Source organism: Amycolatopsis dendrobii, assembly GCF_014145675.1.
GTDB lineage: Bacteria > Actinomycetota > Actinomycetes > Mycobacteriales > Pseudonocardiaceae > Amycolatopsis > Amycolatopsis dendrobii.
On record NZ_JACGZW010000003.1, the window covers coordinates 508,225 to 564,583 of the forward strand.

Consider the following 56,359-nt stretch of genomic DNA (forward strand, 5'->3'; position numbering starts at 1 on the left):
CCGCGATCTTGCCGAAATCCTCGCTGGTCGCCCCGTATTCGTGCAGATACCGCTGCGCGACCATGGCCACTGTCGCGGCCGGGGTCGCGATGCCCATCGGGTAGTGGAACGCATTGTCGACACCGGACGTATTCACCTGCTGGGCCGCGGCCGCCGACACGCGCCCGAACCGCATTCCGGAGCGCTCGTTGAACGCCCGGTAGGCGACCACGACGTCGGCGATTCCGCTGGAGACGGCCATCGCCGCTTGCTGCACGGTCGCCGCCGCCGCGCCGCCGCCGTAGTGCACGCGACTGAAGAATGTCAGCTCCGGGATTCCCAGTTCGCGGGCGAGCGCGATTTCCGCGTTGCCGTCCATGGTGAACGACACCATTCCGTCCACATCGGACGGTTTCAGCCCGGCGTCGGCCAGCGCGTGGCTGACGCATTCGGCCGCCAGCCGCAGTTCGCTGCGTCCGGAATCCTTGGAGAACTCGGTCGCGCCGATCCCGGCGATCGCGGTGGTCCCGGTGAACGTCATGCGTCCTCCTCCGGCAGCGTCAGCGAAACCGTGCCGGTCACGTGCGCACCTAGACTGTCCACAGCGGACACTTCCAGTTCGGCGTCGTTGCCGTCGCGGGCAATGACGCGGCCGGTGAAGGTGAGCGTGTCCCCGGCGTAGCAGGGCACGCCGAGCCGGATCTTGATCGAGCGGATGAGCGCCTGCGGCCCGGCCCATTCGCTCACGTACCGCTGCACCAGGCCGGTGTCGGTAAGGATGTTGAGGAAGATGTCCTTCGACCCGCGCGCGACGGCGGCGGCGCGGTCGTGATGCACGTCCTGGAAATCCCGGGTCGCCAGCGCGGTGCTGATCACGACCGTCGGCGTCGCCTCGAGCACCATCGGCGGCAGTTCGGTCCCGACTGCGGCAGTCATCGCGCCACCTTCCACGCGGGCAGGGTCAATTCGTCGTCGACGCGCACGAACGCGGCGGTCACCGGAAGTCCGATGTGGACCTCGGCCGGGTCGGCGTCCAGGAGTTCGGCCATCACCCGCACCCCTTCCTCCAGCTCCACCAGTGCGACCACGAACGGCAGCCGCTTGCCCGGCACCGCCGGATGGTGGTGCACGACGAAGCTGTAGACGGTTCCGCGTCCACTCGCGACCACATAGTCCGGCACTGTGTCGAGCGATCCGTCCGGCGGCATCGGGCCGGGCGGATGCCGCAGCACGTCGCCCCAGCGCTGGACGCGCAGTTCTCCCTCGCGCAGGCCGTCCCAAAAGAACTTGGTGTCGTGGCTGATCACCGGCCGCAGCACCGGCGACGGCGGCGGCTCCGGTTCGCGCGGACGGAACTTCAGCACGCGGAACACCATGTCCGCCACCAGTTCCCCGTCGACATACCAATTCGTCCGGGTGGTCACGAACCAGCCTTCGCCGAGCCCGGTGCGCTTCGGGCCGGTGACGTCCTCCAGCACGTTCGTGGTCGAAACGTGCTCGCCCGCCCGCAGGTAGCGGTGATAGGTCTGCTCGGAATTGGTGGCCACAATGGAGGTGTACCCGGCGTCGTCGAGCACCTTCAGGATCGAACCGAGCGGGTCGTCGTCCCCGCGCACGCCGTGCAGCCCCGGCATCGTCCACACCTGCGCCATCGCCGGCGGCGCGACAAGTCCTTTGTGGACACTCGTCTCGGCGTACTCCGCGTCGGTGTAGACCGGGTTCGCGTCGCCGATCGCCTCGACCCAGTTGTTCACCATCGCCTGGTTCACCGGATCGCGCGCGTACCTCGGCGCGCTTTCGCCCTGTGCGGCGATTTTCGCGGCGGCTTCCTCGATCGTCATCGCGGCACCCTCGGCAGTTCCAGTCCGGCGGAGGCGATCAGTTCGCGCTGGATCTCGCTGACGCCTCCGCCGAACGTCAGCACCAGGTTCCGTTTCGCCAGCACGTCGAGCCATTCGGCGAGTTCCGCGGTGTCCGGGTCGGCGAGGTCGCCGTGCCGCCCGACCAGCTCCTCCAGCAGCCTCCCGATCCGCTGGATTCGCTCGGAGGCGAACACCTTCGTCGCCGAGGCGTCGGCGATCTCGACCGACCCGTGCGCCGCTGCCGCCGCGACCTGCCAGTTCAGCAGTTCGTTGACCCGCGCGACCGCGAACGTCTCGGCCAAGACCGCGCGCACGTCCGGAAGGTCGAGCAGCGCCGCGCCGTCCGGGGTCCGGCGCGCCGCCGCCCACGCCCACACGCGGTCGTGCAGGCCGCCGATGCGCCCGGCCGGGCCGAGCATCACGCGCTCGTGGTTGAGCTGCGTGGTGATCAGCCGCCAGCCGCGGTTTTCCTCCCCCACCAGCATGTTCGCCGGCACCCGGACGTCGGAGTAGAACGTCGCGTTGACGTGGTGCGCACCGTCGCAGGTGATGATCGGCGTCCACGAATAGCCGGGGTCGCGGGTGTCCACGATGAGGATGGAGATGCCCTTGTGCTTCGGCGCGTCCGGGTCCGTGCGGACGGCCAGCCACACGTAGTCCGCGTCGTGGCCGCCGGTGGTGAAGACTTTCTGGCCGTTGATCACGTAATCGTCGCCGTCGCGGACCGCGCGCGTGCGCAGCGAGGCGAGGTCCGTCCCGGCTTCCGGCTCGGTGTACCCGATGGCGAAATGCACTTCGCCGGCCAGGATTTTCGGCAGGAACATGACTTTCTGCTCCTCGGTGCCGAACGCCTGCAACGTCGGCCCGACCGTCTGGAGCGTCACCGACGGCAGCTGGACATCCGCGCGGGCGGCTTCGTCGACGAAGATGTGCTGCTCGATCTCGCCGAAACCGCCGCCGCCGTACTCCTTGGGCCAGCCGACGCCGAGCTTCCCGTCGCGGCCCATCCGGCGCACGACGTCGCGGTACACCTGCCCGTGCCGCTCCCGCAGCAAGGCCCGGCGTTCGTCGGCGGTCAGCAGGCCCGCGAAGTACTCGCGCAGCTGCGCTCGCAGTTCTTGTTGCGCGGCCGTCAGTTCGATGTGCATGCTCATCCCGCCACTCGTTCGCCCAGCCGGCCGAGCCGGTGCGCCGCTCCCCCGACCGCGCGGCCGAGGTCCTTCACCGCCGAGGAATACCGGTGCAGCGGATAGGTGCGATCGACGCCGACCCCGCCGTGCAGGTGATGACAGATCGCCAGCGCGGACGGAGCTTCCTCGGTCAGCCAGTACGCCGCGATGTCCAGCTCGGTGTCCGCGTCCAATCCGGACGCCAGCCGCCACACTGCCGACACCGCGGCAAGATGCACGGTGCGGGAAGCGACGTAGACGTCCGCGATTTGCTGTGCCACCGCTTGGAATGTCGCAAGCGGACGACCGAATTGCGTGCGCTCGCCGACGTGCTGGGCAGTTAACGCCAAGGCTCCGGCGAGCAGGCCGTCGCCGAGCGCGAGCGCTCCTGCCAGCGCGTAACGGTGCAGCGTCTGCAACGCATGTCCTGCCGTGCGGTCACGCAAGAAATCCGCTTCGCTCACCCGCACACCGTCGAACCGCACGGTGTACTCCGGCGCGCCAGTCGCGTTGTACGCAGGCAGCACTTCGACCCCGTCGGCGCGCGGATCCACCAGCGCGACGCCAGCGTCTCCCGGCAACGCGATCGGCGTGAGAATGCGCGTCGCCTCCGCGGCGTACGGCACGTGCGTCTTGACGCCCGTCACCGCCCACGCGCCGTCCGCCGCCGCACCGCTGGTCCCGGGGATGGAGGTCAGCGGTGCGGACGGCTCGTGCAAGGCCGCAGTGAGAATCGTCTCTCCCGCGGCTGCGGGCGGCAGGAACTCGGCGCGCTGCGCCGGGGTGCCGAGGGCCTCGATCGGGAGGATCCCGAGCGCCAGCACGGCGTATGCGGGCACCGCCGCCGCGGCCCTTCCGACCTCGGTGAGCACCGGGGCGACGTGGTCGACGCCGAGCCCGTCGCCGCCGAGGTCGGCGGGCAGGGGCAGGGCGAGCAGGCCCGCGTCGGCCAGCGCTCGCCACTGGTCCGCGGGCTCGTCGGCCTTCCCGAGCACTCGCGCGGCGAGCGAGGTGATCTCGCTCTGCGTATCGTCGGGGGTGAAGTCCACTCCGGTCTCCCTCCACCTAGGTGGAACACGTTCTATTTTTAGCCGGTATGGGCTGGCTCGGCAACCCCCGGGACCGGGTCCCGGGCGGTAGATCGGCAGGACGAGCAGGGAGGGCGGCACGCCGGCATGGGTGCAGAACAAGTTCTCAAATCAGCGCTGGGCGACGTCGGATGGCAAGCAACGCGGAAGCTCGCGACCATCCCGCCCACCGCGGGCGTCCCCGACCCGAAGCCGCTGTCCCTGCCCGGCCGCGGCCAGACCGTCGTGGTGGACGTCGGCCCGCGGCACGCACCCGCGGTGATCCTGCTGCACTCCGTCGCCTGCACCGGGCTGCTCACCTGGTATTCCGTGCTGAAGCGGCTGTCGGCGAACCACCGGGTGGTGGTGTTCGACCAGCGCTGGCACGGCCAGGGCATCCGCTCGCACGACTTCAGCCTCGAAGACTGCGCGGACGACGTGGTCGCGGTCGCCGACGCGCTGGGCATCGACGAGTTCATGGTCGCGGGCTACTCGATGGGCGGCATGGTCGGCCAGCTGACCGCCCACCGTTATCCCGACCGCGTCACCGGCCTTGTCCTGTGCTCGACAGCGAGCAACTTCCGGCGAGGCATCCGGCAACGCGTGGCACTCGACCTGTTCGGCCGCACCCTGCACCTGCTGCGCGACCAGGCCCGCATCGGCCTGGTCCCCGGCGAACCCCGCCGCGAACGCCTCGCCCGCCTGGAGGACCACCGGTGGGCACTGGAGGAATTCCGCTCGACGAGCCCGTGGGCGATCGCGGTCGCGCTGGACGAGATCGGCCGCTTCGACTCGACGCCGTGGCTGCACACGCTCGATCTGCCCGCGGCGGTGGTGGTGACTTCGCGGGACGGGTTCATCGCGCCCGCACATCAGCGGAGTCTGGCGCGGCGGATTCCGGGGGCGGCGACGTACGAGATCCCGGCCGGGCACACCGCGTGCGTGTTCGCGGCGGACCAGTTCGTGGCGGCGTTGATGGCGGCGTGCACTTCGGTGCAGGCGGCGATCGGCGGGCAGGAACGGGCGGCGGAGGTCGCGGACTCGGCGTAGCGGCTCGCGCGTGGCAATCCCGGTTCTAACCGGGATTGCCACGCACGAGGGCCCTAGTACGTCGACACCAGATCCGCGGGCCGCAACTCCAGCCGATACGGCACCTCCAGCCGCACCACGTCGTCTCCGGTCGCTTCCCCGTCCAGCACATACTCGCCGTCCACCAGGCGGAAGCAGCTCAGCGCCGGCTCGTTCGGCTCGATCACCCAGTAGTACGGGCACCCGGCGAGCGCGAGCCGGGCCGGTTTGAGGAAGCGGTCGATGTGCCTGCTCGACGGCGACACCACCTCGACCGCCAGCACCGGGACGCCGACCAGGGCGCGTTCGGTGAACGTCTCGCGCCGCCCGATCACGACGTCCGGGATCATCACGGTGAACTCGTCGAGCACCACGTCCACCGGCGCGGGGAGGACCTCGCAGTCGGCAGGGCACACCGGGGTGAGCGCGGCGAGGAGGCGCGCGACCACCCGCTGGTGCAGCGGACGCGGGGACGGGCTCACCAGAAGCGTCCCGTCCACCAGCTCGTACCGGCGGCGTTCATCCGAGATCGTCTCCAGGTCCCGACGCGTGAGACGGTCGCCGTGCGCGAACATCGGGACTGTCATCATGCTGCCCCCGCAGGCGGGCCGACCGGAAACGACTCGGCCAGGGTAGTCGGGCACGCGCGGCAGCGCGAACCGTCCCGCGACCGGCGGCCGACCCGGCTAGCCCATTCGCCGCGCGACCCGTCCGCCGAAACGCTCACCGTGCGTCACCGAAATGCGGAGTTGTCACCCCGGTCAGCCCAGTCGTGCCCAGCGAACAGGTTCTTTCGGAAGAGTCAGGCAATTTATTCCACTCGCAATTCCGCGTCCAGTAAACGGCCATCACGGGATCACCTACCCGTTGCCCGGCCTCGGAAAACCCACTGTGGCGCATCCCGAAAGGGAACCCTATCATCGGCCGTGCCCACGTCCCGTGAATGGGTGATTCAACGGGATTTCACCATTCCGAACGCTATTCGCGCTCCGTGATTAACCGGCCGGACCGCTGCGCCGCTTAGGCTGACCGGACGTCCTGGAATTCCGTCCTACGGTGGTGGTCATGCCTGCCCCCAGCCGTCCGGCGTCCCTCTTCCGTCTCGACGGCTCCGCGGCGGAATCCGACCTGCTGACCCCGTTGTCGGCCGAGCAGATCAGCGCCGACCGCCCGGTCGACCTGCCCGGCGCCCGGGCACGGATCGTCGCGGGCGCGTTCCGCACCGAAGCCCCGCAATGGCTGCAGCACGCCGAAGCCCTCGGCGGCGGCCCGCTCGACCTGCCCTCGACGCTGCCGTTCGCCGTCCTGCTCGTGCCGCGCCCGCCCTGGACCTACGCGGTCACCTGGGGCGCGGGACATCTCGTGCTCAACGACGAACACGTCGAACAGGGTTTCGGGCTGCGCTTCGGAATCCGCCGGCTCGACCCGTTCGACCTCGGCCTCGTCGCGAGCGCCGCGCTCGACGTTTCCGCGCGGGCCACGCAAATCTCGATTCCCGGCGGCGGCGAACTGTCCGCGTTCCGGCTCGAACCATACGGCGACCTCGTCCACCGGCTCGCCGGTTCGGCGGATCTCACCGACCTCACCTACGGCCGGGTGACCGGCAAGCGCTACCGCATCCGCGTCGGCACCTCGCTGTGGGCACCGCTGGCGAAGGACCCCGAAGCGTTCCTGGCCGACCTCGACGCCGTCGGCGCGGTCGTCGACGAACCGGACGAGGATTCCGCGCTGCGGTTCATCGCCCAGACCCGCCCGATGGACCGGCACCACCCGCTCGTGCCCGAACTGGAACGGCGACTCGCCGAAGCACTCGGCGGCAGCGACGCGCTCGGCCTGGCCTGGCCGTCGAGTGCCGCGAACGACGCGGAAAACGCCGGTTCGTTCCGCATCACCGGCCTCGGTCCCGGCGGGCCGATCCCCGTGTCGGGCCGCCTCGAACTGGACCACCTGACCACGCGGCTCAGCGGAATTCCCGTTGAGCGGCGGCTGAAAGCCCTGCGCGCGGGCCGCATCACGACCTGCGCCGACGACGCGGGCGCGGAACCCACCGGAGCGCCGCTGCCCGCCGCGCGCTGGCTCGTCTTCGAGACGACCGTCGAGCACACCCGGTACGTATTCCACCAGGCGCGCTGGTACCGGATCGGCGAGACTTATGTCGCGCAGATGCGGGATCAGGTCCGGGATCTGGTGGCCCGCAAGCACGTCTGGCCGGACATCACCTGGAAACCGAGCGGGCAGCCCGACGACGAGCATCGGTATTGCCAGCGCGTGGCCGCTCTCGCGCCGGGATATCTGTGCCTCGACAAGGATTTCGCGAGCACTCCCCTGCATCCGCGCTTCGAACTCTGCGACGTGCTGGGCCCCGAGGACGAGCTGATCCACGTCAAATGGCTCGGCCGGGCTACCGCGGCCAGCCATCTCTACACCCAGGCGCTCGTGTCCGCCGAAGCACTGCACGATGAGCCGGAAGCGCTGGCACAGCTGGCCGACAAGGTGTCCGCTTTAGACCCGGGACGGACTCTGGGCGGGGCACCGGACACTGTGGTGCTCGCCGCCGCGGGACGGGCGTGGAATGTGGACGAGTTGTTCACGCTCTCGCAGGTCGCCTTGCTGCGGCTGGACCGAGCGGTGCGGAGCTTGCGCGCGACGTTGAAGTTCGCGGATATTCCCCACACGGCGAAGAAGAGGCGCCGTTAAACCGGCGCGGCCTTGCTCAACTCGTCCATCGCCTCCGGCAACGCGTCCGCCAGCGGCCACAAATCCTTCACCAGCTCCTTGGCCCCCAGCAACCCAATCCCGATCTTGCCGTCGTTCGACAGCACCGTGATGTTGAGCCCCGCCCCGTGGAACACCGGCCCCAGCGGATAAAGCCCGGTGATCCGCGCGCCCAGCAAATACAGCGGCATCGGCGGCCCAGGCACATTCGAGATGATCAGGTTGTGCACCACCGGATGCCGTTCGGCCAATCGCAGCGCCGAATACGCGCGCACGCCGAGCCCGAAGACTGTCGCCGGGGAGAATTGGGCCCAGTCGGCGAGCATGTCGGCGTCGATGTCGTAATGGTGGTCCTTCGCCCGCCGGTTCGCTTCGGCCAGGAAGAACACGCGCGCCGCCGGGTCGGGCAGATGTGTGGGCAGCGAAGCGAAAAAGGCCGAAACCCGGTTGCTGCCGCGATCGCGTTCCGTGCGTTCGTGCACCGATACCGGCACCGTCGCCACCAGCGGGTCGCCCGGCAGTTCGCCGCGGCCGAGCAGGAATTGCCGCAGGGCACCGGAAACGAGCGCCAGCACCACGTCGTTCACCGTGACGCCGAAAGCGTCCTTCACCTGCTTCACCGCATCGAGATCCAATTGCGCGAAAGCGACCGAGCGATGACCGGTGATGGTGCCGTTCAGCGAGGTCCGCGGCGCGGTGAACGGCACCGGCATTCCCTTGCCGCGCAAGGCTTTGCCGAGCCACCGCGGGACCAGCTCGATCAGCTCCGGCAGCAACCGGGCGATCTCGAACGGCCGGTGCAGCAGCGAATCGGCGCTCTCGCGCAGCAGCCGCAACCGCGTGGGGAGACCGTCGTTGCGGCGTTCGCCGGCGGGCAGTTCCGGCAGCGGCGCGTCAGGTTCGAGACCGGCGAGGTAGCCGATCAGGCTGGCCCCGCCGACGCCGTCGACGCTCGCGTGGTGCATTTTCAGCAGCACCGCCAGCCGTCCGTCCGACAGGCCCTCGATCACGTAGCACTGCCACAGCGGATGCGCCCGGTCGAGCCGCTGCCCGGCGATGTGCGCGCACATCTCGGCGAGCTCGCGGTCGTCGCCCGGCGCGGGCAGGCCGATCCGGTGCACATGGTTGTCGAGGTCGAAATCCTCGTCCTCGACCCACACCGGATGGTTCAGGTTCCAGAGTGGATTGTGGAGTTTGCGGCGGAACGCCGGGATCAGCGCGACGCGTTCGGCGAGGCGGCGCTTGAACTCCGGGAACGCGTAGCCGCCGGGCATGGTCGAGCCGTCGAGGGTGAGCAGGCCGCAGACGTGCAGGACCTGCGAGGGCGTCTCCAGGTAGAGGAAGCTCGCGTCCAGCCCGCTCAGTCGCTGCATGTCTGCCAGGGTAAGGCAGAACCCTGGCCGGGGCGCTCGGCGGAGGTAGCATCGGGAAGGTGAAACCGGACTTCGTGACCCGCCGGGCGGCGCAGCTCGGTCTCGCCGCGCTCGCCCTGCGGCCGCCGAAACCGCGGCCGACCTCGATCCCGGTGTTCTTCGCCGGCTGGCTCACCGGCGAACTCGCGCCGCACCTGCTCGCGCTCACCGCGGCCGACACCGTGCAGCACGTCGCGCGCCACGGGGTGCGCCGCCCCAGCGACCGGATCGGGCTGGCGCTGGCCGGGCTGTCCGCGGCCGGTTTCGCGTCGCTCATCGGGACCTCGCTGAAGGCACGCCTCGAGGTGGAGGCCGCGCTCGTCGAAGCGCTCGGCGAGGACTACCGGGACCGCCTGGAGAACCCCTCGGACTTCTCGACGCCGTGGGGACGCCTGCTGATGCCGTTCCGGATGCACGAGCCGGACGTCGTACGCGACCGGAATGTCGCGTACGCCCCTGGCGGCAAACGGTTCCTGCTGGACGTCTACCGTCCGCGCGAAACAGTCCGCGACGCACCGGTGCTGCTGCAGATCCACGGCGGCGCGTGGACGATCGGCAACAAGGAACAGCAGGGCCTGCCGCTGATGCGCCACCTCGCCCGCCGCGGCTGGGTCTGCGTCGCGATCAACTACCCGCTCTCCCCCGCCTCGCGCTGGCCGGCGCACATCGTCGCGGCCAAGCAAGCGCTCGCCTGGATCCGCGAGCACATCGCCGAGTACGGCGGCGACCCGCGCTTCGTCGCGGTGACCGGCGGTTCGGCGGGCGGGCACCTGGCCGCGCTGCTCGCGCTGAGCCAGAACGACCCGGCGCTGCAGCCCGGGTTCGAGGAGGCGGACACGAGCGTGCAGGCCTGCGTGCCGCACTACGGCGTGTACGACATCGCCGCGTCGACCGGCGAGGAGGAAAGCCGGTACCGCCTGGAAAGCCTGATGGCGCGCCGGGTGTTCGCCCCGGAGCACCGCCTGGACGACTACCTCGCCGCGTCCCCGCTGGACCGGATCGCCGAGGACGCGCCGCCGTTCTTCGTGATCCACGGCAAGCACGATTCGCTCGTGCCGGTCGCGGAGGCGCGGGAGTTCGTCGCCCGGCTGCGCGCCAAGTCCGCCCACCCGGTCGCGTACGCGGAACTCGCCGGGGCGCAGCACGCCTTCGACGTGTTCCCGTCGATCCGCAGCACCCACGTCGTACGCGGCGTCGAGCACTTCCTCGACTGGGCCCACGCTCAGGCGTTGACCCCGGTCAGCGAGAAGAACTCCTGACGCGAACGGGCATCCTCGCGAAGGGTGCCCATCAGCGTGGACGTCACCGTGGACGAGCCGGTCGCCTGCACGCCGCGCAGGGTCATGCAGGTGTGTTCGGCCTCGATCACCACGCCGACGCCCTTCGGGGACAGCTGGTCGCCGAGCCATCCCGCGATCTGCTTCGTCAGCCGTTCCTGCACCTGCGGGCGGCACGCGAAATGCTCGACGACCCGCGCCAGCTTCGACAGGCCGAGGATCCGCTCGCCCGGCAGATACCCGACGTGCGCGACCCCGATGAACGGCAGCAGGTGGTGTTCGCAGACCGACCGGACCGGGATGTCGCGGGCCAGCACCAGCTCGTCGTAGCCCTCGTCATTGGGGAACGTGGTCAGGTCGAACGAGCGCGGCGTGAACAGTTCGGCGTACGCGCGGGCCATCCGGCCGGGGGTGCCGCGCAGGCTCTCCGAGTCGAGGCTGATGCCGAGCGCGCGCAGGAAGTCCCCCGCCGCGTTTTCGGCCGCGGCCAGGTCGAAGCCGGGAACGGGCTCGTGGACGACGCGGAGGGCGGTTCCGGACGACTGCATGGGCGATCCTCGGGCTTCGGGAGGCGGCGGGACGGGGTTTCGCCGATAAATCTTTGTCTTATTGACCGGCGGAGTCAATGTGACCAGGTGAACAAGCCAGGTACTGGGATCGGGGAACCTCGCTAGGCGTTATCGTGGGTGTGTGACGAGTGACCTGGCGACCATCCGCGCGGTAGCGGCGCTGGACGAGGACCTGCGCCGGGGGATGTACTCCTTCATCCGCGACGCCGGCCGCCCGGTGACGCGCGAGGAGGCGGCCGCGGCGGTCGGCATCTCGCGCAAGCTGGCCGCGTTCCACCTGGACAAACTCGTGACGGCCGGCCTCCTGCGCGCCCGCTACGAGACGGTCGGCGGCGTCCGGAAGGTGGGCCGCGCCCCGAAGGTCTACGAACCCGCGGGGACCGACTTCGCGATCACCATCCCGCCCCGACACCCCGACGTCCTGGCCGCGATCCTGGTGGACGCCGTCGCCTCGGCGGCCCCCGGCGAACCGGCCCGGGACGCTGCGCTTCGCGAGGCCGGACGGCACGGCTCCGCGGCCGGCGCGGCTGAACGCGAACGCTCCCGTCCGGGCAGGCTGGGCACGGAACGCGGGCTGACACTGACGAGCGCGGTCCTGGCCCGCCACGGTTTCGAGCCGAACCGCGAGACGCCGGTGTGCCTGCGGCTGCGCAACTGCCCGTTCCAGCCGTTGGCGGGACGCGCGCCGGAGCTGGTGTGCGGGATGACGGACCGGTTCCTGAACGGGGTCGTGGAAGGACTCCAGGTGCCAGGAGTCTCGACGGCCCGGGTCGCGCCTCGCGACGGCGGGTGTTGCGTGGAGCTTCGAGGGTCCGAGTCAGGCGATAGCTGACCCGGTCTGCTCCAGCCTGCGGGCGAGGCAGGCGGGGACGTCTTCGAGCTTGACGTGATCTTCGAAGACACCGGTGTCGGCTTCGAAGACGGCCGCGGAGAGATCGTGGACGACCAGCGCTTCGAATTCGGCGCCGTCGATGGCGAAGGCGAGGAACCAGTTCCACGGGGTGATAGGCGCCGGGGGTGACTCGGGGTGCAGCTCCACGACGACATTTCGCGCGGGAAAGCGGGTTTGCAGGTCTGCGTTCCAGGCTTGGCAGAGGTCGAGCATGCGCGGGCGTTGCTGCGCCCAGGTGTCGGGCGCTGTCTTTCTCGCCAAGCTAGCCGCCCGACGACACCGCGCGCAGCACCCGCGCGACGTGGGCGGAGGGCCAGTCTTCGGTGAACGGCCGGGTGCGCAGCAGCCATCGGTGGAAGACCGGGCCCAGCAGCAGTTCCGCACCGTCCTCCGGGCAGGCGACCGCGGCGCGGGCCAGGCGGTCGGCGATCGCGCGCAGTTGCGGGCCCAGCAGGCGATCCAAGACTTCAGCGCCGATAGCCGGATCGGTTTGCAGTTCGGCGGTCACCGCGCGGAGCAGGCGGTCTGTCGCCGGATCGGCCAGTTCGGCGATCATGCCGCGGACCAGGGTCTCCAGATCAGCCCGAAGATCGCCGGTGTCCGGGACAGCGACTTCGCCGGCAGCGTCGAGGCTTTGTTCCAGCAGCGCGTCCAGCAGCACCGCGGCGGGCGAGGACCACGTGCGGTACAGCGTTTGCTTCCCGGCGCCCGCGCGGGCCGCGATGCCCTCCATGGTCAGGCCGCCGAAGCCGGATTCGGCGGCTAGCGAGAGCACCGCGGCGTGCACTCGGGCTCGGGTGCTGGCGCGTGCCATGTCAGATCTCCGCGTCCGAGAAACGCTTGTCCTGACGGTAATCCGTGAGGCGTCCAGACAGCGCGGTCGCGACCATGCCGGGGGCGTCGGCACCGGTCAGGACGCGCAGTCGCTGGTCGGCGGGGTCGTCGACGTGCCGCAGGATCTCCGCGGCGATCTCCGCGGGCGGAGTGCCGCCGCCGGTGCCGGTGGCGGCCCACGGGACGGTCGTCGTGCCGAACATCCGCTCGCGCAAACCGTCGTACGCCGGGTCCGGGGTGGCGAACCGCATGCTGCCGGTCGCCCATTCGGTGTCCATCCCGCCCGGTTCGACGATGCTCACGCGCACGCCGAACTCGGCGACCTCCTGTGCGATCGCCTCGCTCATGCCCTCCAGCCCCCATTTGCTCGCGCTGTACAGCCCGAATCCCGGCACCGAACCGGCGCCGCCGACCGAGGAGATCTGCACGACGTGCCCCGACCGCTGCTCGCGGAACACCGGCAATGCGGCTTGGGTCAGCCACAACGCGCCCAGCAGGTTCGTCTCCAGGATGTCCCGCGCTTCGTCCTCGCTCGCCTCCTCAGCCATGCCGACCAGTCCGTACCCGGCGTTGTTCACCACGACGTCCAGCCGGCCGAACTCGGCCACTGCCCGCCGCGCGGCTTCCCGCGCGGCGGCCCGGTCCCGCACATCGAGCACGTGCTCCACGACGTTCCGGTGTTCCGGCGCGCTGCCCGGCGTGCGGACGGTCGCCAGCACCCGGTCGCCCGCTTCCGCCGCGGCCACAGCCAGCGCCCGGCCCAGGCCGCGGCTCGTTCCGGTGATCACCCAGGTTCTCGTCATGCCGCAGACGCTAGCACAAAACGAGACGGACCGTCTCGTTTCAGTCCGGGGCTCAGCCCTCCGCCGGGTAGGCGAGGTCGACCGGCTGCTCCGCCGGAGGCCCGTCCGGCCACCACTGGCCCGCGACCCGCACGAACCGGTACCACCGGCTGTCCCGTCCGTACCGCAGCTGCACGGAACCGACCGTCACCCGGTTGCGCCACACCTTCGCCTCCCCCGGCAGTTCCGCGAGTTCCGCCCGAGCCACCGCCAGCGGACCGGGGCCGGGACTCCACACGTCCCGCAACGCCGCCAGCCCGCACCGGCCCGCTTCTCGCCAGGCCTGCGCCGACACGATCATCTCCGACGGCGCGACCTCGGCGGCAGCGGCGAGCCCGAAGACGTCCGCGCCCGGCCGGGCGGCCCGGCGAGCCAGGTCCTCGGCGAAAGTCAAGTCCGCCAAGGCATCCCGGGTGCGCAGCAGGTCGAGCGCGAGCGACGCGGCGTCGGCGGCCAGCGCGGCGAGACCAGCGGACGTCAGGCCGGAGCGAGCAGGCGGGTCGAGATCGAGCACCGCGGGCGGACCGGGTTCGCCGGGGACAGCGGGCAGCGGCGGCAGCGGCGCGATTCGCCGTGCGTACGCCTTTTTCGGCGTCAATCCGACCTCCGGCGCGCGAGCCGGACGGGCGGCGCTGGGCGTGCGCAATTCGCGCAGTTGAGCCAAAACCTCGTCCCGGCCCCGGCCGCGCAACGTGAACAGCACGAACGGATCGGCGTCCACCTCGTCGGCGACCAGGTAGTACACCGCAGCCACGTGTTTGCACGGATTCGCGCTGTCCGGACAGGAACACCGCGGCCGCAGGTCACCCGGGCCGGGCAGCAGATCGGCTCCGGCCTCGCGTGATTGGACGGCCAGTTCCTCCGGCAGCTCGCCGTCGAGCAACGCGGCAGCGTGCCCGAGGCGGCGACCGGCGACGTCGAGCAGCTTGTCCCATTCCGACGCGCTGAACTCGCGCATCCGGATCGCGACCCGGTACGGATCCGGACGGCTTCCCCGCACCCACGCGGTGATCTCGCCCGCGCTGATCGCGAGCTGGTCCACGACGCCCTTGCGCGCGTACGTCCGCCCGCGCGGCAACCGGTTCGGATCCAGTTTGGCGCGCTGCTCCAGCGCCTCCACCCACGCCCGGCCCCACCACCGGCGCCCGAACGTCCGCCGCGGCGGCATCAGCCGCTCCCCAGCCGGACGAGGTCGGCGAGCTGGTCGTCGGACAGTTCGGTGATCCAGTCCTCCCCCGCGCCGACGACTGCGTCGGCCAGCCCGCGCTTGGTTTCCAGCACCGCGGCGACGCGTTCCTCCAGCGTGCCTTCGGCGATCAGCCGGTGCACCTGGACCGGCCGGTCCTGCCCGATCCGGTACGCGCGGTCGGTGGCCTGGTCCTCCACCGCCGGGTTCCACCAGCGGTCGTAGTGGATCACGTGCGTGGCCCGGGTGAGGTTGAGCCCGACGCCGCCCGCCTTGAGCGACAACAGGAACACCGGCACCTCGCCGGACTGGAACGCGGCCACCATCTCGTCGCGCTGCTTCGGCCCGGCCTCGCCGGACAGCAGCGCGGTGGGCAGCCCGCGTTCGGCGAGCCGCCGCTCCAGCAACCGGCACAGGCGCACGTACTGGCTGAACACCAGCACGCTCTCGCCCTCGTCGAGGATGACGTCCAGCAGTTCCTCGAACGCGGCGAGCTTGCCCGACCGTCCGCTCAGCGCGCCGGTGCTTTCCTTGAGGTAGTGCGCCGGGTGGTTGCAGATCTGCTTGAGCTCGGTGAGCAGCTTCAGCACCTGGCCGCGCCGCTGCACCCCCTGCGCCTCCCGGATCTGCGCGAGATTCTCCCGGACCACCGCCTCGTACAGCGTGGTCTGCTCGGCGGTGAGCGGGACGTACCGGTCAGTCTCGGTTTTCCGAGGCAGCTCCGGCGCGATGTCCGGGTCGGTTTTGCGGCGGCGCAACAGAAACGGCCGGACCGTGGCGGCGAGCCTTCCGGTGACCGTCTCGTCCCGGTCCCGTTCGATCGGCCGCGCCACGGTGCGCCGGAACTTCTCCAGCGGACCGAGCAGCCCCGGCGTGGTCCAGTCGAGCAGCGACCACAGTTCGGTGAGCCGGTTCTCCACCGGCGTTCCGGTGAGCGCGACGCGGGCCGCCGCCGGCACCTGCCGCAGTTCTTTAGCCGTGGCGGACAACGGGTTCTTGACGTGTTGCGCCTCGTCCGCGGCGACCATGCCCCAGTCCACTTCGGACAGCAGCTCCCGGTCGCGGCGCAGCACCCCGTACGTGGCGAGCACGACCTCGTCCGGGGCCAGGTCGTCGAGATGCCGTCCGCCACCGTGGAAACGGCGCACCGGCACGTCCGGCGCGAACTTGCCGAACTCGCGTTCCCAGTTGCCCAGCAACGACGTCGGGCACAGCACGAGCGTCGGCCCCGCGGCCTGCGCGCGGCGGTGCAGATGCAGGGCGATGAGCTGGATTGTCTTGCCCAGCCCCATGTCGTCGGCGAGACAGGCGCCGAGGCCGAGCTCGGTCATCGCGATGAGCCAGCCCAGCCCCGCGCGTTGATACGGCCGCAGGGTGGCGGTGAGCCCCGCCGGTTCCTCGACCGGTGCGGGTTCCCTTTCCCGCAAACGTTCGGCGAGCCCGGACAACGCCGGTTGCGGGGCGAACTCGACGCGTTCGCCGTCGACCTCCAGTTCGCCGGTGAGCGCCGCGGCCAACGCTTCCGCGCCGGTGAGCCGCGACCGGCGAGCCCGCATCCGCGCCAGCAAGGCGGGATCGAGCTTCACCCACTGCCCGCGCAACCGGACCAGCGGACGTTTGGCTTCGGCGAGCGCCGCGACCTCCTCGTCGGTGAGTTCGCTGCCGCCGAGGCTGAGCCGCCAGCGGAACTCCAGCAGGCCGTTGAGCGGGAACGCGGGACCGGATTCGCTCGCCGGAGCCTGCGTGACGCTCGCCTTCGCCCGCACCTCCCCGGAGAAAAGATCCTTGGGCCACAGCACCTCGATGCCCGCGCCGCCCAGGTCACGGGCCCCGGCGCCGAGCAGGTCGACGACCTCGTCGTCCGACAGCGGGAGCGTGGTGGGCGCCGGTTCGGACAGGATCCGGCCCAGCGGCGGCCAGGCTCGGGCACCTCGCCGCAGCCCCAGCAGAAGCTGAGTTTCCACCTGGTCGCCCAGCCGATGCAGTACCGCTTCGGGAGCGTCCCACAACGTGGCCGCTTCGACGACCAGGCTCGGTTCAAGAGTGGAACGAACGGCCAGGACGCCGGAGAATTCCTCGTCGGTCGCTTCGATGCGCAGCAGCAGTTGCGCGCCGTCCGGGCTGCGGGCTTCCAGCTCGGTGAGCCAGGCCGCGCCGTCCGGGTCCAGCAGCGTGGGCTGAGATTCCGCGAACGCCGCCCCGCCGGACCCGACTGCCGCTGCCGGACTGCGCACGAGGACGTCCGCCGCGGCGTCCCATACCGCGCGGACCAGTGATTCCGGTGAGTGCAAGCGGATTCGTTTCACGCCGGACAACGGCAGCGCGTGCGCTTCCGGCGGCAGCGCGGCGGCTAGTCCGCGCAGGAGTTCTTCGTCGGATGAGTCCAGCGGACCCACACGCCAGGTGCCCAGGCCGCTCGGGGTCGACGCCGGGCGCAAGCGGCCGCGCGCCACGAGATTCACTCCGGCGTTGACCACCGCCGACCACGCCGCCATCGCCGGGCTCGTCTCGTCCGGTACGACCAGGAGGCGCGGGATCGCCTGCGCCAGCGGCACAAGTCGCGCTACTACCTCGGTGCGGGCGAACTTCCCGCCGCCGGGCAGGACGAGCTGGATCGGGGTGTCGCCCTCGATCTCGTCGCCCCACAGCGCCAGAACTCCCTCTCGCGGGGGATCCGAGGGGAGGTAGGTGGCTTGGGTGGTCTGGTCGAACTCCACCCACGCACGGTAACGCTTGGGTCCGACAGTTCTGCTCGTCGCCTGGTGGCGACATCGGCCGTCTTGGGTTGCGGGGGGCACCCCGAAGTTTCATTGTGCTGACGGTTCGGGGGTGCTTGTCAAGGCGGGAAAGATGCCTTGACAAGCACCCCCGAACCGCAGGGAGGCTTCGTATCGGGGTTGGGGGAAGGGCTGGGTGCCTCGCTGGGTGGGTGCAGCGGCTGCGGTGTCGTAGGCGGGCGGGGCTAGCGCCCCAATGTGGCATTGGGTGCGTCCCACGCACCCAATGTGGCGTTCGGTGCGTCACATGCACCCAATGCCACATTGGGGCGCATTTCGGCGGATGCCGGGCGGCTGGTCGCGAGGGCGACCCTGGGGGAATCAGAGTCGATGAGGGTGTCCCGCACGGACGGCTACTTGTCCAGAAGCAGGTGGACGGAAAGCTCCAGGCGGCTGGCCACATCGGCGGCGGAGGCGCGGCGGGTCACCCAGGCGACCAGGTTCGCCATCCACACGTCGGCCACCACGTGGAAGATGTCGCGGTCCGCCTCGGTGGGGTCGTCGATGCCCATCGCGCTCGCGAACATGTCCTCCATCAGCCTGCCGACCAGTTCCACCTCGGCGGCCGCGGACGTGTCGGCGAACATGAACGCGCGCACCATCGCCTCGGTGAGGTGCGGATCGCGTTGCATCAGCCGGGTGTTGCGGCCCAGGACGAACATCAGCCGCTCGGCGGGGGTCTCGCCGGGGATCGCGCTGCGCTGGATCTTCTCGTGCGCGGCCTCGAATTGCTGCGCAAGACCCGACACGAGCAGGTGAATCTTCGACGGGAAATACCGGTAGAGCGTGCCCAGCGCGACGTCGGCCTTTTCGGCGACTGCGCGCATCTGCACCGCGTCGTAGCCGCCCTTGGAGGCCAGCGAGAGCGTCGCGTCGATGATGCGGCGGCGGCGGTCCCGCTGGGCCGCGGAGCCCAGTTCCTCGCCCATCGCGCCGAGGCCGTTCGCCCGCGTTTTCGCCGGCGTCTTCGCCTTCCCCGGCATCGCATTCCCCTCTGTCGTCACGCAAGCCGTCTTGCGGAACTCGTTCCAGTTTCCGGCTAAGCGTACCTGCCCTGGAGAAAGGTTCAACTCTCGACCGCCTGGCGGAAAAACTGCAACACGTTCTACACTCGCCAGTAGCTCTGTACCCCGCGAGGAGGAGACCGATGCCGGTCGCGCTCACCGAGGACCAAACCGCGCTAGCCGCCGCCGTGCGGGCCTGGGCGGCAGCACACGATCCAGTCGCCGCCGTGCGCGCGGCCGAAACCGCGGGCGCCAGCCTGCCGGACGGGTTCTCCGCGCTCGGCCTCACCGGCATCGCACTGCCCGCGTCGGTGAACGGCGCGGACGGGACCGTCGCGGATCTCGCGGCCGGGCTCGCCGCCGCGGCGGAAGCGCTGGTCCCCGGGCCGCTGCTGAGCACCGCGCTGGCCGGATTGCTGCTGGCGGAACACTCGAAGGAACTCGCCGCCGAGATCGCCGACGGAGCCGCGCAGGTCGCGGTGCAGTTGGAAGAATCGGCGACCGTACCCGGCGCGGACGGAAAAGCATGGCTGCTTGTGCCGCGCGGCGATCAGTACGTCTTGGTCCCGCCCGGCGCAGCGGTGGAACCGTTGACCCCCTTCGACTTTTCCCGGTCGCTGGGCCGGGTCAAGGCCGACGCGCCGGGCGAGGTGCTGAATCTGCCGGACGTCCGCGATCTGGCGGCGACGCTCGCGGTCGCGGAAGCGGCGGGCGTGGCGCGCTGGTGCCTGACGACGGCCGTCGAGTACGCCAAGGTCCGGGAGCAATTCGGCCAGGTGATCGGCGCTTTCCAGGCAGTGAAACACCTGTGCGCGGAGATGTTGTGCCGCACCGAAGCGGCCGAGGCGCTGGCGTGGGACGCGGCTTCGTCAGTCGGCGACCCGCTGGCCGTCGCGAGCGCTGCGGCGGTGGCGTTGGACGCTGCCGTCGAGAACGCGAAGGACTGCATCCAGGTGCTCGGCGGAATCGGGTTCACCTGGGAACACGAAGCGCATCTGTACCTGCGGCGCGCGCTGGCGTTGCGGCAATGGCTCGGCGGTTCCCAGAAGTGGCGTCAGCGGGCCGCGGACCTGGCGTTGGCCGGGAAGCGGCGGACGCTCGGGGTGAATGTCGGCGAGGATGCCGAGGTGACCCGGCTGGTCGCGGAAATTGCTGCCCTGCCAGAAGAAAAGCGCCGCACCGCGCTCGCGGACTCGGGATTGCTGGCCCCGCACTGGCCCCAGCCCTACGGCATGGGCGCGGACGCGGCGACGCAGCTGCGGATCGACGCCGCCTTGACCGCGGCGGACATCCGGCGGCCAGACCTGGTCATCGGCGGCTGGGCCGTGCCGACGATTCTCGCGCACGGCACCGACGACCAGCGCGAACGCTTCGCCAAGCCGACCCTGCGCGGCGAAGTGACCTGGTGTCAGCTGTTCAGCGAGCCCGGCGCTGGCTCGGATCTCGCGTCGCTGCGCACCGTGGCGCGCCGGACCGACCGCGGCTGGCTGCTGACCGGCCAGAAGGTGTGGACGTCGCTTGCCCACGAAGCGGATTGGGCGATCTGCCTCGCGCGCACCGACCCGGATGTGCCGAAGCACAAGGGAATCACGTACTTCCTGGTCGACATGCGCGCCGACGGCATCACCACGCGACCGCTGCGCGAGATCACCGGACGGAGCGTGTTCAACGAGGTTTTCCTGGACGACGTCTTCGTTCCGGACGCCGATGTCGTCGGCGCACCCGGCGCGGGCTGGAAGCTCGCGCGCACGACGCTGGCGAACGAACGCGTGGCGCTGGGCCGCGGTTCCGCGGTGGGCGAGAACGTGGAGGCACTGCTGGAATCCGCGCCCGCAGACGTGGATCGCGACCGGCTCGGCGCGTTGATCGGACAAGGCAGCGCGTGTTCGGTGCTCGACCTGCGGGCGACGCTGCGGCGGCTGGACGGCCTCGGACCGGGCGCGGAATCGTCGGTCGCGAAGCTGCTGGGCGTACGGCATCGACAGGAAACAGCCGAGTTCGCGCTCGATCTCGCACCGGAGCTGGTCGCGGACACGCAGGCGGCGCAAGAGTTTCTGCTCACCCGCTGCCTGTCCATCGCGGGCGGCACCACGCAAGTCCTGCTGTCCGCCGCCGCCGAACGCGTGCTCGGCCTCCCCCGCTGAAGATCCGTGAAGGGCTCCTCGATGGAATCGAGGAGCCCTTCACGACACGTCATTCGGCCCGGAAAGCCGCGGCGAGACGGGCGTATTCGTCCAGCAGCGCCAGCGTCTCCGCCTCCGGCAGCGTCGGCAGCATGAACCCGTAGTGGTCCAGCCCGGCGTCGGCGTACTGCTTGACCGCGTCCGCGTCGGCCGGTCCGCCGAAGAGCTGCGAGGGCATGTCCCCGCGACCCGCGTCCGCCAGCTGCTGACGCACGCGGCGCACGTCGTCCGGCGACACCGCGGGGTTCGGGATCCAGCCGTCGCCGTGCTCGATCAACCGCTTCAGCGCCGCGTCGCTCGCGCCGCCGACGTAGATCGGCGGATGCGGCGTCTGCACCGGCTTCGGCCACGCGAAGATCGGGTCGAAGTCGATGTGCTTGCCGTGGAACTCGGCCTCGTCCTGCGTCCAGATCGCCTTCAGCGCGGCGATCTGCTCGTTCAGCAGCGCGCCCCGGGTCTTCGGGTCGGTGCCGTGGTTGGCCATTTCCTCCCGGTTCCAGCCCGCCCCGACGCCGAAGGCGAACCGGCCGCGCGAGATCAGGTCGAGCGACGCCACCTCCTTCGCGGTGTGGATGATGTCGCGCTGAATGAGCAGCACGACACCGGTGCCCAGCACCAGGTTCGAGGTGTTCACCGCGGCGGCCGTCAATGCCACGAAGGGGTCGAGCGTGCGGTAGTAGACCCGCGGCAGCTCGCCCCCGCTGGGGTACGGCGTTTCGCGGCTCGTCGGGATGTGCGAGTGCTCCGCGAGGAAGAGGGACGCGAAGCCGCGCTCCTCCGCCGCCTCGCCGAGCACGTCGGGGCGGATGCCTTCGTCGGTCACGAACGTCGAGATGCCGAAATCCATGCCTCCTTCTACTCCGCGGATCGGGCAGGTATTCCCGCGGGCTGTTGACAGATCACCGGCCCCGTCCGCTAGCGTTAAATCATCACACGTTGAATAGGAGGCTCCGGATGGACGTGACGGACGTCGACTTCGAGGAGATGTACCAAGGCAAGACCCCGATCGGGGAGAAGGTCCCGTGGGACATCGCCGGCCCGCAGCCCGCGGTGGTCGCACTCGAAGCGGACGGCGGATTCCACGGCGAAGTGCTCGACATCGGTTGCGGCCTGGGCGAAAACGCGATGTTCCTCGCGTCTCGCGGACATCGCGTCACGGGTCTCGACGGCGCGCCGACCGCACTCGCGCGTGCCCGCGAAACCGCCGCGAAGCGCGGCCTGGACCTCACCTTCGCCCAGGCCGACGCGACCCGGCTCGAGGGATACGAAGGCCGCTTCGACGCGGTCCTGGACAGCGCGCTTTACCACTGTCTCGACGAAGAACAGCGGCACGCGTACGTGGCGGCACTCGTGCGCGCGACCAAACCCGGCGCACGGCTGAACATATTCTGTTTCTCGGACGAGGTGCCGGCGAACTTCCCGGTGCCGTACCGGATCACCGAGCAGAATCTGCGCGAAACGGTCGGCAACGGCTGGACGATCAGCGTGCTCGAACCAGCCGTCTACACCACCGCGATGAGCCGCGAGGGCCTGATCGCCGCGGTCTCCGCCGTTTCGGAGGAGGAAAAGCCGGACCCGACCGCGCTCGACGCATTGGACGTCGACGAGCAGGGCCGGGTCCTCGTCCCGATGTGGCGGCTGGCCGCCGACCGGGCGTGACGGGTCAGACGTTGCGCCGGTACTGGCCGCCGACCTCGAAGAACGCCTCGGTGATCTGACCGAGCGAGCACACCCGCGCGGCATCCATCAGCACGTCGAACAGGTTGCCGCCGCGGGTGGCCGCGTCGCGCAGCGCCTTGAGCGCCTGCTGGGCCTCCTCGCGGTGCCCCTGCTGGAAATCGGCGAGCCTGCGCAGCTGGGACTGCTTCTCGTCCTCGGTCGCGCGGGCCAGCTCCACCTCGACGTCGTCCTCGCCCGCCTTCGGGTTGCGGAAGGTGTTGACGCCGATGATCGGCAGCGAGCCGTCGTGCTTCTTGCGTTCGTACAGCAGCGATTCGTCCTGGATGCGGCCGCGCTGGTAGCCGGTCTCCATCGCGCCGAGCACGCCGCCGCGTTCGGAGATCCGGTCGAACTCGGTGAGCACGGCCTCCTCGACCAGGTCGGTCAGCTCGTCGATGACGAACGAGCCCTGCAGCGGGTTCTCGTTCTTCGACAGGCCCCATTCCTTGTTGATGATCATCTGGATGGCCATCGCGCGGCGCACCGAGGACTCCGAAGGCGTCGTGATCGCCTCGTCGAACGCGTTGGTGTGCAAGGAGTTCGCGTTGTCGTACAGCGCGCACAGCGCCTGCAGCGTGGTGCGGATGTCGTTGAAGCTCATCTCCTGCGCGTGCAACGACCGGCCGGAGGTCTGCACGTGGTACTTGAGCTTCTGCGACCGGTCGTTCGCGCCGTACCGCTCGCGCATCGCCACGGCCCAGATCCGCCGCGCGACCCGGCCCAGCACCGAGTACTCCGCGTCCATCCCGTTGGAGAAGAAGAAGGACAGGTTCGGCGCGAAATCGTCGATGTCCATGCCGCGCGCCAGGTACGACTCCACGTAGGTGAACCCGTTGGCGAGCGTGAAGGCCAGCTGCGAGATCGGGTTCGCCCCGGCCTCGGCGATGTGGTAGCCGGAGATCGACACCGAGTAGAAGTTGCGCACCCCGTGCTGGATGAACCACTCCTGGATGTCGGCCATCATCCGCAGGCTGAACTCGGTGGAGAAGATGCAGGTGTTCTGGCCCTGGTCTTCCTTGAGGATGTCCGCCTGCACCGTGCCGCGGACGTTCTTCAGCGCCCATTCGCGCAGTTCGGCGGCCTCGGTCTCGGACGGCTCGCGCCCGTGCTCCTCGCGGAACGCGGCGAACTTCTGGTCGATCGCGGTGTTGAGGAAGAACGCGAGGATCGTCGGCGCGGGCCCGTTGATCGTCATCGACACCGAGGTGTTCGGCGCGGTCAGGTCGAAACCGTCGTAGAGTGCCTTCATGTCGTCCAGCGTCGCGATGGAGACGCCGGAGGTGCCGACCTTGCCGTAGATGTCCGGGCGGGTGTCCGGGTCGTGGCCGTACAGCGTGACCGAGTCGAACGCCGTCGACAGCCGCTTGGCCTCGGAATCGGCCGACAGCAGCTTGAACCGGCGGTTGGTGCGGAACGCGTCGCCTTCGCCGGCGAACATCCGCGCCGGGTCCTCGCCCTCGCGCTTGAACGGGAAGACGCCCGCGGTGTACGGGAAGTATCCGGGCAGGTTTTCCCGTCGCAGGAAGGAAAGCAGCTCGCCGGACTCGGTGTAGCGCGGCAGCGCGACGCGCGGGATCCGGTTGCCGGACAGGGTTTCCCGCCACAGCTGCGTGCGCAGCTCCTTGTCGCGGATCTTCACGACCAGCTCGTCCTGCCGGTAGTCCGCGGCGAGCGCCCGGAACCGTTCGAGCAGCTTGGTCGTCTCGCCGTCCACATCGGACTCCGCGGCGGCGAGCAGGCCGTCGAGCGCGTCGGTGTTCGCGTCCACTTCCGACAGCGCGGCCTTGGCCTCGGCGAGGTGCTCGCGCTTGCGGACCGCGGCGACCTGCTTCTCGGTCTGCTCGTGGTATCCGCGCACCGTCTCGGAAATCTCGGCGAGGTAGCGCGCCCGGTTGCCCGGGATGATGGTGCTGGCGTCCGTCGAGACCTTGCCCGAAACCTCCGGCAGCGTACCGGCCGACACCGACAGCCCGCGGTCGGCGAGCATGTCGCGCAGGTGCTGGTACAACGCGGTCACGCCGTCGTCGTTGAACTTCGCCGCGCTCGTGCCGTACACCGGCATCTCTTCGGGCGCGGAGCCGAACGCCTCGCGGTTGCGCACCAGCTGACGCGCGACGTCCCGACGCGCGTCCTCGGCGCCGCGGCGCTCGAACTTGTTGATCGCGACCACGTCGGCGAAGTCGAGCATGTCGATCTTCTCGAGCTGCGACGCGGCGCCGAACTCCGGCGTCATCACGTACAGCGACTCGTCCACGTAGTCGACGATGCCCGCGTCGCCCTGGCCGATGCCCGGCGTCTCCACGATCACCAGGTCGAATCCGGCCGCCTTGCAGGCGAGGATCGACTCGCTCAGCCCGGTCGGGATCTCGCCGCTGGTGGTGCGGGTGGCCAGCGATCGGAAGTACACCGGCGAGCCGTCCAGGCAGTTCATCCGGATGCGGTCGCCGAGCAGCGCGCCGCCGCCCTTGCGCCGCGACGGGTCCACCGCGAGCACGGCGATGCGCAGCTTGTCTTCCTGGTCGAGCCGGAAACGCCGGATCAGCTCGTCGGTCAGCGAGGACTTGCCGGAACCGCCGGTGCCGGTGATGCCCAGGACCGGCACCTGCTTCTGCCCGGCGGCCTCGGTGATCGCCGACAGCCATTCCTCGGGCAGGTTTTCGCGCTGCAGCTGGGTGATCACCCGCGCGAGCGCCGGCACGTCGCCGGAGAGCAGCTTGTCGACCGAGGCGGGCGGCTGCGCGGACAGGTCGCTGTCGCAGGCCTTGATCATCATGTTGATCATGCCGGGCAGGCCCATCTCGTAACCGTCTTCGGGCGAGAAGATCCGTGCCACGCCGCGCGAATGCAGCAGGTCGATCTCCTCGCGCACGATGACGCCACCGCCGCCGCCGAACACCTTGATGTGCCCCGCGCCGCGCTCGTTCAGCAGCTCCACGAGGTAGCTGAAGTACTCGACGTGCCCGCCCTGGTAGGCGGAGATGGCGACGCCCTGGACATCCTCGGCGATCGCGGCCGTGGCCACCTCGTCGACGGAACGGTTGTGGCCGAGGTGCACCACCTCCGCGCCCTGGGACTGCAGGATCCGGCGCATGATGTTGATCGAGGCGTCGTGGCCGTCGAACAAGCTGGACGCCGTGACGAACCGGACCGGGTTCGCGGGACGGTACAGGTCGCTGCCGCTCATCCCCCCAATTTACTAGGACTTCCTACTATTGGAAACCCGAGCCCGAAGTGACCCGGCTCTCAAGGGTTGACATCCGGGCTATATTCAACCCATTAGTTAATTAACCAAGTGATTGAGCACCGATGCCGACAGATCAGCTGAGCACCACGTTCGCCGCGCTGGCGGACCCGACGCGGCGAGCGATCCTCGCCCGGCTCACCCGCGGCGAGGCCACTGTCAACGAGCTGGCCGAGCCGTTCGAGGTGAGCCTGCAAGCGGTGTCGAAGCACCTGAAAGTGCTGGAGCAGGCCGGGTTGATCAGCCGGGGCCGCACCAAGCAGTGGCGGCCGTGCCGCCTGGAGGCGGGTCCGCTCGCGGACGTCGCCGGCTGGGTCGCGGAGTACCGGCGGTTCTGGGAGTCCGGATTCGACCGCTTGGACGAGCATCTGCGGCAACTGCGGGAGGGGACCGAATGAGCGAGCTGACCATCGTGCGGGTCTTCGACGCGCCGCGGGAACTGGTGTTCCGGGCCTGGACCGACCCGGCGCACCTCGCGAGCTGGTTCGGCCCGCACGGCTTCGTCGCGTCCGAGACCAGCACGGACCCGCGCCCCGGCGGCGCCTGGCACAGCCGGATCACCAGCGCCGAGCACGGCGTCGACCGCCGGGTGTCCGGCGTCTACCGCGAGGTTTCGGCACCGTCCCGGCTCGTGTTCACCTTCCGCTGGCAGCACCCGGAGGACGAAGTCGGCGAAACGCTCGTGACCATCGATTTGGCCGAGCTGGCAGGCAAAACCTCGATGACGTTCCACCAAGCCCCGTTCCCGGACACGGCCGAGCGCGACGGCCACCTCGACGGCTGGCAATCCGGTTTCGAAGATCTCGACAAGACCCTGGAGGACCTGAAATGACCGCCGCACTCCCCCGCGTCGTCTCGCCGGAAGAATGGGCCAGCGCCCGGGAAGCCCTGCTGCGCAAGGAAAAGGAACACACCCGCGCGGGCGACCGGCTGGCCGCCGAGCGCCGCCGGATGCCCATGGTCCGCTTCGCGAAGCAGTACGAACTCGCCGGCCCGGACGGCACGCAAAGCCTGCTCGACCTGTTCGACGGCCGCCGCCAGCTGATCGTCTACCACTTCATGCTGTACCCCGGCGACGAGGTGGGCTGCCCCGGTTGCTCCCTGCTCGTGGACAACATGAGCCACCCGGCGCACCTGCACGCCCGCGACGTCACGCTCAAGGTCGTCGCGCCCGCGACGCCGCCGGAGATCGAGCGGTACTGGGCCAGGATGGGCTGGACGATCCCGTGGGTTTCCGCCGCAGGCACGGATTTCCCGGCGGACTGCGGCATCGACGGCGGCTTCGGCGTGAGCGTGTTCCTCCGCGACGGCGACGACGTCTACCGCACCTACTTCACCGACGGCCGCGGCGGCGACCAGTTCGTCGGCACGCTGCGGTACCTCGACGTCACCCCGTTCGGACGGCAGGAGGCGTGGGAGGAAGAGCCGCGCGGCACGGACGCCCCCAGCAGCTGGTGGCGCCGCCACGACGAGTACTGAAAACTTTCTCGGGCGACGATGTCCAGGCAGCCATGGTGGCGCCGACCCTCTGGTGACCGGCACTCATCAAGGAAGCGAGCCCGCCATGGCCGACCTGGTCTACCTCGTCCACACGTCGCTGGACGGCTGCGTCGAAGGCCCCGCAGGAGAATTCGACTGGCCCCTCATGGGCCAGGAGCTCTCGGACTACTCGAACGAACTGTCCGAGCGCGCCGCGATGTTCGCCTACGGCCGCCGCGTATGGGAAATGATGTCGAGCTACTGGCCCGACGCGGAGTCCATTTCGGACCATCCGCACGACCTGGCCTTCGCCCCGCTGTGGCGGGAGAAGCCGAAGCTCGTCTTCTCCCGCACCCTCGCGTCGGCGGACTGGAACACCGAGATCGCCAGCGGCGACCTGGCCGAGGAAGTCGCCAACCACAAAGCAGCCGCGGACGGCGACATCGTCCTGATGGGCGGCTACGCGCTGGCCGCCGAACTGGGCCGCCGCGGGCTCATCGACGAGTACCTCGTCTGCGTCCACCCGGTAGTCCTGGGCGGAGACAAACGCCCCTTCGCCGAAGGCGCCGACCGCACGGAATTGCAGCTGGTCGAAACCCGCACCTTCGACAACACGGTCGTCCTGCTGCGCTACCGCACGAAGCGCTGAAGGCAGAGAAAAACCGGGTCACCCAAGCGTGACCCGGTTTTCGCTTACTGGTGCGCTTTCGCCGCGCGCAACGCGATCCACTGCCGCATCGCGTACTCGACCAGCGTGATCAGCGTCTGCTTCGTCGATTCCCGCTCCCGGGCGTCGCACCGGACGATCGGGATGCTCGCATCGATCGACAGCGCCTCGCGCACATCATTGATGTCGTGTTCCAGCACGCCGTCGAACGTGTTCACGCCGACGATGTAGGGCAGGCCGCGGTCCTCGAAGAAGTCGATCGGCGCGAACGAGTCCGCGAGGCGGCGGGTGTCGGCGAGCACGACCGCTCCGATGGCGCCGCGCACCAGGTCGTCCCACATGAACCAGAACCGCTGCTGGCCGGGCGTGCCGAACAGGTAGAGGATCAGGTCCGCGTCGAGCGAGACGCGGCCGAAGTCCATGGCGACCGTGGTGGTCGTCTTGTACGGGGTCTGGTCGAGGTTGTCGATGCCGCGGCTGGCGTCGGTCATCATCGCCTCGGTGGTGAGCGGAACGATTTCCGACACCGAGCCCACGAAGGTCGTCTTGCCCGCTCCGAAGCCGCCCGCCACCACGATCTTCGCCGATGTCATGGTCGGGGGCGCGGTTTCCCGCGGTGCCTTAAAGCCGACGGAGTCCACTCAAAACCCTTTCCATCAACATCAAGTGTGCTTCGGCGCCGTCCTGGCCCGAGATCGTCCGGTGCACGGTGACGAGGCCGGCGTCGGCCGCGTCGCTGATCAGCACCCGTGCCACCCCCAGCGGCACCGACAGCACCGCGGCGATCTCCGCCACCGAACGCGGGGTCCGGCACGCTTCCATGATCGAGATGCTCTCGATCTGCTCCGCCGCCGCCTGGGGGAAGCCCCCCGCGGCGACATGGTCCTTGGTGGAGATCAGCGTCTCCAGTTCGAGCGCGTAGTTCGCCCGGGTGCGCCCGCCGGTGAGAGCGTACGGGCGCACGATCGACGTCTCCTCGGCCGGGTCCACCCGATCGTGGCGCTCGGGCCGGACGATCGCCGACGGCATCGAGAACTCGCCGCTCGGCGGTCCCGGGTCGAAGAGCCCGCCTGGTCTGGGGCCGTCGGAGTCCGTACTGCCCGGTGGAGAGACGAGAGAGGTCACACCATCTCCTTGGTCGGCCTGCGGCACGGGTGCCGCAGGCGGGTCCGCTGCCGCGTGCGCTCCCGCGGCGGGCGGCACTGGGGACTGGGATTCCTTCTTTTCTTTGCCGCTCTTCTTCCGTTTTTTGCGCGAGCGGCCCGAATCAAGGCTGAACCCGTTGAGGACGTCGGCGAACGTGCCGTCGTCCCCGGCGGCGGGCTCCTCCCCGCGCGGGGGTTCGCCGCCGGTACCGGGCTCTTCGCCGAACAATCCGGACCCCTGGCTCATCGCGCCATCATCCCACCGGTTCGCCGATCAGCGAGCCCCCGGCGCCCTGCAGCTGCGCGCGCAGCTCCGGGGTCAGGATCTGGCCGACGCGGTCGACGAGCATCGTCATCTCGTAGGCGACCTGCCCGATGTCGCAGTTGGGCGCGGCGAGGATCGCCAGGCAGGAGCCGTCGCTGATGGACATCAGCACCATGATGCCGAGTTCCATCTCGACGACGGTCTCGCGCACCGAGCCCGCCTCGAAACAGCGGGCGGCGCCCTGGGTGAGGCTGACGAGCCCGGACGCCACGGCGGCGAGCTGGTCGGCGCGGTCGAGCGGCAGCCGGTTGGAGGCCGTCAGCAGGAGACCGTCTGCCGACACGACGACCGCGTGCGCGACGCCCGGGACGCGGTCGGCGAAGTCGTTCACCAGCCAGCCGAACTGGTTCTGCTGCGGCTGGGCCGCATTCGGCGAGGTCATTCACCCTCCAATGTTTCGTGGTTCTTCTCAGCGGCCTGCGCGGTGCGGTGCCTGCCGCGCTGGATCCCCTGCTGGAAACTGCTCAGGCGACCGCGCACGTCGTGCGCATCGCGGGACGGACGGGGGCTCGCCGACCCGGCGGGCGGCGGTGCGCTGCCGGGAAGAAGCTGTTCTCCTCGGCGGCGCCGAGGCAATCCTGCCGAAGTGAAGGAAGCGGGTGTCGACTGGGACACCGACTGGACCGTCCGCCACCCTTCGTCGGAACCGAAGTTCCACTCAGTGGTGGTTTCGGCAGGAGTCGTGGAGGGGCTGGCCGGCCCGTCGGAACCGGCGGGCGCGGCCGGAGCATGCGGGGCTTGCGGGGCGTCCTGTCCGGCGGAGGACTGCCGCGACGGAGCCTGTCCCGGCACCAGCGGCTGACCCCACAGCCCGGTCTGCCCCGGCGCCGCAGTCTGGCCCGGCGCCGCGGTCTGGCCCGGCGTTCCGGACTGGCCCGGGACGTTCTGTCCGGGCACCCGGGTCTGGCCCAGTCCCCCGGCCAGCCCCTGCGCCGGAGCCGGAGCCGGAGCGGCCGGAGCCGAGGCCGGGTCCGCCGTCGTGCCGGACTGCTCCGCGTTCTCCGCGGGCGTGCCCGGTGCGGCGGCCGGAGCCTGCGCGGCACGCCACGTCGTCAACGGCGAAGCCTGGCCAGGGTTCTCGGCGGGCTTGCCCCACAAGGAGGTCTGCTCCGTGCCCGGGGACTCGGCGGGCGCGGACGCCTGTCCGTTCGCCGAAGCCGGGCTGTCCGTCTTCTCCGGCGCGGCGGTCTGTCCGTTGGCCGAAGCCTGTGCCGCCTGCGACGCGGGAGTCTGCCCCGTGCCGGAGACCGCGGCTTCGAGCCCGGCCACGGCCGCCGGGACCTGGTTCGGGTCGGCGGTCGGCGGAGCGGGCGGGAGACTGCTCGCGCCCTTGCGGCGGGTCGGCAGGCTGTCGGGCTTGTCCGGCCGGACGGTCCGGTTCGGCTGCGGTGCGGGCAGTTCCGTGCGCGCGGCGGGTTCCTGGCGCGGCCAGCCGCCGTCCGGGTCGAACGCCGGGGGCACGGCCTGCACGGGCGCCGTCTCGTTCGACGAGTCCGCGTCCGCGGGCCGTTCGCCGAACCCGGCGGGCGCGTCCGTCGCACCGGAACCGGACTGGGACGTCGCGCCCGGGGTGCGCTGCGGCATCCCGCCCGGACGGTTCTGGTCAGCGGGAACGCCGAACGCGCCCGCGACCGTCTGCCGCCGCCGGACCGCCGCGTCGTGGGCGCGAGCCCGCTCCGGCGAGGTCGTGGCGTTCGAAGCGTTCGCAGCTCCGGAATCAGCCGCGGCGCCCGTGGTTTCCGGCGCGGTGCCGCGGACTTCCTGACGGCCGCGCGTCACCCCGCGCTGGAAGCTGTTCAGCCGTCCCCGCACGTCCGCGGGGTCGCGGACCGGGAGATCGCTGCTCGGCGTCTCGGCCGAGGGAGCCGCCGGTTCCGGCGTGGCGCTGCCCGGCATGAGCTGTTCGCCGCGGCGGCGCCGGGGCAGGCCCGACTTGGTGAACGCGGTCGGCTCCACTTGGGACAGTGCCTGCACCGTCCGCCAGTTTTCGTCGCTCGCGAAATCCCAGTTGCGCTGCTGCTGTTCCTCGTCCGCCTCCGGTTCCGCGGCGGCTTTGCCGGACGCGGGCGAAGCAGCCGGGGAAGCGGCCGCGGGCGGCTGCGCGGGCGAACGGAACCAGGCCGACAGCATCTCGTCGAAGATCGGCGTGTTCTCGATCGTCGTCTCGGCCGCGGACGGCGGCGGGACCTCCGGCACCTGCTGCGCGGCCTGGTTCCACCAGTCGCTCAGCGTCGTCGCGTTGGCCGCGGAGAAGAGGTCCTTGCCCGAGGGCAGTTCGCCGTCGCGCTCGTCGCGGGTTTCCGCGGCCGGTTCCGGTTCCGGACGCGGCGGCGGGACGTCGAAGGTCTGCGGCAGCTTCGGCGCGGGCGGCGGCGGGGCGGGCGTGTCGTCGTCGCGCGGGATCGGGCTGAACAGCGCGGTGCCGGACACCTCGAGATCGGACGGCGGACGCGCGACCTTGTCCCCGGAGAACCCGGCGAGGTCGCCGGCCGAGGGCCACCGCTGCGTTTCCTCGGAATTGCTGCCCTGCTGCGGAACGAGACCCGGCACGGCCGAACCGTTGGAAGCCGGACGCTGGCGCCGCGGCAGTCCGCCGGGAGCGGCGGGCGGGGCGGCGAGGCTCGCCTTGGGGCCGGGCAGCTGCCCGGGTTCGGCGCGGTCGCCGGGCGCCGTGGCCAGCCCGGTCATCACCAGTTCCGGCGGCACCACCACGGTGGCCCGCACGCCGACGATGTCCTTGCCGCCGTGCAGCGAAACGCCGATGCGGTGGCGGCCGGCGAGGCGGCCGACCACGAACAGGCCCATCCGGCGCGAGGTCGCGAGGTCGACCGAGCCCGAGTCGGTGAGGCGGCCGTTGGCCTCCACCACCTCGTACTCGTTCATGCCGATGCCCTTGTCGAGGATGTCGACGTTGAGCGAACCGTCCTCGGCGAGCCGCGTCGCGACCGTCACCTGGGTTTCCGGCGCGGAGAACGCGGTCGCGTTGTCGAGCAGCTCCGCGATGAGCCGCTGGACGTCGCTCGCGGCGAACCCGACGATCTTCACCGCGGGCGGGTGCTGGACCGAAACCCGTTGGTACTGCTCGATTTCCGAGACCGCGGCGCGCAGCACGTCGTGCGTGGCGACCGGCTGGCCGGAACGGCGGCCGGGCTCGGCGCCGGAGAGGACCATCAGGTTCTCGTTGTTGCGCCGCATCCGGGTGGCGAGGTGGTCGAGCTGGAACAGCGTGGCGAGCTGGTCGGCGTCTTCCTCGTCGCGCTCCAGCCGCTCGATCAGCTGCAGCTGCCGCTGCACGAGGCTCTGGCTGCGCCGCGACAGGTTGACGAACACGCTGGAGTAGCCGGCGCGCATGGCGGCCTGTTCGGTCGCCAGCTTCAGCGCCTGGCTGTGCACCTTCTCGAACGCCCGCGCGACCTCGCCGACCTCGTCCTGCACCTGGACCGGCACCGGTTCGACCTCGACGCTCTGCGCGCGGCCCTCCTGGATGTTGCGGACCGCCTCGGGCAGGTCCTTCTCCGCGACGTCCAGCGCGGACCGCCGCAGGATCTTCAGCGAGCGCAGCAGCTGGCGGGCGATGACGAACACGACCGCGGCCGCCGCGGCGAGCGCCGCGAACAGCAGCACGGCCAGCAGACCGGCGCTGCTGCCGGCGTCCTCGACCAGCTGGGACGACGCGGCGGTGAGGTCGGTGCTCATCCGGCCGGAAACCTCGGTCAGCTGCGAGGTCACCGCGTTCGAGGCGTTGTTCCACTCCTGCGCCGAAATCCGCTTGAGCGCGTCGTCGGTGGAGATGCCCTGCCCGCCGAGCACGGTGCCGAGCATCCGCTTGCGGTCGTAGGAGGTGTCCGGCTTGATCGTGCTTTCGAAGTCGAGGCGCTGCGGCGCGGTGGCGGCGGCGTTGAAGTCCGCGACGCGGTCGTCGTACCGCAGTTCCGCGTCGCGCACGTCGCTCAGCTGCTGCGGGGTCAGCGTGCCCGCGGAAATGCCGTAGCCCACCAGGGACTGGGTGACCGACACCTGTTCCTTGGCCGCTTCGAGGTCGTGCAGCGCGCTCGGGGTGCTGCCGAGCGCGTCGGCGCTCGCGCCCGCCGACACCGCGGTGTCCGCTCCGATCAGCGCCGTGGTGACGGCGTTGTAGTCGCCGACCGCCTCGGCCGCGTTCAGCAGGCCTGCCCCGACCTGCTGGCGGATCACCGCGATCTCGTTGACCTGCGCGGTCGCCGAGTTCACCGCGCCGGAGACGCTGGAGCCGTCGGCCCCGACGCGGGCGGCCGCCTCGGTGAACGGCGCGACCGCGGCGTCGGTGGCCGCGCGGGCGGACTTCAGTTCCGGGGTGACGCCCGAGGTGCCCGCGATGAGCTGGACGGCGGTCTGGGTGCGTTCGCGCTGCAGCCCGTCGGTGAGCGCGCGCAACTGGGTGCTCAGCGCGACGAGCCGGTCGATCCGCTGGTAGTCGCTCGACCGCGAGACCTGGCCCGCGATGGCGGTGATGCCGAGGACGAGCGCGAGCACGATGGGGACGATCGTGACCGCGGACAGCTTGACCGGCAGGCTCCAGTCCCGCCAGCGCAACGCCGCCCGCCAGCCCGACGACCAGCGCGGCCGCTTGGGCGGGCGGCCGAGCAGCTTCTCCACAGGCACTTGGCCTTCTCCTGCAACGGTCACGAAAGTGACTCCCTGTCCGGCGTCGTGGCGGCCCGTCGGCGGTCCCCGCGGCTTCGTCCGCTCCCGGGGCGCGGCGCGCTCCCGGCGCGGAGTCCCGCGGTCCGCCTGCCCGCGCGTCCGACCGGGGGCGGGCACGACTCGGCCGATCCTTCACCGGTCCGGGAGACGATCGGCTTCCCGGGACTATGCACGTGCACGACGCAACTTGCGGACTGCACGGCGGTGGTCGAGATCAACTTGTCTGCGCCTTATCGATCGCTGCGGGCGGCTGGGGCCAAAGAATCGTACACCAATCGCCGCCTGCGTTATTGCGTCCCGCATCGGGGGGCTGACCTGGGAAAATAGTCAGAACGCGGGAACTCGGAGCCGCGGATTCGCACGCGGGCGCCCAGCACGGGAATTCCGGTTACCCGGCGCTCTCGGCCTCGGCGTCCGGCCGTCACCCGATTAGCCCACACAGGGTAAGCGACACCCTCGATGGGACTACGCTCCGTGCCCCCATCGGGTGGGTGCACCCGGAAGTTGAACCCGATGTTGTGGAGATGCAGCGACGCGCCGCTCGACCCGGTGATTTTTGCCAGCCTCCCTTCCCTGCCTGGGAATCCCCGCCCGGCCCGCGACCTGCCCGCCGAAGCGGAGCGGCCGCCCCGCCCGGCGGCTACGACCGGTCACCGTATTGGATCTTGACCGGCCCGTCACTCCGCCATCTGCCGCAACCCGGACGGATCCCGGCAACTCCCCGTGACATCGGTGCTCACTATTCCGAGTGATCAGCTTGTGATCTGCCCGGACCCGCCGATTCGCGCCATTTCCCGGGCGAAAAGGAATTTCCGGTGCCCTCGCGAACCGGCTTTTTCCGCGTTCCGGCGGCGTCGTTACTATGGCCGCCTCCCAGTCCGCAAGGGCGATCCGGGCGCTTTCCCGAACGAGCCCGGCGCCATCCACCGCGCAAGTTGCCGGAGGCAGCCATGCACAACGTCGCGCGCACCACCGGACCGGCCTCCGCGGCCGAGGACACCGGCCAGATGCCCGCGCTGTTCGACCGCGAAGGAGGCGACGCCGCCCCTCGCGGCAGGCGCCGCAGGCGCGGCCCGGACTACGAGCAGATCCAGCGCAGCCCCCAGTTCCGCTCGCTGCGCAGCCGCTTCCGCCGGTTCGTGTTCCCGATGAGCATCGGGTTCTTCGTCTGGTACCTCGTCTACGTCGTGCTCGCCGCCTACGCGGGCGAGTTCATGAGCACGCCGGTCTTCGGACTGGTCAACGTCGGCATGCTGCTCGGCCTCGGCCAGTTCGTCACCACCGCGGCCATCACCGCGCTGTACGTCCGCTTCGCCGACCGCGAGATGGACCCGCGCGCCGCCGAGATCCGAGCGCAGGCCGCCCCTGTCACGGAAGGAACACCTCAGTGACCACCGTTTCGCTCGCCGAAGGAGCTTCGGAGAGCAACCCGTTGATCAACACCGGGGTGTTCGCGCTGTTCGTCGCGATCACCCTCTACGTGGTCTACCGCGCGGGCAACCGGCGCTCGTCGACGTCGGGCTACTACACCGCGGACAGCGCGTTCACCGGAAGGCAGAACGGCGTCGCGCTGTCCGGCGACTTCCTCTCCGCCGCCTCGTTCCTCGGCATCGCGGGCGCGATCGCGATCAACGGCTACGACGGCTTCCTCTACTCCATCGGCTTCCTCGTCGCGTGGCTCGTCGACCTGCTGCTGCTCGCGGAACTGCTGCGCAACACCGGCCGCTTCACCATGGGCGACGTGCTCAGCTTCCGGATGAAGCAGCGTCCGGTGCGCGCCGCGTCGGCCACGTCGACGCTGGTCATCTCCTTCTTCTACATGCTCGCGCAGATGGCGGGCGCGGGCGGCCTGGTCGCGCTGCTGCTGGACGTCCACTCCAAGTGGGGCCAGGCGCTGGTGATCACCGTGGTCGGGCTGGTGATGATCTCCTACGTGCTGCTCGGCGGGATGAAGGGCACCACCTGGGTGCAGATCATCAAGGCCACCATCCTGCTCACCGCGGCCTCGCTGATCACGGTGTTCCTGATGGGCAAGTACGGCTTCAACTTCTCGAGCCTGCTGCGCGCGGCCGCCGACCGCAGCCCGATGGGCAAGGACCTGCTCTCCCCCGGCGGCTCCTACGGCAAGAACGGGACCACGAAGCTCGACTTCGTGTCGCTCTCGCTGGCGCTGGTGCTCGGCGTCGCCTCGCTGCCGCACGTGCTGATGCGCTTCTACACCGTGCCGAACGCCCGCGAGGCGCGCCGCTCGGTGGTGTGGGCGACCGCGTGCATGTTCGTGTTCTACCTGTGCACGCTGGTGATCGGCTTCGGCGCGGCGGCGATCGTCGGCCCGGACGAGATCAAGGCCGCGCCCGGCGGCGAGAACTCGGCCGCGCCGCTGCTGGCCCTGCACGTCGGCGGGACGGTGCTGCTCGGCGTCATCTCGGCGGTCGCGTTCGCGACGATCCTCGCCGTGGTGGCCGGGCTGACGCTGACCGCGTCCGCCTCGTTCGCGCACGACGTCTACGCGAACGTCGTGAAGCGCGGCAAGGCGGAGCCGGAGGACGAGGTCCGGGTCGCCCGGCTGACCGCGGTCGTGATCGGCGTGCTCGCCATCCTCGGCGGCATCCTCGCCAACGGCCAGAACATCGCGTTCCTCGTGGCGCTCGCGCTCGCGGTGGCGGCGTCGGCGAACCTGTCGACCCTGCTGTACTCGCTGTTCTGGAAACGGTTCAACACGACCGGGACGCTGTGGAGCATCTACGGCGGGCTCATCGCCTGCGTCGTGCTGGTGCTGTTCTCGCCGGTGGTGTCAGGCGCGCCGGACTCGATCTTCCCGAGCGTCGACTTCCACTGGTTCCCGCTGAAGAACCCGGGCCTGGTGTCGATCCCGGTGTCGTTCCTGTGCGGCGCGATCGGCACCTTCGCCGGCCGCTCGAAGGGCGACCCGGCCAAGCACGCGGAGATGGAGGTCCGGTCGCTGACCGGCATCGGCTTCGGCTCCTGAGCACCGGTACGAAAAACCGCGGCGCCCCTTCGGGTGCCGCGGTTTTTTCGTTGCTCAGAAGACGTCGCGCCCGGCCTGCACGCGGTGGGTCACCCGGCGCTCGACGACGAACGACACGAACGGAACGCAGCCGGCCAGCAGCACCAGGACGGTGCTCTTGATCGACCAGCGGGCCTTGATCGCGAGGTCGATGGTGAGCACCAGGTAGATCATGTAGAGCACGCCGTGGATCGGCGAGTACACCTGCGCGGGCGCGGCGTTGCCGAAGCCGTACTCGATGATCATGGTGGCGCACAGCGCGAGCAGGCCGACACCGGTCACGTACGCGCTGGCCCGGAACCGGGTCAGCGAGCCGGACACCTTCGACTGGCGAGCAGGTGCGGCACCGTCGGTGCTGGTCGTCATGGGAGCGTCCTCACTTCCGCGGGCGTTCAGGACTGCTGGTCGCGGGCGTTGAGCTCGCGCAGGTAGCGGTTGTAGGCGGCGAGTTCGTCGTCTTCTTCGACGGGAGCCGCGGCCGGTCGCGGGGCGGGCACGCGAACCGGGGCCGGAGCGGGCTGTTCGGGCTGTTCGGGCTGCCCGGCGGCTTCCTCTTCGCGTTCGCGCAGCTTCTTGATGCGCCAGAACATGAACGCGGGGAAAAGCCCGAAAAGCGGCCATTGCAGCACGTAGCCGAGGTTCTGGAAGGTGCCGGTGGCGGACGTGAACCGGTCCCACTGCCACCAGGCCAGCCCGCAGCACAACGCCAGGCTCACGACGCTCGTGGCGACGATCATGAGCCGGCGCCCGAGCGGGGACGCGGCCGGGCCGGGATCTGCAGGCACGGTATCGACGCTAGCACTGGCCGGAGAGGGCGATGCTGAGAGGCGGCGAGGTCGTGACCGGGGCCCCACCCGGCGCTCGCGGCCGGATTCGCCAGGTGGCCGGCACCGGGCCGACGTCAAGCCGCCCCCGCACACCCTGGTCGCGCGCCGGACCGCCTCCGCCCCGCGACCCGACCCGACCAAACACCCCCAATGCCACATTCGGTGCATGTCACGCACCCAATGCCGCATTCGGTGCGTCGGACGCACCCAACGCCACATTGGGGCGCGTGCCGGACGGCGGCGGGTGTGGTCCGCGAAGGTTCCCCTCGCGGACCGGCGGCGGTACGTGAGGGGAACCCTGCGGGAATCAGAGTCCGTGACAGACCGGCCGCGAGACGCGAGGAGAACGCTGCGGGAACCCAAGTCCGCGAGGGGACCCCTCACGGACCGGCGGCCGGGAAGCAGCGGGTGGCCCGGAGCGTCAGCCCGCTTGCACCTTCTGCGCCGCCTTCGCGTAGCCGTCGGCGAGGCCGAAGACCTTCTGCGCGTACTCCGTCGAGTTGTTGTACGACAGGATGCCCGCCCACCAACCCGCCGGGCTGGCCATGTCGCGGCCGCCCGCGCACAGGTAGCGGGCGGCGGTGAGGGCGGCGTCGTCGATCTGCTGCGGGTCGGCGCGGCCGTCGCCGGTCGCGTCCGACGCCCATTTCCGCCAGGTGCCGGGGATGAACTGCATCGGGCCGACCGCGCGGTCCGCGACCGGGTCGCCGTCGAGCTGGCCGCCGTCGGTGTCGCTGATCGCGCGGACTCCGGAGGAACCGTCGAGCGGGACGCCGATGATCGGCTTCGACGGGCGGCCGTCCGCGCCGAGGACCGCTCCGCCGTACTGGCCGTGGTTGGACTCGATGCGGCCGATGCCGGCGAGCGTCGCCCAGGAGATGTGGCAGCCGCGGTCGACCTCGCGCATCGCGAGTTCCGCGTTGCCGTACGCGCGCACCGCCCTCGCCGGGATGCCGGTGACCGGCGCGACCTTGTCCGCCCAGGCCTGCAACGGGTCGCCGCCGGCCGGGCGCGCCGACTGCGGCGCGGTGCCCTGGTCCGCGGCCCCGCCCGCGACGACGGCGCTGACCGGCGCGATCGAACCGGGTTTGACGTCGACCGCCTTGACGCTCAGCGCCGGGATGTCGGTCGTGGTCGGGCTGGCCTGCGGGGCGGCCGCCCTGGTGACGATCCAGACCCCGCCGCCCGCGACCGCGAGCACCGCGACGACGACGGCGAGCCGCACCGCGAGCGCGGCGCCATGACCGCGGCGGGCGGGCGAGGGGGCGGCAGCGGAAGCCGCGGTCTCGTCCCCGGTCCGCGCGGTGTCGGGGGTCTGTCCGGTGGCGGGCACGAAACTCCGGTCCTCCAGCATGGCTTGGGGTTCGCAACACACAACGAGCCCGCGCAGGTTAGCGTTACGCACGCATCGCCATGGTCCCCGCCACGCCGGTTCACCCGGCCGGGTAATCCGGTCCCGTCAGGTGGACGGTCTTCGCCGCACAAACACCACAAGCCCCATGCCGGGGCGGGTGCGCGGCGGTTCGCCGACCGGCCGTGCCAGCAGACTTCCGCTGCGCTCAGACCGCTGATGTCGTGGCGACCCCGCCAGAGAAAAACGTCCGCCGCATGCGGCTTCCGGCACGCCCGATCAGGACATGCCTTCCACCGCACCGCAGCGGGCGCTTCGCCGTGTTGCCTGGCCGATTCGCCGACCAGGCAACACAGCTGTCAAACAGGCTTCTTCTTCCGCGCGGAGCCGCGCGAAACCAAGTATCCGGCGACCCTGAGGCGGCGAACGATCAGACGCGACTTCCGTCGTCCAAGCCGCACGAAGCAAGCCGCCCGGCAAAGCCGAAGCGACGAACGATCAGGCAGGCTTCTGCTGCCGCGCCAACCGCGCGACGCACCACGCGGGCGCGCTGCCGCGGCGGAGGTGCTGCAGCACCGTCATCGGGCCGAGCCGGCGGGCGAGGTCGGACGGTGCGAGACCGGCCGCCCGGTAGTCGAGGGCACGCTGGTCCAGCGGGCTGATCCCGGCGTCCCACCACTGTTCGGCCTCGGCGACGTCGCCGACCATCTGCCACCAGCCCGCGGCGGCGACGAGCAGTTCTTCCGGAACCTCCGGCAGCCGGGCGCGCATCGCGTCGAGGTAGCCGGGGTCGGCGGCCTCGACCGGGGCCCAGCGGGCGGGTCCGGACCGGGCGCGCTGGCCGGGGATGCCGGGCGGAGCGGCCGGCGCGTCGGCCAGCCAGGCCGAGGCGATGCGGTCGACCTCCTGCTCCTCAGGGGTCTTCTCGCGCTCGGCCGACCACTGCCGGATCAACGCGTCCACTCCGGGATCTCCGGTCATCCCTGCCTCCTCATCGGTCCCCGACGGGCAGGCATTTCGACCGCCTGCCCCGTTGCGCGTCCACGATTGGCTCCCCACGCGTGACCGGGCCGAAAACCCGCCGTGACCCGGTTCCCGGGGGACCGGAGAACCGGCTGATCACGCAATGTGAGCACCGTAGGGCGGCACCCGCTTTCTCCGCCATACCCCGGACCCCGGAAATTCCGTGACCAGGCGGTTTTATGGGCCAATCCACCCGGATGGTCGAGCGAAGTGCCCGAATCCCGGGATCCGGTGACAAAGCGTGACTAGTTGGCCGGACGGGCGCGCGGGGGCGGTCCGGCGAGCGGGAAACCGGGGTCAGGCGAAGAGGCTCTTGAAGAAGGTGACGATCGCTTCGGCGCCGTCCTTGAGCCAGCCGAGCACGCGGTGCACGAAGGCCGCGGAGTTGGTGGGCTGCGTGATCAGGAAGAACAGCACGAGCGCGACCACTCCGACGACGACGATCTTCTTCAGGCCGCTCGACATGGTTTCGTTCCCCTCCGCTCCCCCGGCGCCCGGTCGGACGCCCGCCCCGCCTCGGCAGAGTCGGCTCCCACTGTAGTGACGACACGCCGGAATGGCCCGTCGCAGGCCCCGATCCAGCCAGAAAGCTCACGGCTGGGTGACCCCGGTCACCATCGGGTGAGCCGGGCCTGGCGGCCGCCCCCGGTACGCTCCGGCGATGGACGACGGCCCAGTGACTCTCCGCCCGGTGCGCGAGTCCGACCTCGGTCTGCTGGAGGCGCTGACCAACGACCCGGAGACGGTCGGCGAGCACCAGTGGTTCGGCTGGCACGATCCCGGCTACGTCCGGCGGCTCTGGCGCGAAAACGGCATGCTGACCACCGACAACGGCATGCTCGTCCCCACGCTCGACGAACGCCCGCTCGGGCTCGTTTCGTGGCATCGCACGCGGACCGGCCCGCACACCTACTGCTGGAACATCGGCATGGTCCTGCTGCCGGAGGCGCGCGGGCACGGCCTCGGCGCGCAGGCGCAGCGGCAGCTCGTGCGCTACCTGTTCGCGCACACGCAGTTCAACCGCGTCGAAGCCAGCACCGAGGCCGGCAACCGGGCCGGGCAGCGTTCGCTGGAGAAGGCCGGATTCACCCGCGAGGGGATCCTGCGCGGGTTCGATTTCCGCGACGGGCAGTGGCGCGACCACATCCTCTACTCGGTGATCCGGTCCGATCTGCCGTTGTGACAGCAGGCGTCACAAAACCGCGCCAGCCTCCCGCAGCGCCGCGACCCCGGCGTCGTCGTAGCCCAGCTCCGCCAGCACTTCCGCGGTGTCCGCGCCCTTCTCGTGCGGTGCTTCCGGCGTGGCCGCGGGCGTGCGGTCGAACCGCGGCGCCGGAGCGGGCTGCACCGTGCCGCCGATGTCCACGAACGTCCCGCGTGCCGCGTTCTGCGGATGCTCGGCGGCCTCCCACGGCGACAGCACGGCGGTGAGACACGCGTCGGTGCCCTCCGCCCGCGCGACCAGTTCGTCACGCGTGAACCGGCCGACCGCCTCCTCGATGATCTTGCGCAGCCGCGGCCACTCGCGCAGGTCCAAGTGGAACGGCAGGTCTTCGTTCTCCAGCCCGAGCACCTTGACCAGGTCGGCCCAGAACCGCATCTCGATCGCGCCGATGGCGACGTACTTGCCGTCCGCGGTCTCGTAGGTGTCGTAGAACGGGGCGCCGCCGTCGAGGAGGTTCTCGCCGCGCTCCCCCGGCCACACGCCCGCCGCGCGCATGCCGTGCAGGCTCGTGGTCAGCAGCGCCGCGCCTTCCACCATCGAAGCGTCCACGACCTGGCCGCGTCCGGACGTCGTGCGCTCGTGCAGCGCGGCCAGCACGCCCATCGCGAGCATCAGGCCGCCTCCGCCGAAGTCGCCGACCAGGTTGAGCGGCGGCACCGGACGCTCGCCCGCCCGGCCGATCGGGTCGAGCGCGCCGGCGACGCCGATGTAGTTGATGTCGTGCCCGGCCGCCGACGCGAGCGGACCGTCCTGGCCCCAGCCGGTCATCCGGCCGTACACGAGCCGCGGGTTGCGCGCGTGCACCTGTTCCGGCCCGATGCCCATCCGTTCCGCGACACCCGGCCGGAAGCCTTCGATCAGCACGTCGGCGCGTTCGGCCAGCTTCAGCACGAGCTCGACGCCCTCGGGCGTTTTCGTGTTCACCCCGACCGAGCGCCTGCCGCGGGCGAGCGGGTCGTTCGGGATGCCGAGCACGTCGGCGCCCGGGGTGGCGCGGTCGACGCGGATCACGTCGGCGCCGAGGTCGGCCAGGATCATGCAGGCGAACGGAGCCGGCGCGAGCCCGGCCAGCTCCACCACCCGCAGCCCGGCCAGCGGACCTTGTTTCACGGGGAAGTCCTTTCGCAGCAACCGGTTTCAGAGCGTGCGGGAGATGATTTCCTTCATGATCTCGCTGGTGCCGCCGAAGATCCGCGAGATCCGCACGTCCGCCCAGGCCCGCGCGATCGGGTACTCGGTCATGTAGCCGTAGCCGCCGAACAGCTGGAGACAGTCGTCCACGACCTTGTTCACCCGCTCGGTCGTCCACAGTTTCGCCATGGCCGCGCCCTGGACGTCGAGTTCGCCGCGCAGATGCCGTTCGATGCACTGGTCGAGGAACGCGCGCGACACCGCGGCTTCCGTCGCCGCCTCGGCGAGCTTGAACTTCGTGTTCTGGAAGTTGAAGATCGGGCGGCCGAACGCCGTGCGTTCCTTGGTGTAGTCGATGGTCAGGTTCACCGCGGCCTCCAGGCCGGCCACCGCGGTCACGGCGATGATCAGCCGTTCCTGCGGCAGCTGCAGCATCAGCTGGACGAAGCCCTGTCCCTCGGCGTCGCCGAGCAGGTTCGCGGCGGGCACGCGGACGTCGTCGAAGAACAGCTCGGCGGTGTCCTGGCCCTTGAGCCCGACCTTGTCGAGCACGCGGCCGCGGCGGAAGCCGGGGGTATTGGTCTCGACCACGATCAGCGAGACGCCCTGCGCGCCGGCGTCCGGGTCGGTCTTGCACGCGACCACGACGAGGTCGGAGTGAAAACCGTTGGTGATGAAGGTTTTCGCGCCGTTGATGACGTAGTGGTCGCCGTCGCGGACCGCGCGCGTCTTGATGTTCTGGAGGTCTGAACCAGTGCCCGGCTCGGTCATCGCGACCGCGCCGACCATCTCGCCGGTGGCCATCTTCGGCAGCCACTCGCGCTTCTTTTCCTCCGACGCGTACGCCAGGATGTAGTGCGCGACGATTCCACTGTGGACGGTGACGCCCCAAGCGCTGTCCCCGGCCCGGGCCTGCTCCTCGTACAGCACGGCTTCGTGCGCGAAGGTGCCGCCGCCCCCGCCGTACTCCTCCGGGATCGACAGGCACAGCAGGCCGAGCTCGCCCGCCTTGGTCCAGATTTCCCGGTCGAGCTTCTTCTCCGCCGCCCAGCGCTCCTGGTTCGGCACGAATTCCTTCTGCAGGAACGACCGGGCGAGCTCCCGGAGGTCTTCGAGTTCGGTGGTGCTCCACGAGCTCTTCTGGATCTGCAACGGCACGGCTTGGCCTCCCGCGAACTGGAAAACATGACGCTTGGCAGGTAAGTTCTAGCCGGAATGTACATCCCATCCGTCCGGTACGTAAAGCAGGAGCCGCGATGACCGAGGTCGCCCGGGGACACCGCACCCAGGCCGAACGCCGCGAGCAGACGCGCACCGCCCTGCTGGACGCGACGATCGACTGCCTGGTCGAGATCGGGTACTCGCGGGCATCGGTGCAGGAGATCTGCACCCGGGCAGGCGTCTCGAAGGGCGCGGTGCAGCACTACTTCGCCACGAAGGCGGAGCTCATGGCAGCAGCAGTCGAGCACCTCACCACGAAGCTGCGCACTCAGCTCGCCGCCTCGCTCGGCTCGCTGCCGGGCGGCGCGTCCGGCGTCGCGGCGGCGATCGACCTGCTGTGGGAAGGCTACTCGGGCACGCTGTCCACCGCGGTCACCGAACTGTGGGTCGCCGCCCGCACCGACCCGGAGCTGCGCGCCGCGATCCGGCCGGTCGACCGCGCGCTGGGCCGGGCGACGCTGGAGCACATCAGCGATGTCGCCGGCGACCTGCCGAAAGAACGCGCGGAGATGCTGTTCTGGCTCACCGTGAACCTCACCCGAGGCCTCGCCCTGGACGCCGAACTGGGCGGCGACCCGCGTAGGCGCCGTCAGCTGCTGGAGGAGTGGAAGCGGATCGCCGTGCTGCTGTACTCGGGCGACTAGTGTCCATACCGCCGGTATGGTGTACTCGTCGGTAACACCCGGCCCCGCACGGAAGAAGGTGCGCTCGATGACGAGTACGACCCCGGCGAACCTCACCGGCCAGCCCCTGCCCGCGACCGTCGGCGGCGTAGCAGGCGCCCCGTCCGCCTCCCGCGCGGCCGCACTCGTCGCCCGCGCGACCGGCGGCGCCGACAACGCCCCGGTGCAGATGACCGCGCCCTTCACCGGCCAGCCGATCGCCTCCCTCCCCCAGGCCGACGACGCCGAGGTCCGCGCCGCCTTCGCCTCCGCCCGCGCCGCGCAACGCGAGTGGGCAGCGCTGCCGGTGGCCCGCCGTCAGCAATTCCTCGTGCGCTTGCACGACCTGGTGCTCGCGCGGCAAGCGGAGGTCCTCGACCTGGTCCAGGTCGAAGCAGGCAAGGCCCGGATCGACGCGTTCGACGAGGTCAGCGCCACCGTGCTGGTCGCGGCTTACTACGGCAAGCACAGCGCGAAAATCCTCTCCCCGCGCCGCGCCCCCGGCGTGATCCCGGGCCTGACGCGAGCAGGAGAACTGCGGCACCCCAAGGGCGTCGTCGGCATCATCTCCCCTTGGAACTACCCGCTGGCCCTGACCGCGATGGACGTCTTCCCCGCCCTCGCCGCCGGGAACGCTGTCGTGCAGAAACCGGACAACCAAACCGCGCTCTCCGCCCTGTGGCTGCACGAACTGGCCGAGGAAGCGGGCTTGCCCTCCGGCCTGTGGCAAATCGTGCTGGGCCGAGGCTCGCAGATCGGCAATGCCCTGCTGGAAGAATGCGACTACCTGTGCTTCACCGGTTCCACTCCGACCGGCAAGGACCTGGCAGGCCGCATCGCCCAGCGACTCACCAGCTATTCGCTGGAACTGGGCGGCAAGAACCCCATGATCGTCCTGCCGGACGCAGACATCGCCAAGACCGCCGCCGGCGCCGTCACCGCGTGCTTCTCGTCCGCGGGCCAGCTCTGCGTGTCGGTGGAGCGCATCTACGTGCACGACAGCATCCGCGAGGAGTTCACCCGGGAATTCGTGGCCAGGACAGCGGCACTGCGCCTGGGCGGTTCACTGGACTATCACGCCGGAATGGGTTCGCTGACGTCGAAGAGCCAGCTGGAAACCGTGACAGCCCACGTGGAAGACGCCCGGGCGAAAGGCGCCCGCGTACTGACCGGCGGACGCCCCCGCCCGGACCTGGGCCCGCTGTTCTACGAGCCGACGGTCCTGACAGACGTGCGCCCCGGAATGACCCCGTTCGCCTCGGAAACCTTCGGCCCGGTGGTGTCGATCTACGGATTCAGCGACGTCACCGACGCGATCGAACGAGCAAACGACACCCCATTCGGCCTGAACGCAAGCGTATGGACCAAAAACGGCCGAGCAGGCTGGGAAGTAGGCGCGCGTCTGAAGGCGGGCACGGTCAACGTCAACGAGGGCTACGCAGCAACCTTCGGAACAGTGGCGGTCCCCATGGGCGGCATGAAGGAATCCGGCGCAGGCCGCCGCAACGGCGCAGAAGGCTTGCTGAAATACACCGAACCCCAATCAATCGCCGTACAACGAGGCCTGGCCCTACGCCCGCCCAAGGGCGTACCGGGCTCCCTGTGGGCCCGCTTCATGACAGCAAGCATGAAACTCCTGCGCCACCTCCCCGGCCGCTGAACCGTCCGTGAGGCCACCCTCATCGACTCTGATTCCCCCAGGGCTCCCCTCACGACCAGCCGCCCGGCACCCGCCGAAATGCACCCCAATGTGGCATTGGGTGCGTCGCATGCACCGAACGCCACATTGGGTGCATCTGACGCACCCAATGCCACATTGGGGCGCTAGCCCCACTCGCCAAACCGCAGCCGGTGCACCCAACCAGCGAGGCACCCACACCGCCCCCGCACCCCGATACGAAGCCGCCCTGCGGTTCGGGGGTGCTTGTCAAGGCATCTTTCCCGCCTTGACAAGCACCCCCGAACCGTCAGCACAATCACCCTTCGGGGTGCCCCACGCAACCCAAGACGCGGCAAGGTCGCCCCCAGGCGACGAGCCGATCACTCCGGCGCAGCAAGCAACCCCCGGTCATAAGCGATCGCCACCGCCTCAGCCCGCCGGCTGGCCCCCAGCTTCGCCATCACCCGGGAAAGGTGCACACTCACCGTCTTCTCGCTGATGTACAGCTCCTCCCCCACCTGCCGATTCGTCCGTCCCAGCGCAACCCGCTCCAGCACATCCCGCTCCCGGTCAGTCAGCGGATTCACCTGCGGCCGCGCGACGGGAACCACCTCGACCCCGGACAGTTCGACCCGAGCCCGATGCGCCACATCGCGCACCGCATCCCGCAACGGAACGGCGTCAAGCTTCACCGCCACCGAATGCGCCGCCTCCAACGCCTCCCCGGCCCCAGCACGTCCAGCGGCCAGCAACGCCTCCCCCTGCCGCCACCGGCAAACCGCCTGCTCGTAAACCGCCCCATACGAATAAGCCTCGGCAGCCGCACCCCACAGCTCAGGATCAGCAGGCCCCTCCAGCCCAGAGGCAGCCGCCTCCATCCGAGCCAGCCAGGCCCGCCCCTCCGGCCCCATAGTCCCGGACCGCGGTTGTCCCTCAGCAGCACAACGCCGCCCATGCTCGACCAGCCGCCGCCCAGCAGCCACAAACCCGTCGGCAGCAGCCAGATCCCCCTTGGCCCTGGCCTCCGCGGCCAACGCCGCGGCCGACGGAATCGCCAGCGCCACAATCCGGATCCCGCCGAGCAGCGCGGTCTCGACCTTCTCCAGCCACGACACCAGTTCGTCGGTAATCCGCAGCGCCTCGGCATGCTCCCCGCGCCAAGCAGCCAGCTCGATCGCGGCATCGCCCGCGGAGAGGGCGATCTGCAGATCCGCCATCCACTGCTGCCGAAGCCCCGGCAACGCCTTGGCCGCATCCGCGAACCGCCCGCGTCCCACCAGGAACAGCACCCAATTGGCCAAGATCCGCGCGGCGACCGCGCTGGACACACCCCGCCTGGCGCGTCCCGCAGCGTCCTCCTTCGGCCAATCTCCGCTGAGGTACCGCAAGTAGAGGAGCCGGGCACGCAACTCCAGCCCGTACGCGCTCCAGGTGAGCCCGACTGCCTCGGCCCGCTCCACCCCGCGCGCGGCATGGGCGAGCGCCAAGTCCATCTCAGCCTGGTCGTCGTAGCTGAGGGCGAGGAAGTACATCGCCCGGATCTCGACGTTCAACGCACCAGCGTTATGCGCCTTGCCCTCGGCCTCGCACAACCGCTCACGAGCCTCGACCGCGTCCCCCGCGCCATCAGCCAACGTGCCCAGCGTGACCAGCGCCGACGCCTCAGCACCGACCGCCCCGACCGCGCGCGCGTCAGCGACCGCGGTATGCGCGCTGGCCAAGGCCTCGTCCGGCCGGTCGAGCAACCGCTGGAATCCGGCCCGCGAAGCCAGCACCCAGGCTCGCGCACCGCTCGGCTCCCGGTCGGCGACCAGTTCCCAAGCCCGCTCGATCGCCCGAACCGCCTCGTCGAACGTGCCTTCCAAGGTGAGCAGCGTTTCGGCCAGCCGACGCCAGACCTTCGCCGCGTGTTCGGGCGACGCGTCCGGCTTGAGCGCTTCGGTAGCTGACCGCGCATACGCCACCGCGCGCTCCGGCTCACCCGAAGTGCCGGCGAAGTACGAGGCCTCGTTGAGCAACTTCAGTTCATTGACGCCTTCCGGGCGCTTCTCCGGAGCCACGGCGTCCCAAATGGCCTGTGCTTGCTCGATGTGCCGAAGAGCAGCGCCAGGAGCGCCGAGCTTTTCCGCTTCGTCGGCAGCACGCAGCAACGCGGGCAGAGCAGTGTCGTAGTCCCGGCTTTCCAAGCTGTGGAAGGCCAGCTTCGCATCGTGACCCCGGCCCTGCGGCATCGACTGGATCCGCGCGGCATACCCCGCGTGCATCCGCGTGCGCTCGCCGGGAAGCAGATCCGCGTACACCGCTTCCTGCAGCAAAGCGTGGCGGAACGTGTAGAAACCGTCCTCGATGACCAGGACGTGGTGCTGCACGGCTTCCCGCAGCGCCTCGTCCAGCTCCAGGTCGCCGATGCCCGCGACTTGCGCGAGCGCGGCATGCGACACCGACTCGTTGGCCACCGAGATGACCCGCAGCACCCGGCGCGTCTCCGCGGGGAAGCGTTCGAGCCGGGCGAGAAGGACTTCGGCGAGCCCGGCGGGGAGATCTTGACAGTCGGCGCCGGTGGCGAGGAGTTCCTCGACGAAGAACGGATTGCCCTCGGACCGTTCGGCGATGTCCGCGACCACGTCCGGCGAAAGCGGTTCCTCGGCCAGCGCCGCGACGAACGCCCGCGCGTCCGCCGGTCCGAAGGGGGCGAGCGTGAGCTGTTCCACCGTGTTCAACCGGACCAGTTCGGAGAGCAGACCGCGCAGCGGATGCCTGCGGTGGACGTCCTCCTCGCGATAGCTGCCGACGACCAGCAGCCGCTGCGCGCGCAGGCGGCTGAGCAGGAAGGACAGCAGGTTGCGGGTGGAGGAATCCGCCCAGTGCAGGTCTTCGAGCAGGACGACCACCGGCTGCTCCTGGCCGACCTCGGTCAGCACCCCGAGCACCGCGTCGAACAGCTGGAGCTGGCCGAGGTCCTGCTCGGGCCGGACCCGGCGGACGCCCTCGCGCTCCCCTTCCGAAACCTGCCCGTGGTCGCCGGTGGCCGCGGGCTGCGGATCGCCGCCCTGCGGCAGCAGCATCCCGAGCGCGGACCGCGCCCGCACCGCGGCCGACACCGCGGGATCGGCCGACGACCCGAGCGGAGCCAGCGCCTCGGCGAACGGCAGATAGGGCAGACCGCCGTCGCGCACGTCGATGCAGCGGCCGGTGAGCACGAGCCCGCCGCAGCCCGCGACGTGCTCCCCGAGCGCGGTGAGCAGGCGGGTCTTGCCGACGCCGGCGTCGCCCGCGATCAGCACCGCACCTGCTTCTCCGCGTTCAGCGCGCGCGAAGGCCGCGCGCAGCCGCCGCATCTCCTGCGTACGGGCGACGAGCGGAATACCGGAACCGAGACGAGGCACGAGATGCATTCTCACCTACACCCCCGACAGTTCCGACATGGATTTCCTCGTGGCGGCCGGTCCGGCCAGTGATCTCCGTCCGATCGCCCGGACGAAGGGGGCTCCGCCGAGTCGCGGGAAGATCCGGGAGGGGAACCCGCACAGACTCTGATTCCCGCAGAGTTCCCCTCACGGACCTCTGCGGAAGCTGCTTCCGGCGGGCGGAGCGGCGGCCGCGGAAACTGTGTTCCGGGGCGGCCGCCCCGCCCGACCCCCTTACCGTCCCCGACCCGGTCCCTGGGCTCATGCGCTATGTCGCGCCCTTGCCTCCGGCACCGTCGCCGTGCGCCTTTCCTGGCGGGGCACCTCGACGTTCGTGATGCGGTGCGCGCGCACCCAGCGGACGACCCGGTTGCCCCGGCTCATGCGCGCGTGGCGGGCGGCGCGGCGCAGTTCGGCCATCCGGTAGTCGACCTCGGCGCGGGTGGCGTCCCAGTTGTAGTCGCTCATCGTGTTCTCCCCAGCGGGTCCTCGTTCTCTGACGAAGTCCACTTTCGTGCTGAGGGCCCGCCCCGGACATCAGGTGATCGCCTACACCCGGACGCGAAAAGACCCCTTACCCGCGCTCTCGCCTAAGGAAGTCCAGGTCGAGCGGGGTAAGGGGTCTCAGTGCGACGATCAGCCGGGCGAACGGATCAAGCCTGCCCCTGGCCGCGCACCGCGTCCAGGAGCGCCTGCCAGCCCGCGGCGGGCAGGCGGAACGCTCCGCCTTCCGGGTCTTTGGAATCGCGCACCGCGGCGCCGCCTGCGACGAAGGCGACCTCGACGCAGTCGTTGCCGCCGCCGCTGTAGCTGCTCTTGCGCCATTGGGCACCGGAAAGGTCGGCCATCATGGTCCCCACATCCTCACTGTCTCGGGTCGGTGTTCCTCGGTTCCTGAACCGCGGCGGCCTGTTCGGCGAACCGGCCGGCCGCGTCGGTGATCAGCGCCACCGAATCGTCCGGTTTCAGCGCTGCTGCGCGCAGGTGGTCGAACATCAGCGCGTAGCGCCGGACGTCGTCGGGCTGTTCGAGGTACAGGCCGCTGGAAGTGCTGTCGTCGACGTAGACCACGTCGGGATCGGCCTGCTCGGGGAAGCCCATGATGAGGAACGGTCCCTCCATGCCGGGGTGCGCCCCGGCTCCGAACGGCACCACCTGGACGGTCACGTTCGGCTTTTCCGCCATCGCGGTGATCCGGTACAGCTGCTCGGCCATCACCTCGGGGCTGTCGACCACGCGGTGCAGCACCGCCTCGTCGATCACCGCCCAGTACTCGACCGGCGGGTCGTCGGTCAGCAGCTGCTGGCGGGCCATCCGCGCGGCGACGCGGCGGCGGGTCTCGGACTCCTCGGCGTCCGGGCGCAGCGCGCGGATCACCGAGAACGCGTAGCGCTCGGTCTGCAGCAAGCCCGGAACCAGCAGCGCTTGGAACGCGCGCAGCGAGCTCGCGTCGGCTTCGAGGCCGACGAAGGTGCCGGTGAAGACTTCGTTGTAGGCGTGCCACCAGCCGCGTTTGCGCGCTTCGCGCGCCAGCTGGACGAGCGCCTCCTGCTCGTCGCCGGTGATGCCGTACAGCGCGAGCATGTCCCTCGCGTCGCGCGGGGTGACGCCGACGTGGCCGGTTTCGATGCGGCTCACTTTGGACGCCGAGCACTCCAGCTTTTCGCCGACCTCGTCGATGGTGAGATCGGCGGCTTCGCGCAGCCTCCGCAGCTCGCTCGCGAGGCGCCGGCGGCGAACGGTCGGTCCCTGGCCTCTCGCCACGGCAGCACCTCCGGTCCGTATTGTTGCCCGCACTGCATATCTAACCAGGTGATCGACTTGTCAGTGGAGTAATAACACCGGCGAATTCCCACTGTCGCGGCGGGAGCCCGCCGTCACCGGTTCCGACCTGGTTCCGACCTGCATTGTGCAGAGTGCGCTTGTACTCTGGCATCCTGCGGGCCGCGACGCGAATCCAGCCGCGCCGACGGCCCTGAGCAGCGTAGACGAAGACCGTCCTCGGCTATTCGCGGACACCGGCCGAATGCGGGACGACCACGGTGTCCGGGGCCGCCCCCCGACCGGTCCCGGGCACCTTCCTTTGCTTCGCGGTATTACTCAGACGAGTATTCCCGCGCAATTTCGCCACGAGAGTGTGACGGTTTCCGGCGATTTCCTCTGCAGACAGCCACTCTGAGTGGTCATCAGCGGGCCGGTGGTCCTTATCGGACCCGCAGCAGTCCTTCTTGGACCACGGTGGCGACATGCAGGCCGTCGCGGGTGAAGAACCGTCCGGTGGCCAGCCCGCGGGCACCCGAGGCGCTCGGCGAGGTGCTGTCGTAGAGGAACCATTCGTCGGCCCGGAACGGACGGTGGAACCAGAGCGCGTGGTCGAGGCTCGCGCCGAGCACCTTGTCGACGTCCCAGTACACGCCGTGCCGCGCGAGCACCGAGTCGAGCAGCGTCATGTCCGAGGCGTAGGTGAGCACGCAGACGTGCAGCAGCTGGTTGTCCGCCAGGGTGCCGTCGGCCCGCATCCAGACGCGGTGGTGCGTCGGGCGTTCGCCGGTGGTGCGGGTGACCCACGGCGGCTCGCCGACGTAGCGGATGTCGATCGGCCGCGGGATCTCGCTGAAGCGCAGGCCGTAGCCCGCGGTCAGCTCGGGGAAGGTCGGCAGCGACTCGGGATCGGGCACGTCGGCCGGCATCGTCTCGGCGTGGTCGATGCCCGGCTCGTCCTTCTGGAACGACGCGGACAGCGAGAAAATCGCCTTGCCGTGCTGGACGGCGACGACGCGCCGGGTGGTGAACGAGCGGCCGTCGCGGATGCGGTCCACTTCGTACACGATCGGGACGCTCGGGTCGCCGCCGCGGATGAAGTAGGCGTGCAGCGAATGGACCCGCCGCTCCTCCGGAACGGTCCGGCCCGCCGCGACGAGCGCCTGCCCGGCGACCTGCCCGCCGAACACCCGCACCGACGAGTGTGCGGGCGAAACGCCGCGATAGATGTTCTCTTCGATCTTCTCCAGGTCGAGCAGCGCGACGAGCTTGTCCAGCACGGGCTGCCCGCCGCCACCGGGGCTCGTGTCGAGTTCGGTGGCGGCTTCCCTGGCCATCTCAGTCATGCCGGAACACTATGCGGGAAGGTTCCGGCGTGTCCCTTATGCGTGGTCGTCTTCACCGAGCCGGTGGACGTGGATCAGGTTGGTCGACCCGACGGTCCCGGGCGGGGAGCCCGCGACGATCACCACGAGGTCGCCGCGCTGGTACTTGCCCATTTCGAGCATCGCGTGGTCGACCTGCTGGATCATCTGGTCGGTGGAGTCCACGCGCGGCACGATCTGCGTCGTGGTGCCCCAGGTCAGCGCCAGCTGGCTGCGGACGCTCTGCTCCGGCGTGAACGCCATCAGCGGCAGCCGCGTGTGCAGCCTCGCGAGGCGGCGCACGGTGTCTCCGGACTGGGTGAACGCGACCAGCGCCTTGGCGTTGAGCCGCTCGCCGATGTCGCGGGCGGCGTAGGAGATCACGCCCCGCTTGGTGCGCGGCACGTGCGACAGCGGCGGCACGACCGGCGAATCCGTCTCGACGGCCTCGACGATCCGGCCCATGGTCTGGACCGTCTCGATCGGGTACCGGCCGACGCTCGTCTCGCCGGACAGCATCACCGCGTCCGCGCCGTCGAGGACCGCGTTCGCGACGTCGGACGCCTCGGCGCGGGTCGGGCGGGAGTTGCTGATCATCGACTCCAGCATCTGCGTGGCGACGATGACCGGCTTCGCGTTCTCGCGGCAGATCTGGATGGCGCGCTTCTGCACCAGCGGGACCTGCTCGAGCGGCAGTTCGACGCCCAGGTCGCCGCGGGCGACCATCACCGCGTCGAAGGCCAGCACGATGGCCTCGAGGTTGTAGACCGCCTCGGGCTTCTCGATCTTCGCGACGACCGGCAGCCGGCCCTTGCCGACGCGGTCCATCACCTGGTGCACGAGGTCGATGTCGGCGGGCGAGCGCACGAAGGACAGCGCGATGAAGTCGACGCCCAGCTGCAGCGCGAACTCCAGGTCCTCGATGTCCTTGTCGGACAGCGCGGGCACCGAGACGTCCATCCCGGGCAGCGACACGCCCTTGTTGTTGCTGACCGGGCCGCCCTCGGTCACCTCGCACACGACGTCGGGGCCCTCGACGTCCTTGACCACCAGGCCGACCTTGCCGTCGTCGACCAGCAGCCGGTCGCCCGGCTTGGCGTCCTTGGCGAGTCCCTTGTAGGTGGTCGAGACCCGGTCGTGGGTGCCCGCGACGTCCTCGACGGTGATCCGGACGACGTCGCCGGTGTGCCATTCCGCCGATCCGCTGGCGAACGTGCCCAGCCGGATCTTCGGTCCTTGCAGGTCGGCGAGAATCCCCACCGCCCGGCCACTTTCGGCGGCCGCGGACCGGACCAGGTCGTAGACCTGCTTGTGGTCGCTGTGGCTGCCGTGGCTGAAGTTCATCCTCGCGACGTCCATCCCGGCGTCGACGAGTGCCCGCATCTTCTCCGGGGTGGAGGTCGCGGGACCCAATGTACAAACGATCTTCGCGCGTCGGCTCACGTCCGGAGAGCCTAGTCGCTCGGGCCGCTCGCGTCTGTACCGATCCCGAAACTCCGGCCGGAGAACGCGGGAAGGATTCAGTTCCAGGCCCCGCCGAGCGCCGCGCGGCGCCGTCGCACGCGGGCACCCGGAATCACCCGGACGGGGGAGGTCGGGTTCAGCGCCGCGGTTTCTCGCTCGGACCCACGTGGTCGCGGGCCCATTCGTTGAATTTCCGCAGCTGGCGCCACGATTTCCGCACCCGGTCCAGCGCCTCGCGCTCGTGCAGGAAGTCGTCCGGCTCCCAGGCGCGGACGGCGTACACCGAGCGGTGCCGCAGCAGGTCGAGGCGCGGATGGTCCTCGTCGAACCCGCGTGGTTTGGACTTCAGCCGGTCACCGAGAATTTCCCAGCCCGCCTTGCGCAGGCTCGCCAGGATCTTCTCCAGCGCGGGCCCGTGCAGTTCGGTGTCGACCGCCGTGCGGTACCGGGCCAGCTGGTCCGAGGCGAGGTGGAAGCAGCCGCCGCCGACGCGCAGCCCGGCCGGCCCGACCTCGACGTAATACGCTCCTCCGCCGCGGCCGGACTCGATCACGCCGCCGCAGTGCGTCTTGTACGGCGCCTTGTCCTTGGCGAACCGGACGTCGCGATAGGGCCGGAACACCTTCGCCTCGCCGAAGCCCGCGCCGAACTCCGGCTCCAGTTCGGCCAGCAGCGCCTCCATCGGAGCCCGGACGTGCTCCTTGTAGATCGCCACGTGGTCGTCCCAGTAGGCCTTGGTGTTGTCCGCGAGCAGCCCGTCGTAGAACTCGACGGCGTGCTCCCCGAATCCGCTGAACTTCACCCGCAGCACGATACTGTGCCGATCGTTGCTAATCCGACCACAGTCACGGCCTAATGGCTTCGCAGCAACAGTTACGTGCCGAGCGGGGGTCGGCCTACTTTAGGTCGGATTAGCAACCGGGGCACCGACAGAATCGGCGCCCCGGCCGCATCGAGCGGGGTTACTTGGCGAGTGCCGTGATCAGCTCGCCGTTCGAGGTGTCGCCGGACAGCTCCCAGAAGAAGGCGCCGCCGAGGCCCTGCGACCTCGCGTAGGAGGTCTTGCCCGCGATGGTCGACGGGGTGTCGTAGCTCCACCAGTTCGAACCGCACTTGGCGTACGCGGTGCCCGCGACGGTGCCGGTCGCCGGGCACTTGGTCTTGAGGATCTTGTAGTCCTCGATGCCCTGCTCGTACTTGCCGGGAGCCGGTCCGGTCGCGGTGCCGCCCGGCGCGCTCTGCGTGACGCCGGTCCAGCCTCGGCCGTAGAAACCGATGCCCAGCAACAGCTTCGAGGCCGGGACGCCCTTGCTCTTGAGCTTCTGGATGGCCGCGTCCGAGTAGAAGCCCTGCGTCGGCAGGCCGTTGTACGACGTCAGCGGCGAGTGCGGCGCGGTCGGGCCTTGCGCGGCCCAGGCGCCGAAGAAGTCGTACGTCATCACGTTGTACCAGTCGACGTATTGCGCGGCGCCCGCGTAATCGGTGACGTCGAGCTTGCCGCCGTTGCTGCCGTCCGCGGTGATCGCGGCAGTGACGAGCTTCGACGAGCCGAACTTCGCCCGTACGGCCGCGAGCAGCTTCTTCAACGCGTCGGGTCCGCTCGTGTCACAGGTGAGACCGCACGCGTTCGGGTACTCCCAGTCGAGGTCGATGCCGTCGAAGAGCCCGGCCCAGCGCTTGTCGTTGACGAGGTTGTAGCAGGAATTCGCGAAGGCTTCCGGGTTCTTCGCGGCCTGGCCGAAGCCGCCGGACCAGGTCCAGCCGCCGAACGACCAGATGATCTTCAGCCCGGGATGCTTGGCCTTCAGCTTCTTGAGCTGGTTGAAACTGCCCGCGAGCGGCTGGTCCCAGGTGTCGGCGACGCCGTCGACGCTGCCCGCCGCGTCGTAGGTCTTCTGGTAGTCGGCCCACGCGTCGCCGATCGCGCAGCCGCCGCCGGTGACGTTGCCGAAGGCGAAGTTGATGTGCGTGAGCTTGTTCGCCGACCCGGACGTCTCGATGTTCTTCACGTGGTAGTTGCGGTCGTAGATGCCCCAGTCGGTGAAGTAGCCGACCACCTTGCCGGACGCGGCCTCGGTTCTGGCGGGCGCGGCCGTCGAAGCGGCGGGGACGAGCGCGGCCGCGGCGGCGAACGCCGCGG

Annotated in this window: 50 protein-coding genes (2 of these 50 running past the window's edge); 15 read left to right on the plus strand and 35 right to left on the minus strand. The window is 70.2% G+C overall.

The features are described from left to right. The 5 genes in view from H4281_RS10740 to H4281_RS10760 are tightly spaced (at most 2 nt apart) and all read right to left on the minus strand, a layout consistent with a single transcriptional unit that may run on beyond the window. On the minus strand, positions 1-520 hold the 5' end (the start) of the coding sequence (locus H4281_RS10740) for a lipid-transfer protein (RefSeq protein ID WP_182890717.1). Its footprint begins 653 nt before the window's first position; 520 of the gene's 1,173 nt are visible here — the first part of the coding sequence; it begins with the start codon at positions 518-520; its stop codon lies off the left edge, out of view. After that, positions 517-915, minus strand: coding sequence for a MaoC family dehydratase (locus H4281_RS10745; RefSeq protein WP_182890718.1), 399 nt, complete (start codon positions 913-915; stop codon positions 517-519). Before H4281_RS10745 ends, H4281_RS10740 begins: the two co-directional genes overlap by 4 nt. Further along, positions 912-1,820 (minus strand): bifunctional MaoC family dehydratase N-terminal/OB-fold nucleic acid binding domain-containing protein, encoded by a 909-nt coding sequence (locus H4281_RS10750; protein WP_182890719.1) that lies wholly within the window; start codon positions 1,818-1,820, stop codon positions 912-914. Before H4281_RS10750 ends, H4281_RS10745 begins: the two co-directional genes overlap by 4 nt. After that, positions 1,817-2,989: an acyl-CoA dehydrogenase family protein gene (locus tag H4281_RS10755; protein ID WP_182890914.1), complete on the minus strand. Its 1,173-nt coding sequence runs from the start codon at positions 2,987-2,989 to the stop codon at positions 1,817-1,819. Before H4281_RS10755 ends, H4281_RS10750 begins: the two co-directional genes overlap by 4 nt. A 2-nt stretch (positions 2,990-2,991) precedes the next feature. Next, positions 2,992-4,059 carry an acyl-CoA dehydrogenase family protein gene (locus tag H4281_RS10760; protein ID WP_182890720.1) on the minus strand — a complete coding sequence of 356 codons (1,068 nt, stop codon included), beginning with the start codon at positions 4,057-4,059 and terminating at the stop codon, positions 2,992-2,994. A gap of 126 nt (positions 4,060-4,185) precedes the next feature. On the opposite strand from H4281_RS10760, the gene H4281_RS10765 reads away from it, so the two are divergent. Next, a complete protein-coding gene (locus H4281_RS10765) occupies positions 4,186-5,127 on the plus strand; it encodes an alpha/beta fold hydrolase (RefSeq protein ID WP_182890721.1) in 942 nt (313 codons plus the stop codon). Between the two features lie 53 nt (positions 5,128-5,180). Here H4281_RS10765 and H4281_RS10770 read toward each other — a convergent pair whose 3' ends face one another. Beyond that, positions 5,181-5,720, minus strand: coding sequence for a Uma2 family endonuclease (locus H4281_RS10770; RefSeq protein ID WP_182890915.1), 540 nt, complete (start codon positions 5,718-5,720; stop codon positions 5,181-5,183). A gap of 490 nt (positions 5,721-6,210) precedes the next feature. Here H4281_RS10770 and H4281_RS10775 point away from each other — a divergent pair, with 490 nt between their 5' ends. Further along, positions 6,211-7,842: a TIGR04141 family sporadically distributed protein gene (locus tag H4281_RS10775; RefSeq protein ID WP_182890722.1), complete on the plus strand. Its 1,632-nt coding sequence runs from the start codon at positions 6,211-6,213 to the stop codon at positions 7,840-7,842. Here H4281_RS10775 and H4281_RS10780 read toward each other — a convergent pair. Continuing rightward, positions 7,839-9,233 (minus strand): WS/DGAT/MGAT family O-acyltransferase, encoded by a 1,395-nt coding sequence (locus H4281_RS10780; RefSeq protein WP_182890723.1) that lies wholly within the window; start codon positions 9,231-9,233, stop codon positions 7,839-7,841. The genes H4281_RS10775 and H4281_RS10780 overlap by 4 nt on opposite strands. Before the next feature lie 59 nt (positions 9,234-9,292). Between H4281_RS10780 and H4281_RS10785 the strand changes: the two genes are divergently transcribed. Next, positions 9,293-10,531 (plus strand): alpha/beta hydrolase, encoded by a 1,239-nt coding sequence (locus tag H4281_RS10785; protein WP_182890724.1) that lies wholly within the window; start codon positions 9,293-9,295, stop codon positions 10,529-10,531. Here the strand turns inward: H4281_RS10785 and folE are convergent. Further along, complete coding sequence (gene folE / locus H4281_RS10790) at positions 10,495-11,097, minus strand: GTP cyclohydrolase I FolE (protein ID WP_182890725.1); 603 nt, start codon at positions 11,095-11,097, stop codon at positions 10,495-10,497. The two genes, H4281_RS10785 and folE, sit on opposite strands and share 37 nt — an antisense overlap. Positions 11,098-11,239: 142 nt before the next feature. Here folE and H4281_RS10795 point away from each other — a divergent pair, with 142 nt between their 5' ends. Further along, on the plus strand, positions 11,240-11,950 hold the full coding sequence (locus tag H4281_RS10795; protein WP_182890726.1) for a helix-turn-helix transcriptional regulator: 711 nt from the start codon (positions 11,240-11,242) through the stop codon (positions 11,948-11,950). Here H4281_RS10795 and H4281_RS10800 read toward each other — a convergent pair. The 6 genes from H4281_RS10800 to kstR form a co-directional block, all read right to left on the minus strand. Next, positions 11,936-12,271 carry a hypothetical protein gene (locus H4281_RS10800; RefSeq protein WP_182890727.1) on the minus strand — a complete coding sequence of 112 codons (336 nt, stop codon included), beginning with the start codon at positions 12,269-12,271 and terminating at the stop codon, positions 11,936-11,938. The genes H4281_RS10795 and H4281_RS10800 overlap by 15 nt on opposite strands. 1 nt (position 12,272) lies before the next feature. Further along, complete coding sequence (locus H4281_RS10805; RefSeq protein ID WP_182890728.1) at positions 12,273-12,824, minus strand: TetR/AcrR family transcriptional regulator; 552 nt, start codon at positions 12,822-12,824, stop codon at positions 12,273-12,275. 1 nt (position 12,825) lies between these two features. Further along, positions 12,826-13,647 carry an SDR family NAD(P)-dependent oxidoreductase gene (locus tag H4281_RS10810; RefSeq protein ID WP_182890729.1) on the minus strand — a complete coding sequence of 274 codons (822 nt, stop codon included), beginning with the start codon at positions 13,645-13,647 and terminating at the stop codon, positions 12,826-12,828. A gap of 52 nt (positions 13,648-13,699) precedes the next feature. Next, complete coding sequence (locus tag H4281_RS10815; protein WP_182890730.1) at positions 13,700-14,854, minus strand: SWIM zinc finger family protein; 1,155 nt, start codon at positions 14,852-14,854, stop codon at positions 13,700-13,702. Then, positions 14,854-17,589 carry an SCO1167/SCO6262 family helicase gene (locus H4281_RS10820; protein ID WP_182890731.1) on the minus strand — a complete coding sequence of 912 codons (2,736 nt, stop codon included), beginning with the start codon at positions 17,587-17,589 and terminating at the stop codon, positions 14,854-14,856. The genes H4281_RS10815 and H4281_RS10820 overlap by 1 nt, the downstream gene beginning before the upstream one ends. Before the next feature lie 413 nt (positions 17,590-18,002). Continuing rightward, positions 18,003-18,632, minus strand: a complete 630-nt coding sequence (kstR, locus tag H4281_RS10825) for a cholesterol catabolism transcriptional regulator KstR (RefSeq protein ID WP_067579674.1) — start codon at positions 18,630-18,632, stop codon at positions 18,003-18,005. Between the two features lie 164 nt (positions 18,633-18,796). Here kstR and H4281_RS10830 point away from each other — a divergent pair, with 164 nt between their 5' ends. Continuing rightward, entirely contained in the window at positions 18,797-20,797 is a 2,001-nt protein-coding gene (locus H4281_RS10830) for an acyl-CoA dehydrogenase family protein (RefSeq protein ID WP_182890732.1), read from the plus strand. A gap of 49 nt (positions 20,798-20,846) precedes the next feature. On the opposite strand, the gene H4281_RS10835 is transcribed toward H4281_RS10830, so the two are convergent. Next, positions 20,847-21,683, minus strand: a complete 837-nt coding sequence (locus H4281_RS10835; protein ID WP_182890733.1) for an LLM class F420-dependent oxidoreductase — start codon at positions 21,681-21,683, stop codon at positions 20,847-20,849. Between the two features lie 107 nt (positions 21,684-21,790). On the opposite strand from H4281_RS10835, the gene H4281_RS10840 reads away from it, so the two are divergent. Continuing rightward, positions 21,791-22,495 (plus strand): class I SAM-dependent methyltransferase, encoded by a 705-nt coding sequence (locus H4281_RS10840; protein ID WP_182890734.1) that lies wholly within the window; start codon positions 21,791-21,793, stop codon positions 22,493-22,495. A gap of 4 nt (positions 22,496-22,499) precedes the next feature. Here the strand turns inward: H4281_RS10840 and icmF are convergent, their stop codons facing one another. Further along, positions 22,500-25,739, minus strand: coding sequence for a fused isobutyryl-CoA mutase/GTPase IcmF (icmF, locus tag H4281_RS10845; protein WP_182890735.1), 3,240 nt, complete (start codon positions 25,737-25,739; stop codon positions 22,500-22,502). 122 nt (positions 25,740-25,861) lie between these two features. Between icmF and H4281_RS10850 the strand changes: the two genes are divergently transcribed. The 4 genes from H4281_RS10850 to H4281_RS10865 all read left to right on the plus strand — a co-directional run bounded on the left by H4281_RS10850 (position 25,862) and on the right by H4281_RS10865 (position 27,924). Beyond that, positions 25,862-26,194, plus strand: coding sequence for an ArsR/SmtB family transcription factor (locus H4281_RS10850; protein WP_182890736.1), 333 nt, complete (start codon positions 25,862-25,864; stop codon positions 26,192-26,194). Further along, a complete protein-coding gene (locus tag H4281_RS10855; protein ID WP_182890737.1) occupies positions 26,191-26,628 on the plus strand; it encodes an SRPBCC family protein in 438 nt (145 codons plus the stop codon). The genes H4281_RS10850 and H4281_RS10855 overlap by 4 nt, the downstream gene beginning before the upstream one ends. Next, complete coding sequence (locus H4281_RS10860; protein WP_182890738.1) at positions 26,625-27,275, plus strand: DUF899 domain-containing protein; 651 nt, start codon at positions 26,625-26,627, stop codon at positions 27,273-27,275. The genes H4281_RS10855 and H4281_RS10860 overlap by 4 nt, the downstream gene beginning before the upstream one ends. 85 nt (positions 27,276-27,360) lie before the next feature. Next, positions 27,361-27,924, plus strand: a complete 564-nt coding sequence (locus tag H4281_RS10865) for a dihydrofolate reductase family protein (protein ID WP_182890739.1) — start codon at positions 27,361-27,363, stop codon at positions 27,922-27,924. Between the two features lie 44 nt (positions 27,925-27,968). On the opposite strand, the gene H4281_RS10870 is transcribed toward H4281_RS10865, so the two are convergent. The 4 genes from H4281_RS10870 to H4281_RS10885 are packed head-to-tail and all read right to left on the minus strand — an operon-like array spanning position 27,969 to position 34,077. Further along, positions 27,969-28,583 carry a GTP-binding protein gene (locus H4281_RS10870; RefSeq protein WP_081654960.1) on the minus strand — a complete coding sequence of 205 codons (615 nt, stop codon included), beginning with the start codon at positions 28,581-28,583 and terminating at the stop codon, positions 27,969-27,971. After that, positions 28,564-29,334: a DUF742 domain-containing protein gene (locus tag H4281_RS10875; protein WP_182890740.1), complete on the minus strand. Its 771-nt coding sequence runs from the start codon at positions 29,332-29,334 to the stop codon at positions 28,564-28,566. Before H4281_RS10875 ends, H4281_RS10870 begins: the two co-directional genes overlap by 20 nt. A gap of 7 nt (positions 29,335-29,341) precedes the next feature. Beyond that, a complete protein-coding gene (locus H4281_RS10880; protein ID WP_037809909.1) occupies positions 29,342-29,794 on the minus strand; it encodes a roadblock/LC7 domain-containing protein in 453 nt (150 codons plus the stop codon). Beyond that, positions 29,791-34,077, minus strand: a complete 4,287-nt coding sequence (locus H4281_RS10885) for a sensor histidine kinase (protein ID WP_376771846.1) — start codon at positions 34,075-34,077, stop codon at positions 29,791-29,793. The genes H4281_RS10880 and H4281_RS10885 overlap by 4 nt, the downstream gene beginning before the upstream one ends. 968 nt (positions 34,078-35,045) lie before the next feature. On the opposite strand from H4281_RS10885, the gene H4281_RS10890 reads away from it, so the two are divergent. Both H4281_RS10890 and H4281_RS10895 read left to right on the plus strand, forming a co-directional pair. Next, positions 35,046-35,486: a DUF485 domain-containing protein gene (locus H4281_RS10890; RefSeq protein WP_182890742.1), complete on the plus strand. Its 441-nt coding sequence runs from the start codon at positions 35,046-35,048 to the stop codon at positions 35,484-35,486. Next, positions 35,483-37,084, plus strand: a complete 1,602-nt coding sequence (locus H4281_RS10895) for a monocarboxylic acid transporter (protein WP_182890743.1) — start codon at positions 35,483-35,485, stop codon at positions 37,082-37,084. The genes H4281_RS10890 and H4281_RS10895 overlap by 4 nt, the downstream gene beginning before the upstream one ends. Before the next feature lie 54 nt (positions 37,085-37,138). Here the strand turns inward: H4281_RS10895 and H4281_RS10900 are convergent, their stop codons facing one another. From H4281_RS10900 to H4281_RS10920, 5 genes are all read right to left on the minus strand, one after another. Then, positions 37,139-37,489: a DUF3817 domain-containing protein gene (locus H4281_RS10900; RefSeq protein WP_182890744.1), complete on the minus strand. Its 351-nt coding sequence runs from the start codon at positions 37,487-37,489 to the stop codon at positions 37,139-37,141. A 26-nt stretch (positions 37,490-37,515) separates the two neighbouring features. Then, the gene (locus H4281_RS10905; RefSeq protein ID WP_182890916.1) at positions 37,516-37,860 is read right to left on the minus strand and encodes a hypothetical protein; all 345 of its coding nucleotides are present in this window, start codon (positions 37,858-37,860) and stop codon (positions 37,516-37,518) included. Between the two features lie 511 nt (positions 37,861-38,371). Then, on the minus strand, positions 38,372-39,304 hold the full coding sequence (locus H4281_RS10910) for a lytic transglycosylase domain-containing protein (RefSeq protein ID WP_182890917.1): 933 nt from the start codon (positions 39,302-39,304) through the stop codon (positions 38,372-38,374). A gap of 495 nt (positions 39,305-39,799) precedes the next feature. Then, complete coding sequence (locus tag H4281_RS10915) at positions 39,800-40,282, minus strand: hypothetical protein (RefSeq protein WP_037356257.1); 483 nt, start codon at positions 40,280-40,282, stop codon at positions 39,800-39,802. A gap of 339 nt (positions 40,283-40,621) precedes the next feature. Further along, positions 40,622-40,789 (minus strand): hypothetical protein, encoded by a 168-nt coding sequence (locus tag H4281_RS10920; protein ID WP_162836029.1) that lies wholly within the window; start codon positions 40,787-40,789, stop codon positions 40,622-40,624. A gap of 196 nt (positions 40,790-40,985) precedes the next feature. On the opposite strand from H4281_RS10920, the gene H4281_RS10925 reads away from it, so the two are divergent. Beyond that, complete coding sequence (locus H4281_RS10925; RefSeq protein WP_182890745.1) at positions 40,986-41,507, plus strand: GNAT family N-acetyltransferase; 522 nt, start codon at positions 40,986-40,988, stop codon at positions 41,505-41,507. Positions 41,508-41,516: 9 nt separating this feature from the next. On the opposite strand, the gene H4281_RS10930 is transcribed toward H4281_RS10925, so the two are convergent. Both H4281_RS10930 and H4281_RS10935 read right to left on the minus strand, forming a co-directional pair. Then, positions 41,517-42,659, minus strand: a complete 1,143-nt coding sequence (locus H4281_RS10930) for a CaiB/BaiF CoA transferase family protein (protein WP_182890746.1) — start codon at positions 42,657-42,659, stop codon at positions 41,517-41,519. A 27-nt stretch (positions 42,660-42,686) separates the two neighbouring features. After that, positions 42,687-43,838, minus strand: coding sequence for an acyl-CoA dehydrogenase family protein (locus tag H4281_RS10935; RefSeq protein WP_182890747.1), 1,152 nt, complete (start codon positions 43,836-43,838; stop codon positions 42,687-42,689). A gap of 98 nt (positions 43,839-43,936) precedes the next feature. On the opposite strand from H4281_RS10935, the gene H4281_RS10940 reads away from it, so the two are divergent. Both H4281_RS10940 and H4281_RS10945 read left to right on the plus strand, forming a co-directional pair. Then, positions 43,937-44,545 (plus strand): TetR/AcrR family transcriptional regulator, encoded by a 609-nt coding sequence (locus H4281_RS10940; protein WP_037809889.1) that lies wholly within the window; start codon positions 43,937-43,939, stop codon positions 44,543-44,545. A 67-nt stretch (positions 44,546-44,612) separates the two neighbouring features. Next, on the plus strand, positions 44,613-46,223 hold the full coding sequence (locus H4281_RS10945) for a succinic semialdehyde dehydrogenase (protein ID WP_182890748.1): 1,611 nt from the start codon (positions 44,613-44,615) through the stop codon (positions 46,221-46,223). 380 nt (positions 46,224-46,603) lie between these two features. On the opposite strand, the gene H4281_RS10950 is transcribed toward H4281_RS10945, so the two are convergent. The 8 genes from H4281_RS10950 to H4281_RS10985 form a co-directional block, all read right to left on the minus strand. Beyond that, complete coding sequence (locus H4281_RS10950; RefSeq protein ID WP_182890749.1) at positions 46,604-49,618, minus strand: helix-turn-helix transcriptional regulator; 3,015 nt, start codon at positions 49,616-49,618, stop codon at positions 46,604-46,606. Positions 49,619-49,891: 273 nt separating this feature from the next. Then, positions 49,892-50,098 carry a hypothetical protein gene (locus tag H4281_RS10955; RefSeq protein ID WP_182890750.1) on the minus strand — a complete coding sequence of 69 codons (207 nt, stop codon included), beginning with the start codon at positions 50,096-50,098 and terminating at the stop codon, positions 49,892-49,894. Positions 50,099-50,283: 185 nt separating this feature from the next. Continuing rightward, a complete protein-coding gene (locus H4281_RS10960; RefSeq protein WP_037809881.1) occupies positions 50,284-50,481 on the minus strand; it encodes a DUF397 domain-containing protein in 198 nt (65 codons plus the stop codon). 13 nt (positions 50,482-50,494) lie between these two features. After that, the gene (locus tag H4281_RS10965) at positions 50,495-51,394 is read right to left on the minus strand and encodes a helix-turn-helix domain-containing protein (protein WP_182890751.1); all 900 of its coding nucleotides are present in this window, start codon (positions 51,392-51,394) and stop codon (positions 50,495-50,497) included. Positions 51,395-51,834: 440 nt separating this feature from the next. Next, the gene (locus H4281_RS10970) at positions 51,835-52,737 is read right to left on the minus strand and encodes an acyl-CoA thioesterase (RefSeq protein WP_134731237.1); all 903 of its coding nucleotides are present in this window, start codon (positions 52,735-52,737) and stop codon (positions 51,835-51,837) included. A 36-nt stretch (positions 52,738-52,773) separates the two neighbouring features. Next, positions 52,774-54,198, minus strand: coding sequence for a pyruvate kinase (gene pyk / locus H4281_RS10975; RefSeq protein WP_182890752.1), 1,425 nt, complete (start codon positions 54,196-54,198; stop codon positions 52,774-52,776). Between the two features lie 157 nt (positions 54,199-54,355). Then, positions 54,356-55,021, minus strand: coding sequence for a DUF2461 domain-containing protein (locus H4281_RS10980; RefSeq protein ID WP_182890753.1), 666 nt, complete (start codon positions 55,019-55,021; stop codon positions 54,356-54,358). Positions 55,022-55,181: 160 nt separating this feature from the next. Then, on the minus strand, positions 55,182-56,359 hold the 3' portion of the coding sequence (locus H4281_RS10985; RefSeq protein ID WP_182890754.1) for a glycoside hydrolase family 18 protein. 49 nt of this gene lie beyond the right edge of the window; only the last 1,178 of its 1,227 coding nucleotides appear in the window; its start codon lies off the right edge, out of view; the stop codon is at positions 55,182-55,184.

What these genes read in the sequence shown, in the direction of transcription:
- H4281_RS10770 (WP_182890915.1), bottom strand. Translation starts at nt 5,720, where the DNA reads ATGTTCGCGCACGGCGACCGTCTCACGCGTCGGGACCTGGAGACGATC.
- H4281_RS10945 (WP_182890748.1), top strand. Translation starts at nt 44,613, where the DNA reads ATGACGAGTACGACCCCGGCGAACCTCACCGGCCAGCCCCTGCCCGCG.
- H4281_RS10830 (WP_182890732.1), top strand. Translation starts at nt 18,797, where the DNA reads ATGCCGGTCGCGCTCACCGAGGACCAAACCGCGCTAGCCGCCGCCGTG.
- H4281_RS10750 (WP_182890719.1), bottom strand. Translation starts at nt 1,820, where the DNA reads ATGACGATCGAGGAAGCCGCCGCGAAAATCGCCGCACAGGGCGAAAGC.
- H4281_RS10780 (WP_182890723.1), bottom strand. Translation starts at nt 9,233, where the DNA reads ATGCAGCGACTGAGCGGGCTGGACGCGAGCTTCCTCTACCTGGAGACG.
- H4281_RS10880 (WP_037809909.1), bottom strand. Translation starts at nt 29,794, where the DNA reads ATGACCTCGCCGAATGCGGCCCAGCCGCAGCAGAACCAGTTCGGCTGG.
- H4281_RS10765 (WP_182890721.1), top strand. Translation starts at nt 4,186, where the DNA reads ATGGGTGCAGAACAAGTTCTCAAATCAGCGCTGGGCGACGTCGGATGG.
- H4281_RS10815 (WP_182890730.1), bottom strand. Translation starts at nt 14,854, where the DNA reads ATGCCGCCGCGGCGGACGTTCGGGCGCCGGTGGTGGGGCCGGGCGTGG.
- H4281_RS10925 (WP_182890745.1), top strand. Translation starts at nt 40,986, where the DNA reads ATGGACGACGGCCCAGTGACTCTCCGCCCGGTGCGCGAGTCCGACCTC.
- H4281_RS10900 (WP_182890744.1), bottom strand. Translation starts at nt 37,489, where the DNA reads ATGACGACCAGCACCGACGGTGCCGCACCTGCTCGCCAGTCGAAGGTG.
- H4281_RS10805 (WP_182890728.1), bottom strand. Translation starts at nt 12,824, where the DNA reads ATGGCACGCGCCAGCACCCGAGCCCGAGTGCACGCCGCGGTGCTCTCG.
- H4281_RS10855 (WP_182890737.1), top strand. Translation starts at nt 26,191, where the DNA reads ATGAGCGAGCTGACCATCGTGCGGGTCTTCGACGCGCCGCGGGAACTG.
- H4281_RS10775 (WP_182890722.1), top strand. Translation starts at nt 6,211, where the DNA reads ATGCCTGCCCCCAGCCGTCCGGCGTCCCTCTTCCGTCTCGACGGCTCC.
- H4281_RS10960 (WP_037809881.1), bottom strand. Translation starts at nt 50,481, where the DNA reads ATGATGGCCGACCTTTCCGGTGCCCAATGGCGCAAGAGCAGCTACAGC.
- H4281_RS10860 (WP_182890738.1), top strand. Translation starts at nt 26,625, where the DNA reads ATGACCGCCGCACTCCCCCGCGTCGTCTCGCCGGAAGAATGGGCCAGC.
- H4281_RS10745 (WP_182890718.1), bottom strand. Translation starts at nt 915, where the DNA reads ATGACTGCCGCAGTCGGGACCGAACTGCCGCCGATGGTGCTCGAGGCG.
- H4281_RS10910 (WP_182890917.1), bottom strand. Translation starts at nt 39,304, where the DNA reads ATGCTGGAGGACCGGAGTTTCGTGCCCGCCACCGGACAGACCCCCGAC.
- H4281_RS10850 (WP_182890736.1), top strand. Translation starts at nt 25,862, where the DNA reads ATGCCGACAGATCAGCTGAGCACCACGTTCGCCGCGCTGGCGGACCCG.
- H4281_RS10810 (WP_182890729.1), bottom strand. Translation starts at nt 13,647, where the DNA reads ATGACGAGAACCTGGGTGATCACCGGAACGAGCCGCGGCCTGGGCCGG.
- H4281_RS10940 (WP_037809889.1), top strand. Translation starts at nt 43,937, where the DNA reads ATGACCGAGGTCGCCCGGGGACACCGCACCCAGGCCGAACGCCGCGAG.
- H4281_RS10950 (WP_182890749.1), bottom strand. Translation starts at nt 49,618, where the DNA reads ATGCATCTCGTGCCTCGTCTCGGTTCCGGTATTCCGCTCGTCGCCCGT.
- H4281_RS10915 (WP_037356257.1), bottom strand. Translation starts at nt 40,282, where the DNA reads ATGACCGGAGATCCCGGAGTGGACGCGTTGATCCGGCAGTGGTCGGCC.
- H4281_RS10840 (WP_182890734.1), top strand. Translation starts at nt 21,791, where the DNA reads ATGGACGTGACGGACGTCGACTTCGAGGAGATGTACCAAGGCAAGACC.
- H4281_RS10970 (WP_134731237.1), bottom strand. Translation starts at nt 52,737, where the DNA reads ATGACTGAGATGGCCAGGGAAGCCGCCACCGAACTCGACACGAGCCCC.
- H4281_RS10905 (WP_182890916.1), bottom strand. Translation starts at nt 37,860, where the DNA reads ATGATCGTCGCCACGAGCGTCGTGAGCCTGGCGTTGTGCTGCGGGCTG.
- H4281_RS10920 (WP_162836029.1), bottom strand. Translation starts at nt 40,789, where the DNA reads ATGTCGAGCGGCCTGAAGAAGATCGTCGTCGTCGGAGTGGTCGCGCTC.
- icmF (WP_182890735.1), bottom strand. Translation starts at nt 25,739, where the DNA reads ATGAGCGGCAGCGACCTGTACCGTCCCGCGAACCCGGTCCGGTTCGTC.
- kstR (WP_067579674.1), bottom strand. Translation starts at nt 18,632, where the DNA reads ATGCCGGGGAAGGCGAAGACGCCGGCGAAAACGCGGGCGAACGGCCTC.
- folE (WP_182890725.1), bottom strand. Translation starts at nt 11,097, where the DNA reads ATGCAGTCGTCCGGAACCGCCCTCCGCGTCGTCCACGAGCCCGTTCCC.
- H4281_RS10955 (WP_182890750.1), bottom strand. Translation starts at nt 50,098, where the DNA reads ATGAGCGACTACAACTGGGACGCCACCCGCGCCGAGGTCGACTACCGG.
- H4281_RS10865 (WP_182890739.1), top strand. Translation starts at nt 27,361, where the DNA reads ATGGCCGACCTGGTCTACCTCGTCCACACGTCGCTGGACGGCTGCGTC.
- H4281_RS10890 (WP_182890742.1), top strand. Translation starts at nt 35,046, where the DNA reads ATGCACAACGTCGCGCGCACCACCGGACCGGCCTCCGCGGCCGAGGAC.
- H4281_RS10755 (WP_182890914.1), bottom strand. Translation starts at nt 2,989, where the DNA reads ATGCACATCGAACTGACGGCCGCGCAACAAGAACTGCGAGCGCAGCTG.
- H4281_RS10875 (WP_182890740.1), bottom strand. Translation starts at nt 29,334, where the DNA reads ATGAGCCAGGGGTCCGGATTGTTCGGCGAAGAGCCCGGTACCGGCGGC.
- H4281_RS10835 (WP_182890733.1), bottom strand. Translation starts at nt 21,683, where the DNA reads ATGGATTTCGGCATCTCGACGTTCGTGACCGACGAAGGCATCCGCCCC.